Raw genomic sequence first — 54,059 nt, forward strand, 5'->3', positions numbered from 1 at the left:
GTTCATGATGAAAGATGGCAGTGCAGGCACGAGTACCTCGGGGAAGAAGCGGCGTCAGATACCACCTCTCCTACCGAGACTCGTGCCTGTCCTACGTCACCGACACGCACCTACCTGCGGAATCTCTTACTCGTGAGGCGGTGAGGCCGTATCTCCGTCGCGTGACGGTGGCGCCCATCACCAGCACTATTCGAGGCCTGTCCACCGAGGTTGAGGTGGGGCCGGCCAACGGGCTCGATCACACCAGCGTGATCAGCTGTGACAATATCCAGACCATCCCGGCCGAGCAGCTTGGCCGTCAACTGGGTTTCCTGCACGATCGCCAGGAGATGGAACTCACAGCGGCGATCCAGGCGGCCTTCGACCTGGACTACCCGGCATCCGCGTCGCGTTGACTATCCAAATTCGGTACGGAACTCCAGGGTTCCGACCGTGGGGTGGTGTTGGTGCACGAACCGGGATCTGCTGGCAGGCTTGTGGCATGGGAGCAATGAAGCCCGAGGGTGTGCGATCTGTCGCGCAACTCGTCAAGGCCGTCGAGGCAGGAGCGAAACCGAAGTACGTGCTGTTTTGGGGCCATCGGCCCGGCAAGGACGGCAGCCTCGGCGCGTCGTGCTTCAGCCAGTGGTGGCCGGCTCCGTTCTCCGTCGACGGGGCGACGTTCGCCTCCGCCGAGCATTACATGATGTGGCGTAAGGCCTTGTTATTCGACGATTCCGATAGCGCCACCGCCGTGCTTCGGGTGCATAGCCCTGCCAAGGCCAAGGAGATCGGGCGCACGGTGAGGGGATTCGACGAGCAGCGCTGGCGTGAACACCGCTGGGACATCGTCGTGACCGGATCGACGGCGAAGTTCGGCAGCGATCCCGCCCTGCGAGAGTTCCTGCTCAACACGGGAAAACGCGTCTTGGTCGAGGCCTCACCGGTGGACCGCGTTTGGGGAATCGGACTTGCTCAGGACTCGGAGTTCGCCGAGATGCCGCAACGATGGCGCGGCTTGAACCTTCTGGGCTTCGCCTTGATGGAGGCGCGGGCTCGGCTGGCCAGGAGCTGACGGAAGACAGTCCAGAGCAATGGGCGGCGCGCAAACCGGTCGAAGGCTTTGTCATCGAACCGGGTCAGACGGTGGCGGTTGCTTTGCAGATTCAACGGTCGCCAGGGGCAGAGGTGGCGGAGGTGTCGTCGCAGACCGTCAGCTACCGCCCGGACGGAAAGCTCTATAACCGCACGGTCACTTCACTGATCGAGCTCTCGATCGCCGAAGACTGCTCAGCCGACGACGACTAGTCAGTCGAGGGGCAACCAGTTCGCTCACCTCGACGTCGGAGGCGCCACCGAGATGTCGTTCTAGAACGTGGACAGCATCAAAGCCGCTGGCTCTCAGGAGAGCGGCAACGCGAAGGGAGAGGTTCTCGTCGACGAGTACCTTCATGCCGCGACGAACGGGCGTTCTTGGGGAATCGACGCCGCAGCGAACGCGAGAGCGGCTAGGACATCGTCTCTGTCGAGGGAAGGATAATCGACCAACAGTTCGTCGATGGTTGCTCCCGCTGCCAACTGGCCCAGCACTGCGGAAACGGTCACTCGCGTGCCACGGATGGTGGGGGCGCCAGCCATGACCATGGGATCCGCAACGATTCGACCTGTCGACATGCGGCAAGTCTACGGTGGTGGACGCCCGAACACGAGAGGTTGAAAGCTCCTGTGGAAAAGTGAAAGCCCGCCCCAGCTGGGGCGGGCTTCTCGGTGGCGGAGGATACGAGATTCGAACTCGTGAGGGCGTGAACCCAACCCGCTTTCCAAGCGAGCGCCATAGGCCTCTAGGCGAATCCTCCGCCGGGTACTCTACCGGAGCTTTCGGCGGGCCCCCAAATCACGGATCAGAGCACCATCGCGGCGATCCAGCCCGCGACCAGCAGCGGGATGTTGAAGTGGATGAAGGTGGGGATCACGCTGTCTCGCATGTGGTCGTGCTGGCCGTCGGCGTTGAGACCGGCCGTGGGGCCGAGGGTGGAGTCCGAGGCGGGGGAGCCGGCGTCACCCAGGGCGCCGGCGGTGCCGATGATCGACACCGTCGCCAGCGGCGAGAAGCCCAGCGAGACGCACAGCGGCACGTAGATCGCGGTGATGATGGGCAGCGTCGAGAAGGAACTGCCGATGCCCATCGTGACCAGTAGGCCGACGAACAGCATCACGAGGGCAGCCAACGCTTTGCTGCCGCCGAACATCGCCGCACTGGATTCCACGAGCGTCTCGACTTGACCGGTCGCACGCATCACAGAGGCGAAGCCCTGGGCGGTGATCATGATGATGCCCACCAGTGCCATCATCCGCATGCCGCCGGTGAAGACAGCGTCGGCGTCGCGCCACTTCACAGACCCGGAGGCGATGAAGATGAGCAGGCCGACGAGGGCTCCCACGAGTAGTGGATCCGCTTCGGAGTCAGCCAGGTTCAGCCAGGTCTGGATACCGAAACAGGCCACCACCGCGGCGATCGCGATGGCGATCCGGTAGGGGTGGAGCTTGGTGGGCTGGTGGTCGTCGACCTTTGCCGTGACGTCGTAGTCGCGGGGCTTGCGGTAGGTCACGAAGACCGCCATCAAGAGGCCGAACAGCATGCCGATGGCGGGGATGCCCATCGCCTGGGTCGGCGGGATGTGACTCACCGCCAGGCCGGCGGCCTCGATGTTCGCGTAGAGGATGTTGGAGAGGAACACCTTGCCGAAACCGACGGGAAGGTACATGTAGGTGGTGACCAGGCCGAAGGTGAGCACACAGGCGACGGCACGGCGGTCGAGCTTGAGTCTGCTCATCACGACCAGCAGCGGAGGAATGAGCAGCGGAATGAAAGCGATGTGCACCGGGATGATGTTCTGGCTGGAGATGGCCATCGCGAGGACGCCGGCGAGGAGGCCGTACTTCGCCCAGGCGGCCGCCTTGCGTCCCGTCGAGGCGTCGTCCGAGTCGAGTTTGGCGATCAGCCAGTCCGCCAGAAGTTGGGGGAGACCCGAGTGGGCGACCGCCATCGCGAAGGCGCCGAGCAGCGCGTAGGACAAGGCGATCTGCGCGCCGGCTTGCAGCCCGTCTTGGAAGGCGACCATCGTCGCATCGAGGCCGAGACCGGCCCAGAGACCGCCCACGAGGGCGCCGAGGAAGAGCGACAGCACCACGTGCACTCGCATCAAAGCGAGTAGCAGCATGATGAGGACGGCGAGTACGACGGCGTTCATGGGAGTCCTTGAGGTGAGAGAGTCCAGCGAGGGCAGGCTACCGGAGCGTCGTTTCAGGCGTGTTCCCTGGGCGTGGGTTGGGCAGTCTGTATTACCTCTAGTACAGTGGAGCCCGGTTCCTCGCGCGGCGTTATCTCGCCCAACTCCCCCAGGGTCGGAAGGCAGCAAGGGTAAGTGAGCTCTGTCGGGTGCGCGAGGGGCCTTTTTCTTTCCCCTGTCAGTGCCGTCGAATAGGGTGAACGCGTGGACCAGAGCTACGACGCGGATCAGGATCTCTTCGGCGAGGAGCCGTTCGACGACGGCTTGCCCGAGTTCGAGCCCATGGAAGGCCCAGGCCTCTTCGGCGACGAGCCTGTTGATCCAGACGACGAGCCTGCAGCGTCTCTCGCGCCGCCTCCGCCGCCCTCTCGACGCCCGGTCGCCAGGCCTGACGAGGCCCCCGAAGCCCCGCTGGCCCTGTACCGGCGCTATCGTCCGGATTCTTTCGCCGAGGTGATCGGCCAGGATCACGTCACCGTGCCGCTGCGCCGGGCCTTGGAGAGCAACCGGGTGAACCACGCCTATCTGTTCTCGGGTCCGCGCGGGTGCGGCAAGACCACCTCCGCGCGCATCCTCGCCCGCTGCCTCAACTGCGAGCAGGGGCCCACCTCGCAGCCATGCGGCCAGTGCCAGTCGTGCCAGGATCTGGCTCGCGGCGGTCCCGGTTCCATCGACGTGATCGAGATCGACGCGGCCTCGCACGGCGGCGTCGAGGACGCGCGCGATCTCCGGGAGCGCGCCTTCTTTGCGCCGGTGGCCAGCCGCTACAAGATCTACATCGTCGACGAAGCCCACATGGTCACCACCGCCGGCTTCAACGCGCTGCTGAAGCTGGTGGAGGAGCCGCCGCCGCACACCAAGTTCATCTTCGCCACGACGGAGCCGGAGAAGGTCATCGGCACCATTCGCTCCCGCACCCACCACTATCCGTTCCGGCTGGTGCCGCCGCGGGTGCTGGGCGACTACCTGGCCGAGATCTGCACCCAGGAGGGCGTGCGCGTCGATCCGGTCGCGCTGCCGCTGGTGGTGCGGGCCGGTGCCGGCTCGGTGCGCGACTCGCTCTCGGTTCTCGATCAGCTCCTCGGCGGAGCGGGGGAGAACGGCGTCGAATACGACCAAGCCGCGGCGCTGCTCGGCTTCACGCCCGATTCGCTGCTCGACGAGATCGTCGACGCCTTCGCGGCCGGCGACTCGGCGGGCGTGTTCAAGGCGGTCGACAAGGTGATCGAGGTGGGTCAGGATCCGCGTCGTTTCGCCGAGGATCTACTGCGCCGGCTGCGCGATCTGGTGATCCTGGCCGCCGTGCCCGACGCCGCCGACACCGGTTTGCTCGACGTGTCGGCCGATCAGGCCGAGCGGTTCAAGACCCAGGTGGCCGGCATGGGTGCCGGCGAGCTGACTCGTGCGGCGGAGGTGATCGCCACCGGCCTCACCGACATGCGCGGCACCACCGCGCCTCGCCTGCACCTGGAGCTGATGTGCGCGCGCGTCCTGCTGCCCGGGGCCGACGCCGACGAGCGCGGCCTCCATGCCCGCATGGACCGGCTTGAACGACGCGTCGGGATGATGGGTTCGGGCGAGGCCCAGGCTCCGCCCGCCAACTGGGACGATGTGCCCGGTGCCCGGCCGGCGACGGCGACCCGTCGTGCTCCCCAGGCTGCTCCTTCTGCCGGGTCTGTCCAGCCAGTCGCGCCGCAGGCTCCGGCCGGCTCTGCTGAGCCGGTCCAGGCACAACCTCCGGCGCAGCCACAGCCGTCGCGCCCCACGCGTCCGTCCGAGTCCGCCGCGCCCCCGCAGGCCGAACCCCCTGTTGCGCCGGCCGAGCAGGTGCGCCCGCCTCAAGGGCAGACGCCAGCCCAACGGCCGGCGCAAGGACGGCGACCAGCCGGCGCTCCGCCGCGAACGGGCGCCGGGGCGAGCGCGGCCGCCGCCCCGTCGACGCCGGTCGCACAGCCCGGGCCGTCGGCGGCGCCGGCTGCGGCACGACGGCCGGTCGGGCAACTGACGGCCGCAGAACTGCGGCGCGTGTGGCCAGGGGTGCTCGAAGAGGTGAAGCGGCGCAAGCGGTTCACCTACATGATGCTGTCCCAGCACGCTCAGGTGGTCGATGTGGCCGACGGTGCGCTCGTCCTCGGGTTCGCCAGCTCCGGTGCCCGCGACAACTTCGGTTCCGGCGGGAGCGCAGAGGTTCTGGCAGAGGCATTGCTGGCGGTGATCGGCGTCGAGTTGCGGATCAACTCCGTGCTCTCCGAAGACGGAACAGCCGCCGCGTCCGCCCAACAATCCCGACGGGCGCCTGAGCCGCCTCCGCAGGCCCCCGTCCGCCAGCACGCGCCCGGCCCGTCGTCTCCGCCGCCGCCTCGCGAGCCGGAGCCGGAGTTCGACGAGGTATCGCAGGACGACGTCGAACTTGATGCGGCGAACAACGCGGAAGAGTTACTCACTTCGGCCTTCAACGCGGAGATCATCTCCGTGGAAGAACTGAACTGATGACGCTCTTTGAGGTGCGGAGCGCAGCGGAGCCTCGACAATCTGGAGCGGCGAAGCACCTCATTCACGCTCTTTGAGGTGCGGAGCGCAGCGGAGCCTCGAAAAGAGCGGACGCGAGTTTGATCAGGTCTGTCCTCCGGCTGCCGGCCAGGTCGCTTCGAGGCTCGCAAGCTCGCACCTCAACGACCGTGCGTGTGGGGTGCGTCGCGTCGGGTAGAACACCGCGTACAGTAGAGCGGTCACGATCGGAAGGTGAATCATGTTCGACGGCTTTGACATGGGTCAGTTGATGGCTCAGGCACAGAAGCTGCAGGAAGACCTGCTGCAGGCCCAGGAAGATCTGGCCGCGCAGAGCTTCACCGGCAGCGCGGGAGGCGACCTCGTCGTCGTCACCCTCTCCGGCAAGGGAGACCTCACCGGCGTGGAGATCAAGCCTGAGGCCATCGATCCCGACGACGCGGAGACGCTGCAGGATCTGATCGTCGCGGCTTTCCGCGCCGCCAAGGAGGCCGTCGACGACGCTGCGCAGGCGGCCATGCCGCAGCTTCCTCCCGGCATGGGGATGTGACGGGACACCGGTGTACGAAGGCCCTATTCAGGATCTGATCGACGAGCTGAGCCGGTTGCCCGGCATCGGCCCTCGCAGCGCGCAGCGGATCGCTTTCTTCCTGCTCGACGCGCCGGAAGAGGATGTCTACGGGCTCGCCGACACGCTGCGCCGTGTGAAGGCGGCGGCCAGGTTCTGCGAGGTGTGTTTCAACGTGTCGCAGGAGGAGCGCTGCCGGGTGTGCCGCGATCCGCGTCGCGACCAGACGAAGCTCTGCGTGGTGGAGGAGTCGAAGGACGTGGTGGCCATCGAGCGCACCAACGAGTTCCGCGGGCTCTACCACGTGCTGGGCGGTTCGATCTCTCCCATCGACGGCCGTGGACCGGGCGATCTGCGCACGCGCGAGCTCTTCCAGCGCCTCGCCGACGGGGTGGTGCAGGAGGTTATCCTGGCCACCGACCCCGACACCCAGGGCGAAGCCACCGCGGCCTACCTCAGCCGGATGCTGCGCGACTTCGGCGTGGCGGTCAGCCGCCCTGCCAGCGGGCTGCCCGTCGGAGGCGACCTCGAGTACGCCGACCAGGTGACGCTGGGCCGGGCCCTCGAGGGCCGGAGGCTCATGTTCGAGCCCGCCCCCGCCGTGCCGCGCTGACCGCACTGCCGCTCGCGAAGCGGGTTGTCAGACGCCGCTGGTAGGTTGACGGACGTGGTTGAACCCGTCATTTCCGCCCGTGCGCTCACCAAGCGCTACGGCGACTTCATTGCCGTCGACGGCATCGATTTCGACATCGCGCCCGGCGAGTCCTTCGGCTTCCTCGGCCCCAATGGGGCGGGGAAGTCCACCACCATGCGCATGATCTCGGCCGTGTCCACCAAAACCTCCGGCAGCCTCACCGTGCTCGGGCTGGATACGGATGGCAACGGGCCCGAGATCCGCTCGCAGCTCGGCATCGTGCCGCAGGCCGACCAGCTCGACGAGGAACTGCGCGTCGTCGACAACCTGATCGTCTACGGACGCTACTTCGGGTTGCCGCGCGCCTATGTGCGCAAACGGGCCGAGGAACTGCTCCAGTTCGCCCAGCTCGAGGACAAGCGTCTCGCCCGCATCGACGAGCTGTCCGGGGGCATGAAGCGCCGGCTCACCATCGCCCGGGGTCTGATCAACAGCCCCAAGGTGATGCTGCTCGACGAGCCCACCACGGGCTTGGACCCTCAAGCCAGGCACGTCCTCTGGGATCGCCTGTTCCGGCTGAAGGAGGAGGGCACCACGCTGGTGCTCACCACCCACTACATGGACGAGGCCGAGCAGCTCTGCGATCGCCTGGTGGTGGTCGATCAGGGCGCCATCGTGGCTGAGGGGTCGCCGTCGGAGCTGATCCGGCGCTACTCGTCGCGCGAGGTGCTGGAGGTGCGCTTCGGGTCGGCCAACAACGAGCAGGCCGCCGTGCAGTTGCAGGGCTTGGGCGACCGGCAGGAGGTGCTGCCCGACCGCGTCCTGGTCTACGCCGCCGACGGTGAAGCCGCTCTTCAGGCCGTGCTCGAGCGGGGCTTGCAGCCGCTCACCAGCCTGGTGCGCCGCTCGTCGCTGGAGGACGTCTTTCTGCGGCTCACCGGACGGAGCCTGATCGAATGAGCTCTGTGGAAGTCACCGCGTCGTCCCGGTCCGGGATCATGGACCAGGGCGGTATCGATCGCGCCCGTAGCCTTGCGCGAACGCGTCGCTGGGGCTGGTGGTACGTCGCCGAGCACCGGATCCGGGCGATGCGCGCCTATCTCATCACCTTCTTCGTCACCGCTCTGGGGTCGCCTTTCCTCTATCTGGCCGGCCTCGGCGCGGGGCTGGGCGTGATGGTGGATCAAGCCCAAGGCGGGCAGGGGGTCGACGGGGTGCCCTATCTGGTCTTCCTGGCCCCGGCCCTGGTGCTGGCAGGCGTGATGCAACAGGCCAGTCAGGAGGCCACCTTCGGGGTGTTCGGCGGCTTCAAGTGGCAGAACACGTTCTGGGCCATGAACTCCTCCCCGGTGACGCCACGTCAGATGGTGCTCGGGTTCCAGGTGTCGCTGCTGGCGCGCGTGGTACCGGCGGCGGTCGTCTACATGGTGGCCCTGGTGGTCTTCCAGCTCGCCGATCCGCTCAGGGTGCTGGTGCTGCTGCCTGTCGCCGTGCTGCTGGCGCTGGCGGTGGGCTCCGGTGTGATGGCCTGGGTGTCAACCCAGGAGAACGATCGTGGCCAGCTGTCCTTCATCGAGCGTTTCGTCGTGATGCCGCTCACGCTCTTCTCCGGCACCTACTATCCGCTGGAGACGCTGCCCGCCTATCTGCACTGGATCGGCTGGATCTCGCCGTTGTGGCATGCCGTGCAGCTCTCCCGGTGGGGGTTGTACGGCGCGCCGGAGTCGGCGTGGCTGCTCGTCGTGCACGTCGCCTACCTGGCCGCGCTGGCTGCACTCGGAATGCGGCTGTCCACGCGGCACTTCGTGAGGAGGCTGGACAAGTGAGCGACCAGACACGCACCGCGCCCATCCAGGCCACCGTCCGGCTCAAACCGGGGCCGCTGCGCGGGCTCTATGCCGGCAACGCCAGCTCCGTGGTGGCCCGAGGCCTGCGGGTGATCGCCCGGCAGAACTGGCTGATCCTCGTCACCGGCTTCTTCGAACCCGTGCTCTATCTCTTGTCGATGGGGTTGGGGTTGGGTGCCTTGATCGGGTCGGTGCAGTTCTACGGTCACGAGGTGCCGTATGCCGCCTACATCGCGCCCTCGCTGATGGCCGTGAGTGCCATGAACGGCGCCATCTACGACTCGACGATGAACGTCTTCTTCAAGATGCGCTACGCCAAGCTGTACGACCAGATGCTGTCCACGTCGCTCGGCCCCATGGACGTGGCGCTGGGGGAGATCCTGCTGGCCATGCTGCGCGGCCTGCTGTACGCGCTGGGTTTCATGGCGATCACCACGCTGCTGGGCCTGAACCTGTCGTGGACGGCGCTGCTGGCCATTCCCGCCGCCCTGGTGATCGCTTTGGCGTTCGCGTCACTGGGTCTGGCCGTCACCAGTTTCCTGCGCACCTTCCAGCAGCTCGACATGGTGTGGTTCGTGATGATGCCGATGTTCCTGCTGTCGGCCACCTTCTTCCCGATCGAGGTGTACCCGGAGGCGGTTCAGACCTTCATCAAGGCGCTTCCGCTCTGGCATGGCGTCGACATGATCCGCCAGCTCACCACCGGCATGATCCAGCCGTCCATCTGGGGCCACCTGGCCTACTTCGGCGTCATGATCGTCTTGGGCGTCATCCTCGCCACCGGCCGCCTGAAGGCCCTGTTCCTCCGCTGAGGTGGGGGGCTTGGCGATCTCTCGTCAGCAGGTGGTGCCTGCTGACGAGAGACCTTGGTGACCTACTTCGTCGGAGTCGTGACCTCACGGCGTGAGATCGCCACGACGATCCCGCCGACGAGCAGCAGAAGAGCCGCTCCGGGGAGAAGGGAGGGGGACTGCGACATGCTCTGATCCTCGCCACCCGTCGAGGGGAGACCGGGCTTGTTGGGCTTGGGGGTCTTGCTGGGCTCAGGGGTCGCGCTGGGTTCGCTGGTGTTGCCGGCGACGACGACCGATGCGACGCTCTGGCCGGGTTCCACCGAAACGACGTTGCCCTCGGAATCGATGGTGACCTTGGAGCTGAGCGCCTTGGGAAGGTTGATGCGCTGCCAGCCTTCGGAGGTCGAGTCGAGCGGGTAGCCGGAGTCGATCTCGGTGGCGGCAAGGACGGCTCGGCGCTGTGCGTCGGTGAGGTCGGGGAAGGCGGTGACGAGCAGATCCTCGGCTCCCTCAGGGACGACCGGGGCCTGCTCGGCCTCGCCCACCTGGTCGAATCCGTAGGACATGCGTGCCTCGTAGGCGTCCAGCGCCGACGCGCGATCGACCACCGGGGCGGTCGAGACGGCATCGGTGAAGGCGTTGTGGTATCCCTCGTCCTCGCTGGCGCCGACCTCCTCGATGCACTCGGCCAGAGTGTCACCGTGACCGTCAGCCTCGCACTGAGCGGCGAGATAGGTGGTCAGCTCCTCGCGGGCGGGCAGCACGGTGTTTTCCAGATAGCCATCGCCGGAGAGCAGGGCCAGGGCATTGACGTGCCCGGAGACGCGACCGCCGATGACATCGAGCGGGTAGTGCACGCCCAGAACATTGCGTGCCAGTCCTGCCTCGGAGGCTCGGGTGATGATCTCGGGCCCCAGCTCGGGAAGAAGCGTCGCAAGGATGATGCCATTGCCGTACGCATAGGCGGTGTGCCCCGAAGGGAAGGCCTGCGAGAAATGCTCCAGAACGAGGTCGTAGGTGCCGTCGTGGGCGAGGCCCGTCTCCGGGTCGGTCCACGGATCCACCTTGATGATGCCGAGGTTGGTGTCCAGTCCGTTGAGCTTGTCGGCGTCGCCGAAGCTGCGATCGTCGAGGAACGGCCGAGGGTAGTTGTGGGTGTTCTTGGCGTTGCCGGTGCTGGCGAGAGTGACGCCGATCTCCTCGTACATCGCCAAGGTCTTGGACAGCGATCCGTCCGCGAGGCCCTCCGCGAAGTACTCGCCGAGGACCGGTCCGAGCGCGTCGGGGAAGGTCTGCTTCCAGTCCAGGTCGGCGTCGATCAGCGCACGCTTGGATTGCACCGGGTCAGTGGCACCGAGCTTGTTGATGCCCTGCAGGATCTCGTCGTTCTGGCGCAGGATGTCGCGGCCCTCGTCGAGAACCTCGCCGCGAAAGACGGTGGCTGCCTTCGTCTCGTCGTCCGTCTGATCGAACGGCGAAGCCTTCCAGTACTCGGCGAACTCCTGGAAGAGGGCGTCGTGGTCCGGGTGGGCGGGATCCGCATGTGCGACGCCCATGGGGAGGATTCCGAGCCCCAGAACAAGGCCGGAGGCCAGAATGATGCGACCGGTGCGTGCCGCATGCATGCCTGTTTTTGCTGACATATAGATTTCCCTTCGTTGCGCATCCGTGCGAAGCCCTCGGCATCGGCTTCGGGCCCTTGTCGCGTGCGAAGTGGCTGGAGCCGGTGGGGGAGATCCTCGCAGTCGACGCACGAATGTGTACGTCAAGCTATTCAGGACAGGTGACCTTCATCTTCCTGCGATGCAAACCGCCGGTGAACGATCGCCGACGAGGGAGTCTGCGTGCCTGGTCTAAATGTATGTAAAATGGATGCATGTCATCTACTTTGCTGCAAATCCGTGGGGTTGACGACGAGACCCGGGCGGTTCTGGCCGCTCGGGCGGTGCGTCGCGGGCAGTCATTGACGGCCTATCTTCGGGAGCTGCTCGAACGTGAAGCGGCGACTCCGCTCATGGAGGAGGTTTTCGCGCGCGTCGACCGTCGCTCAGAGACCGCATCCATTTCCAGCGTCGAGCTGATCCGTGCCGATCGCGATCGCTGAGTCGATCGTCGTCGACACCTCGGTGGTCGTTGATGCGCTCGTGGGAGCCGATGGCGCGGTGCTGCGGGCGCAGCTCTTAGGAAGGCAGCTTCACGCGCCAGACCTCATCGACTACGAGGTGATGAGTGCGCTGCGTGGGCTTCACCTGGGAAGGCAGCTCACGGAGGAGCGCGCCCTTGACGCCCTGGGTGACTTCTACGATCTCGGGATCAGGCGACACCCGCTGCGTTTGATGGCGTCGCAGGCTTGGGCTCTGCGTCATCGGGTGACCGCCTACGACGCCGCCTATGCAGCACTTGCTGATGTGCTGAGTATCCCGCTGTGGACTCGGGACCGATGCCTGGCTGTCGCAGTTCCCGAAGTTGTGGTCGTCTGAGCCCTAGTTTTCGAGACGCCGCCAGGTTGCGCTGCGGCCAGTGCCCTCGGAGCGGATTCGACCCTCAGTCTTGAGTGCGTCGAGAACGAGCCGGATGGTCTGGTCGCTGATGCCGGGGAGCGCGTCTCGGATGTCGCCGATGCGGAAGAACTCCGGGGCGCGGGTCAGCACGTAGTCGCGCACGCGGTCCTTCTTCGTGCCGGACACCTGTTCCGCAGTCGTGCGTTGCTCGAATCTGTCGTAGGCCGCTGTCAGTCTTCCGACGAAGTAGCTGAGCCACGGCCAGGGATCATGCTGGTTCTCGTGCCAGCCGTGCGTCGACGCGAGCAGGCTTGCGTAGTAGTCGTCGGCCGTCTCGGCGATGAGTTGTTCGAGGGATACGTATCGACCGACTCCGTATCCGGCGTCGACCAGAAGAGCATTCGTCAATGCGCGCGCGACCCGTCCGTTGCCGTCGTCGAACGGGTGGATCGTGAGGAGATCAAGGATGAACAGCCCGACGAGGAGGACGGGGTGGAAGGTGACGTCGCGGACCGCGTCGTTGTAGTGGTCGACAAGCTCCACGATGAAATGCTCGGTGCGAGACGCGGGAACGGGCTTGAACCGAATCTGCCTGGTGCCGTCCGCGTGCTGGTCGACGACGAGATTGTCGCTCGTCTTGAAGGAACCTCCGCCGTGCCCCGGGGTCTCCGCAAACAGCAACCTGTGCGTGTGCAGCACGAGCCCGGTGTTGAGCGGGCGCCAGTCCTCGGTGAAGAGATAGTCGAGTGTGAGCCGGTAGCCGGCTAGTTCCTGTTCGCTTCTGGTGCGTAGCACCTTCGCGGACCCCGCGATGATTCGCGCGCGGCGCGCGAGGTCGTCGACGGTGATTCCCTCTAGCGCTGAGGAAGCCGTGATGGACTCCACTCGGGCTCGGGAGGCGAGCTGCGTAAGGAGCTGGGGGGTCTGATGGGAGAACAGTTCTTCGCGGCCGCAGCCGATGTCGATCCTGCCGAGTTGACGAACGAGCGGCCCTGGGACCGTGCCGAGGGTCCGATCAAGCGGGGAGAACGACCGCATGGAAACTACCTAACCCATCCGCTAAACATGCTATAAAAGACAATTTATAGCATGTTTAGGTAGTTGTATGGGCGGTTCTCCGTGGCTGGCGCCGACGTGAATCTCCGGGCCACCGGTTCCGGTGCGCCTTACGGCCGGATCTGGGGCACCGAAGTGGTCGTATGAGGCACGGGAACGAAAAACACCCGCCCTTGAGGGCGGGTGTTCTCACCTGACAGTGGTCGGGGTGATAGCGCTTCGCGCGTCAACCCCTTCCTTGGCCTCGGAAGTGTGAACAAGTTCCCACTTCGCTCGGCCTGCGTCGGGGTGACAGGATTTGAACCTGCGGCCTCGTCGTCCCGAACGACGCGCGCTACCAAGCTGCGCCACACCCCGATGGCTCACTGAGCCGTCGGCAATACTATCGATTCTGCCGCGGAAACGCTAACCGGCGACGCGGGGCACCAGGGTCAGCAGGGACGCCTCGGGGCGGCACGCGAACCGGTACGGGGCCATCGGGGAGGTGCCAAGACCTGCTGAGACGTGCAGCGGTGCGGAGCGGCCACCGTGGGTGTGCACGGAGACGCCCTTGGCACGCGACGGAGGGAGGTCGCAGTTGCTGGTCAACGCCCCGTAGCAAGGCACGCACACCTGGCCGCCGTGGGTGTGGCCTGCGATCAGGAGGTCCATGCCGTCGGCCGTCATCGCGTCGAGCGTACGCAGGTACGGCGCATGCATGATGCCGATGTTCAGGTCGGCATCTGCGTCGGCCGGGCCTGCGACGGTGCTGTAGTCGTCGCGGTTCAGGTGGGCGTCGTCGACGCCGCGCAGAGCGAGCCGGAGGGCGCCGGCCTCCAGTGTCAGGCGACGATGAGTGGCGTCCTCCCATCCCAGACGCTCCAAGCCGGACTTGAGCTCTTGCCAGGGCAGCTCTCGACGACCGGTCGAGGTCGACCGCGACCGACCGTGAAACAGGTAGGTGAGCGGTTTGGCCTTGTTGGGGAAGTAGTAGTCGTTCGAGCCGAAGACGAACGCCCCGGGAACGCCGCGGAGCCCGGAGAGCGCCTCCAGCAGAGGCGGCAACACGGCCGGATCGGTGAAGTTGTCACCGGTGTTCAGCACCAGATCGGGCTTGAGGTCGGCGAGGCCGGCGATGAACTCCAGTTCGCGACGCTGACCAGGACGCAGATGGAAGTCAGAGAAGTGCAGAACCCGAAGGGGTTCGGCTCCCGCTGGCAGCACCGGCATCGTGAATCGACGAAGCGTGTACAGCCCGGCCTCGATCAGACCCCATCCAAAGCATGCTGCGCCGAGCGCGACCGTGGCACCCGCCGTTTTCACGAGGGTGCCACGCAGTCCAGACGTCACTAGTCGCCCTTGTCCTTCTTGTCGTCCTTCTTATCGTCTGTTTTGTCGTCAGACTTCTTGTCGTCGTCCTTCTTGTCGTCGGGCTTCTTTTCGTCATCGGGCTTCGTGGGTGGCGGCGGCGGTTCCGGCTTCTTGCCCATGGAGACCCGCAGGTAGATCGTCGAGAACTTGATGGCCTCGCCGTAGGGGGAGGTGCCGAGGAAGGTGCCCTCGGCGTAGTCGCTGTGCTCCCGGCTGACGACGGCGGTGAAGCCCGCCTTCTCCAGCACCCTCTTCGCTTCGTTGAGGCCCATACCCCTTGTGCTCGGAATCTTGACCTTCTTGCCCTCCAGGATCACCTTCGGCGGCTGCTTGAACTTGGTCTTGGGCGTGTCCTCCAAGGCCGAACTCATCGCGGCCTTCCAAATGGCGCCGGCGTCGCCGCCGCCCGTGCCCCGTAGCCAGTAGCCGGTCTCCAAACGCTTGTTGCGGAGCGACTGGGTCTTGCCCTTCCAGAACTTCTTGGACGCGGGGCCGGTGTCCACCGCGATGAACGCCACGCCGGCGAGGTCGGGGGTGTAGCCCGCGAACCACACCGACTTGAACTCGTTGGTGGTACCCGTCTTGCCGGCCTGGGGACGCCAATCGGGGATCCGTGCGGGCTTGCCGGTGCCCTGGGCGATGACGCTCTCCAGGATGTAGGTGACGCCGTCGGCGACGCCCTTGGGAATGACCCGCTCGCAGTCTGCGGACGGCACCTTCAGATCGCGACCGTCGGCGGTGGTGATCGACTCGAGGATGATGGGCTTGCAGTGCACGCCCCGGTTGGCGAGCGTCGCGTAGGCCTCCGCCATCGAGAGCGGAGTCACGTAGCTGGTGCCCAGCACCCACGCGGGGAAGCGGGCTTCCTTGCGCATGTCGACGCCGTCGGCTCGCTTCACGCCCATGGCCTGGGCCGCGTCGATCGAGGCGCAGATGCCTACGTCGCGCTCGAGCTGGATGAAGTAGGTGTTCACCGAGCTCTGCGTCGCCTTCATCATGTCGATCAAGCCGTAGGCCACGTTGCCTTGGTTGCCGGGATCCCAATCCTGGTTGAACGGGAAGCTGCCCTTGCAGTCCTTGAAGGACTGGCCGCGGAACTGCATCTTGCCCGGCGCGTTGTACTGCTTCTTCGGCGTGTAGCCCATCTCGAGGGCTGCCGCCAGCACGAACGGCTTGAAGGTTGAGCCCGCCTGGTAGCCCTCCAGGCCGCCCATCTCCTGTTCGACGTTGAGGTTGTAGTAGGTCTCGCCCTTGCCGTCGCCCATCTTGGGCCGGCTCTGCGCCATCGCGACGATCAGACCGGTGGACGGCTGGAGCAGCACGGTGCCGGACACCACCGGATCCTTCGGCGAGACCAGCTTTGCCACCGCCTTCTCCGCGTCCTTCTGAGCTGCCGGATCGATCAGGGTGCGAATGGTCAGGCCACCGCGCTTCAGCAGGTTCTCCCGCTGCTCCCGGGTTTCACCGAGGCTGGGGGTGTCGAGAAGGGTGCGCTGCACGTAGTCGCAGACGAACGGGAACTTCGACGAGACGCAACCGTTGGGCGTGCGCTTGACGTCCTCCGGGTCGAAGGTCTCCTTCTTGGCCTCGTCGGCCTCCGCTTGCGAGATCGCGCCGACATCGGCCATGCGCTGCAGCACGAAGTTGCGGCGCTCCAGGGTGGTCTCGGTGTTGGTGAGCGGGTTGTAGTTGCCGGGATTCTGCACGATTCCCGCCAGCATCGCGGACTGCGCCAGGTTCAGCTTGCTGGCCTTCACCCCGAAGTAGAACCGGGCGGCCGACTCCACGCCGTAGGCGCCGTTGCCGTAGTAGGCGATGTTGAGGTAACCCTCGAGGATCTGCTTCTTGGACATCCGCTCTTCGACCGCCATCGCGTAGCGCATCTCGCGGATCTTGCGCTCGATCGACACCTCGGTGGCGGCCCTCTGTGCTTCCTGATCGTCGCGGATGACGGCGGCCTCGAGCTGGACGAGCTTCACGTACTGCTGGGTGAGCGTCGACGCGCCCTGAGTGTCGCCCGTGAGGGTCTTGATCACCGCGCGGCCGAGGCCCTGCAGGTCGATCGCGCCGTGCTCGTAGAAGCGGTGGTCCTCGATGGCCACCTGGGCGTCCTGCATCGCCTGAGAGATCTTCTCCAGTTTGACGTAGATCCGGTTCTCGTCGTAGAACGTGGCCAGCACCTTGCCGTTGGCCATCAGGATCTGCGAGCGCTGGGACTGGGGCGGTGTCTCAAGCTCTGCCGGCAGGTACTTGAGGCTGTCGGAGGCCACCCGGGTACCTCCTCCGATCAGCGCCACGAACGGCACCGCCAGCCCCGCCAGCAGCAGACCGGACAACACGCTCACCGCGGCGAACATCAGCAGCGCGTAGGCCTTCTTGCTCAAAGAGGCGGATTTCATGGCCGCAAGTCTACGTGACAGCCGCAAAGGCACCCGAATCCGCGAAGGAGCGGGCTTTCGCCAGGTGACACGGATTGTTGCGGACTAGGGGAAATGCGCTAACGTGCTCCGTACACACAGCTGCGCAAGGGAGGGCAGTAGATGTCGCTAGCAGAGTTCAGCGATTGGACCTTGAGGGCGCGGTGCCAAAATATGGCAGACGCGCTGTTCCCAGAGGGCAAAGACCAAAAACGGGCGCGCGCCGTGTGCATGGGGTGCCCGGTGAGGTCCGAATGCCTGGCAGAAGCGTTGGACAACCGCATCGAGTGGGGGATCTGGGGTGGCATGACCGAACGGGAACGCCGCGCGCTCTTGCGCAGCAGGCCCGACATCCCGTCGTGGAACGACGTGCTGTGCTCGGCCGGACCGGAGCACAAGGCCAAGCTCACGGTGCTGGACGGCGGATAGCAACCATCTAGTACCTTTGCCCCATGACCAAGTGGGAGTACTTCACCGCGCCGATCCTGTCTCACGTCGCGCAGCAGATTCTGAACAACTTCGGCGCCGAGGGCTGGGAGCTGATCACGCTGGCTCCAGGCCCCAACCCCGATACCCTCGTCGGCTACTTCAAGCGCCCGCTGGAGGGCTGAATGACCAGCCCGTCGCAGCGCCTCGCCAAGCTGGGCATCACCCTGCCCGACGTCGCCCCGCCGGTGGCCGCCTACGTGCCGGCCAGTCGGGTGGGCGACCAGGTCTGGACCTCCGGACAGCTGCCCTTCGTCGACGGTGCCCTGCTCGCGACCGGGCGGGTCGGGGCGGAAGTGAGCGCTGAGGACGCCAAGGCCGCGGCCCGCGTCGCCGGACTCAACGCCATCGCTGCCGCCGCTGCCGTCGCCGGTGGCGTCGACATGATCTCGCGCGTGCTGAAGGCGGTCGTCTTCGTCGCCAGCGACCCGTCTTTCACCGGGCAGCCGCAGGTGGCCAATGGGGCCTCCGAGCTTCTGCAGGAGGTCTTCGGCGACGCGGGCGTGCACGTGCGCAGCGCCGTGGGTGTCGCCTGCCTGCCCCTGGGGGCGTGCGTTGAGGTTGAGCTGACCGTCGCGCTGTGAGGCGGCTGAGAGGTTCGGTGTGGTGCGCGGCTGTCTGCTGCGCGCTGCTGCTGGCGGCCTGCTCGGCCCCGGGATCCGAACCCTCCAGCGCCACCACGCCCATCCCGACGCCGGACCTGGCCCAGCTCCGCGAACAGTGGGGCCTCGTCGACTGCCCAGAAACCGATCCTGACGCGACGCCGGTCGACGGCGGGCTGCCGGCGACGGCGCTGCCGTGCCTTGGCACCGAGGATCCGGTCAACCTCGCCGGCCTGCCCCGCGAACCCTGGGTGATCAACCTCTGGGCCCAGTGGTGCCCGCCCTGCCGGGCGGAGTCGCCGATCCTGCGGGAGGCGCTGGCGAGCATTGACGGCGTCAACTTCCTCGGCATCGACTACAACGATCCGCAGCCCGATTGGGCCATCGAGTTCGCCGGCACCGTCGGCTGGGCCTATCCGCAGATCCAGGACATGGACAAGACCCTCCAGGTTCCGCTGAAGGTCGCCGGGCTGCCCACCACGGTCTTCGTCGACGCCGACGGGACGATCGCCTACATCCATCCCGGTGAGCTGGACTCGCTCGACGAGCTGGAGGATCTCATCGCGGAGCATCTGGGGGGGCGATGAGGCACCCCGATACCTTCCAGACGCTGACGCAGGCGCTGCGCGACCCGGCGCCCCGACGTGTCGTCGACTTCGACCGGACGCCCCGGGGTAAAGCGTCGGCGGCGGTGCTGATGCTGTTCAGCGACGCTTCCGATCCGGAGGTGACGCTGCTCACCCGGTCGTCGTCGTTGCGCCGCCATGCCGGGCAGATGGCATTGCCCGGCGGTCGACGCGATCCCGAGGATCCCAGCCTGGTGGCGACGGCGCTGCGGGAGGCCTCCGAGGAGACCGGGCTCGATCCGCGGGCGGTGGAGGTGCTCGGCAGCCTGCCGGCGGTGTGGGTGCCCGCCTCCAACTACGACGTGACCACCGTGACCGGCGTCTGGCCGGGTGGGTCGTTGAGCCCGATGGATCCCTTTGAGACCGCGGCCGTGCACGCCTACCCGGTCTCCCTGCTCACGTCGCCGGAGGTGCGCGTCACCGCCACCCATCCCAGTGGGTATCGGGGACCGGCCTTCGTGCTGGGCGACGAGTTCGTCTGGGGCCTGACGGCCCACCTGCTCGACTGGGTGCTCGACCTGGCGGGGTGGGCCCGCCCGTGGGATCAGGGCCAAACGAGCACTATTCCTGAGCGTTTCATGCGCGACTGAGTCGAGTTCCACGCGGGAGCCGAGCTCCTAGTCAGAGATAATTCCTACAACTTGTCGTATTGAGCCTCGCGCGGTGTTAGCGTTGCCGTATCCAGAGGGTCGAACGCCGTCCTGACAAAGGGGTGGACGGCGTCGACTCCTACAGAGCGAGGTTGCTATGGACGTGAATGAGGTCATCATCTGGATTTTGATGATCTGCATGGTGCTCGGCGGTATCGACCGGGCGATAGGTAACAAGTTCGGGCTCGGCGAGCACTTCGAGGAGGGCTTCAACGCCCTCGGCCCCCTGGCTTTGGCCATGGTCGGCATGATGTCGCTCGCACCGGTGCTGGGCAAGCTGCTGCTGCCCGTCGTCGGTCCCCTGTACTCCCTGGTGGGGGCGGATCCGGCGATGTTCGCCGGCACGCTGCTCGCCAACGACATGGGCGGCTGGGCATTGGCCCAGGTGCTCACCGACAATCCGGAGGCCCAGCGGCTCTCCGGCCTGATCCTGGGTGCGATGATGGGCCCGACGATCGTGTTCACCCTCCCGGTGGCGCTGTCGATCATCAAAGAAGAGGACCGCGGTTACCTGGCGAAGGGCGTACTCGCGGGCGTCACCACCATTCCGATCGGCGTGCTCGTCGGAGGCCTGGTGGCCGGCATCTCCCCGGCGTTCGTCTTCATCAACGTGGTGCCGATCATCATCGTCGCGGCGTTGATCGCCGTTGGCCTGTGGCTGATCCCGGACAAGATGACCACCGGCTTCCTCTGGTTCGGCAAGGGACTGGTGTTCGTCATCACCGTCGGCCTGATCATCGCCGTCTTCGAACAGGTCACCACGGTAAAGATCATGCCGGCCGGCTGGGAGCTCGCGCCTCCCACCGACGGCCTGGAGACCGTCGGCGCCATCGCCATGGTGCTGCTGGGTGCCTTCCCCGCCGTCGCGCTGATCGTCAAGTACGCGGCCAAGCCGCTGTCCGCGGTCGGCAAGCTGCTGGGCATGAACGACAAAGCCGCCGGCGGCATGGTCGCCACTCTGGCCAACAACATCCCGATGTTCGAGATGTTCAAGGACATGGACGCCCGCGGCAAGGTGCTCAACGCGGCCTTCGCGGTGTCGGCGGCCTTCCTCCTGGGAGACCATCTCGGCTTCACCGCCGGCGTGGCCAGGGAGATGATCTTCCCGATGATCAGCGGCAAGTTCGTCGCCGGCGTGACCGCCGTCGCCGTGGCCCTGCTGTTCTTCGGCAAGACCTTCCCCGCAGCAGGATCCGCGCAGTCCGCTCCGGAAGAGAAGGTGGCCTGAGATGCAGATCGCTCGCGTCGTCGGCTCGGCCGTCTCCACCATCAAGGACGACGCGCTCACCGGGCGCAAGCTCCTGGTGGTGCGGCCGGCCGACCCGAGCGACCAACTCGTCGGCGATCCGTACGTGGCTGTGGATGCCATCGGTGCGGGCGAGGGGGAGCTGGTGCTGGTCGTGACGGGCAGTGCCGCGCGCCGGACGGCCTCCACGGCCGATGCTCCGGTGGACGCCGCCATCATCGCAATCCTCGACTCGCTCGAGGTGGGCGGCGAGGCGACCTTTCGGAAGGGCTACTAGGGCGTAGTCATGGCAAGTCAGGATGTGCTCAGCGTCGGGATCGACGTCGGAACCACCACCAGCCAGTTGGTGCTCTCCAGGCTGACGATCACCAACCAGCATCGGCCTGGTCTGGTGCCGAGGCTCGACATCGACGACCGTGAGGTGCTCTTCGAGAGCGACCCGAAGCTGACGCCCCTGGCAGCGCCCGATCTGGTGGACGTCGACAAGCTCGTCGGCCTGATCCGTCGCGAATACGAGCTGGCCGGCGTCGACCCGAAGCAGGTCGAGACCGGTGCCGTGATCATCACGGGGGAGACGGCCCGGACGAAGAACGCCGAGGCGATCCTGCACGGCCTCTCCGACCTGGCCGGCGACTTCGTGGTGACCGTTGCCGGCCCCAACCTGGAGTCGTCGATCGCGGCACGAGGCTCGGGCGCTGCGGACTGGTCGCGGCATCGCTACGCCAGCGTCGTGAACGTCGACGTCGGAGGCGGATCCTCCAACGCCGCGCTGTTCCGCTCGGGCAAGCACCTGTCGAGCTCCGCCGCGATGGTGGGCGGCCGGCAGGCGGTGATCGACCCCCAGACCGGGATCCTCACCCACTTGGCCCCTCCCGGAAAGCTGATCGTCGAGCGGCTCGGCATCCGCGACGTGGAGATCGGACGTCGCCCGTCGCTGGCAGGCCTGCGGGCTCTCACCGACGCGATGGCCGAGGTGATCGTCGACCTGGTGCTCGGGCTGCCCTGCCGCTTCGGCGACGCGGTGCAGCTGAGCCCGCCGCTCGAGGTGGAGGGCACCGTTGCCGCCTACTTCGTATCCGGTGGTGTCGGTGCTCTCTACTACGACGACGCTCCGGCGGAGACGCTGGAGCAGGTGATCCGCTACGGCGACGTCGGCCCGTTGCTGGCCACGTCGCTGCGCGAGAACACCCGGTGGCGCGAGCTGCACGTCGTCGAGCCCGCGCAGACGCTGCGCGCCACGGTACTCGGCGCCGCGAGCCAGCAGGTGACGCTGTCCGGCTCGACGATCTGGGCCGAACCCCAGCAGTTGCCGATGCGCAATCTGCCGGTGATCGAACCAAAGCTGCCCGACCACCTCGAATCCACGCAGGTACTGGCGGCGTTGCGGACGGCGATGCAGCGCTGGGACCGCGAGGAACGGGGCGGATTCGTGTTGTCGCTGGTGCTGCCGGAAAGGATCACATACGCCCAGCTTCGGGAGCTCGCCATGGGCGTGGCGAGCTTCGCGGAGGAAGAACTAGCCCCCGGGGAGCCGGTGGTCCTGGTGACGGAACAGGACTACGCGCAGATCCTCGGGCAGACCCTGAAAGGACTGGCGAACGACCTGCCGCTGGTGGTCGTGGACCAAGTCGGACTGGGCGAGGGCGACTTCATCGACATCGGCGAGCCGATGTTCGACGGTCGCGTCGTCCCGGTCTCCGTGAAGACGTTGGTGTTCTACCAATGAGAAGCCCGCACAACTACTAGACAACCGAAGTTTCAAAGATGACAAGGGGGCCCCGCTCCGGTGGGGCCATAGGGAGGTGAAGCGATGCTGCTTCGGACGAAACTGTTCGGAACCCCATACGAGTTCGGCAGTATCAAGGAGCTCCTCGCCAAGGCGAACGAGGAGAAATCAGGCGACCAACAGGCCGGGATCGCCGCCACGTCGGCGGCGGAACGGGTGGCCGCGAAGTATGTGCTCGCCGAAGTTCCGCTCAGCGTGCTGCGCGAGAACCCGGTGGTCCCGTACGACGAGGACGAGGTCACGCGAGTGATCGACGACGGCCTCAACGAGACCATCTACCAGGAGATCAAGGGCTGGACGGTGGGGGAGTTCCGTGAGTGGATCCTCTCCAACTCCACCACCTCCGACATGATCTGCCGGATCAGCAACTCGCTGACCGGCGAGATGATCTCCGCGGTCACGAAGCTGATGAGCAACCTCGATCTGGTGCTCGCCGGCCGCAAGATCCGCAGGGTGACCCACGCCAACAACACCCTGGGCTTGCCCGGGACGTTGGGCTCGCGCAACCAGCCCAATCACCCCACCGACTCGGTCGAGGGCATTCGTTCATCCGCGCTCGAGGGCCTGAGCTACGGCTCCGGTGACTCGGTGATCGGCATCAACCCCGCCGACGACACCGTCGGCTCGGTCAGCCGGCTGCTGGACATGACCTACGGCATCATCCAGGAGTGGGAGATCCCCACCCAGAACTGCGTGCTGGCGCACGTCACCACGCAGATGGAGGCGATGAAGCGCGGCGCACCGTCGGGCCTGCTGTTCCAGTCGCTCGCCGGCTCGGAGAAGGCGATGGAGAGCTTCGGCGTCAGCGTCGGTCTCATGGACGAGGCCTACGAGGTGGCCAAGAAGTACTCCGTGGTCGCCGGACCCCAGTACATGTACTTCGAGACCGGTCAGGGCTCGGCGCTGTCGGCCGACGCGCACAACGGCGGCGATCAGCTGACGTTGGAGGCCCGCATCCACGCCATGGCGCGCCGCTGGAACCCGTTCCAGGTGAACACCGTGGTGGGCTTCATCGGACCCGAGTACCTCTACGACTCGCGCCAGATCGCTCGCGCGGGCCTGGAGGACCACTTCATGGGCAAGCTCGCCGGCGTCAACATGGGCTGCGACGTGTGCTACACCAACCACGCGGTCGCCGACCAGAACGACAACGAGAACCTGGCGGTGCTGTTCGCGTCGGCCGGTGGCAGCTTCATCATGGGCGTCCCGATGGGCGACGACGCGATGCTGTCCTACCAGACCACCAGCTACCACGACGCCCCGTCGCTGCGTCAGGCCCTGGGCCTGCGCCCGCTGCCCGAGTTCGAGGCCTGGATGGAGGAGGTCGGCCTGTGGAAGGACGGCCAACTCACCGACAAGGCCGGCGACGCTTCGTATCTCCTGAAGAGGTGAACTGACCGATGATCGACAACCTAGAAGACATCGTCGCTCGGGTCTTGGCCGAGCTGAAGAAGGAAGGCCTGACGCCCGCCGCGTCGGCCGGTGAGGCAAAAGCCTCCGTCAGCGGGATCTCCGCCGAGGGCGAGGTGGTGATCGACCTGGCCGATCCCACGGAGGAGGGGCCTCGTCGCGCCTGCGGCGTGGTCAACCCCGCCGACCCAGACGGCCTGCGCAACATCATGGCCGCCACCACCGCTCGGGTGGGCGTCGGCCGCGCCGGGCCCCGTCCACTCACCAGCTCGAAACTGCTCTTCCAAGCCGATCACGGCGTCACCCAGGACGCCATCTACGGCGAGGTGAAGCAAGAGACGTTGGATGCGCTGAACCTGTTCACCGTGGCCAGCTCGGTGGCGGACCGCTCCGAGTATCTGCTGCGCCCCGACATGGGCCGTCTGCTCAGTGAGGACGCGAAGAAGACGATCGCCGAGCGCTGCACCAAGAACCCCGACGTGCAGATCTTCGTCGGCGACGGCCTGTCCGCCGCGGCGATCGACAACAACCTGCCCGACATCTATCCCGCTCTCGAGCAGGGCCTGAAATCGGCGGGGCTGAGTCTCGGCACCCCGTTCTTCGTGCAGAACGCTCGCGTCGGCATCATGAACGACGTCAACGCGATCATCCACGCCAAGGTCATCGTCCTGCTGATCGGGGAGCGCCCGGGCCTGGGCATCGCCGACGCGATGAGCGCCTACATGGGCTTCGACCCGCAGCCGGGCAAGACCGACGCCGACCGTGACCTGATCTGCATGATCACCACCCACGGCGGCACCAACCCGCTTGAGGCCGGCGCCTTCGTCGTCGAGTTCGTCAAGCGAATGATCACCTACTCCGCCAGCGGCATGAAGCTGCGCGAAGTCTCGGGCGAGAACTGAGCCCCAAGGAAGGAATGAATCATGGCAATCCTTGATCCGGTCAAGCCGACCATCCTGGCGGCGCGGATTATCTCCAATGTCGATCGGGGGTTCGCGGAAAAGCTCAACCTGCAGCCGCAACACCGCTCCCTCGCCCTGATCACCTGTGACATCGACGACGCGCTGTACGTGTCGCTCGACGAAGCCACCAAGTTCGCGGAAGTCGACGTCGTCTACGCCAAGAGCTTCTATGCCGGCTCCGGCTACCCGTCGGGCCCGCTCTCCGGCGAGATCATCGGCATCCTCGCGGGCCCCACGCCCGCCGAGGTGTGCTCCGGCATGGACGCCTGCGTCGCGTATGCGGAGGAGGAGGCGTGCTTCTACTCGGCGAACGACGACAACTCGCTCACCTTCTTCCCGCACCTGATCAGCTCCACCGGCACCTACCTGTCGGAGGCCGCGGGCATCCCCGTCGGCGGCTCGCTGGCCTACCTGATCGCCCCGCCGCTGGAGGCCACCTACGCGCTCGACATGGCGATGAAGGCCGCCGACGTGGAGATGAAGGAGTTCTACGCTCCGCCGTCCGAGACCAACTTCGCCGGCGGTCTCCTGACGGGCAGCCAGAGCGCCTGCCGGGCCGCCTGCTCGGCCTTCCAGGACGCCGTGCTCGAGGTGGCTGCGCACCCGCGTAAGTACTGAGGTGAGGTGAACATGACAGAGAGCTTCGACGCGGATCTCCGCTCGATCCAGCAGTCCAGGGATCTGGCCACCGCTGGTCGAGAGGCGATGCGCGCGTTCCAGTTCACGTCGCAGGAGAAGGTCGACGCCATCTGCGAGGCCATGGTCGCCGCCGCCATGCGGGAGGCTGGACGTCTCGGGCAGCTGGCCCACGACGAGACGGGCTTCGGCTATCCGGCGCACAAGCAGCTCAAGAACGAGTTCGCGGCCCAGGGGGTGTGGGACTCCATCAAGGACATCCCCACCTGCGGGGTGCTCCGGCGCGACGAGCAGCGAAAGATCATCGAGATCGGCTGGCCGGTGGGCGTGATCTGCGCGCTGACTCCGTCGACCAACCCCACCTCGACGGCGATCTTCAAGATCCTGATCGGCGTCAAGGCCCGCAATGCCGTGATCGTCTGCCCGCATCCCGCGGCGCGGAAGTGCACGGCCGAGGCGGTCAGGGTGATGGTCGAGGCGGGTGAGGCGGCCGGCATGCCGAAGGGCCTTGTCAGCTGCGTCACCGACCTCTCGATGGCCGGCACCAACGAGCTGATGAACCACTACGCGACGTCCATGATCCTGGCCACGGGTGGCCCGGGCATGGTCAAGGCCGCGCACAGCTGCGGCAAGCCCGCACTGGGCGTCGGTCCCGGAAACGTGCCGGCATACGTCGACCGCACGGCGCACATCGCGCGCGCGGCCCAGATGATCGTGGAGTCCAAGTCGTTCGACTGCTCCACCATCTGCGCCACCGAGCAGTGCATCATCGCCGACCGGCCGATCGCCGACCGGCTCAAGCAGGAGCTGATCGACCGCGGGGCGCACTTCCTCACCTGTGAGGAGGCCGACACCCTCGCGGCCGGCATGTTCCGGCCCAACGGGCTGATGCTGGCCGAGTACGTGGGGCAGACGCCCCAACGGCTGGGCGAGCTGGCCGGCGTCGACGTGCCTGCCTCGGCCCGGATCCTGGTGGCTCCTCTCGACGGCGTCGGGCCGAAGCACCCGTTGTCGCGCGAGAAGCTCACCACCGTCATCGGCTGGATGGTCGAGGACGGCTGGAAGGCCGGCTGCGAGCGTTCCATCGAGCTGCTGAGGTTCGGCGGCGACGGGCACTCGTTGGTCATCCACTCCCGCGACGAGGAAGCGGTGCTGGCCTTCGGCATCGAGAAGCCGGCCTTCCGGATCCTCGTCAACACCTGGGGGTCGCTGGGCGGCGTGGGCTACACCACCGGCATCCGCCCCTCGTTCACGCTGGCGCCGGGAGGCATCGGCGGGGCGTCGGTCAGCGACAACATCACCGTCGAGCACGTGCTGAACGTCAAGCGCGTGGCCTACCACCTCACCTCCGCGCCCGACGTCGCCCGGGCGTGGGGCGGCAGGCTCGACGGCGGTGCGCCCGAGGCCGCTCAGGCCCCGGCATCGGCCGCGAAGGACGCGGACGCCGAGCAGATCGAGCGGGTCGTCCGCCTCGTTCTGCAACAGCTGAAGCAGTAGGGACACGGAGGTCAGCCGATGACAGAGGAACAGCCACCGATCCCGACCAAGCCGCCGCGGAAGCGACCGGCGAAGAAGACCGCACCTACGACCACAACTGAAAACGCAACAACAACCACCACCACACCCACTCAAACAAGGAGAACTGAAATGCCCGATGTGAACATGATCGCTCTCGGAATGGTCGAGACGAAGGGCCTGATCGGTGCGATCGAGGCCGCCGACGCCATGGTCAAGGCTGCCAACGTCAAGCTGATCGGCAAGGAGCAGATCGGCTCCGCATACGTGACCGTCATGGTGCGCGGCGACGTCGGCGCGGTCAAGGCCGCCACCGATGCCGGCGCCGCAGCGGCCGGACGCGTCGGCGAGCTCGTCTCCGTGCACGTGATCCCGCGCCCGCACGGCGACGTCGAGTCGATCCTGCCCAAGGCCAACTGAGGCCCGTCTTTCCCCATAGGCAACGCCACCATCGAGAGGTAAAGGGATATGTCCCGGGAAGTCATCACAGCGGAACAGGTGCAGCAGGTCGCCGTCGGCGGCACGCTGTCCGTGTCCGAGCGCGCCATCATCACCCCGTTGGCGCGCGACGTCGCGGCTGAGCGGCGCGTGACGATCGCCCGGGGCGCGCCCTCCGTCGTCACCCAGCTGCCGTCGGCGACCGCCGATGGTACGGAGGCGAAGATCCGCGAGATCGTGGCCCGAGTCCTGGCGGGCGGTGGGGGCCTCGGCGTCCCCGCCGCCGCGCCCAGCCGCCCGAGCGTCAAGCTCGCGCGGATCGCCGAGTCCCCGCTCGAGCCCTTCCCGTTCCCCGGCCCGGGGCCCGATCAGAAGGTGCACGCCGTCGACGTGGTCACCACCGACGACGGCTCCCCGATCGCCGCCGGCTACATGTCGCTCACCGAGGGCGCCTTCGAATGGACCCTCAACTACGACGAGGTCCAGATCGTGCTGGAGGGCGAACTCCACCTCGGCCTCGACGGTGGCAACAAGGTGGGTCGTTCCGGCGACATCTTCTACGTTCCCAAGGGCTCCACCATCACCTTCGGCACGCCGTCGTGGGCGAAGTTCATCTACGTCACCTTCCCGGCTGACTGGGCGGAGCAGTAACCGTGTTCGTCACCGAGTCCGACCTGCGCGAGCAGCTCCGCCGCCCCACCGTGGGGGCGCGCGTCGTGGTGCCCGCCGGGGCGCGGCTCTCTCCCGCTGCCGCCGACTTCGTCACGCAGTGGAAGCTCGTCACCGAACCGGAGTCGGCGGCGGAGCCGTCGGCCGCTCCGTCGGGCAATCATGACTGGGACAAGCCGTCGGAGTTCCCGGTGAATCTGGTGGGCGAGCTGCCGCGCTGCACCACGTGCGGCACCCAGGTGCGTGAGAAGGTCAGCGCGCTCACCCAGCTCAACGCGCACCACTACGCGCTCAAGACCCATCCTCGGATCCAACTGCGCGGCCGGATCGACTCGCTCCATGCGATGGTGCTGCTGGTCCAGTCCAAGGCCGCCGCCGCGGGATACGAGCACACGGCCGGCCTGCTCGGCACCCTGGCCGCCTACTGCCGGGAGCTGATCTCGGCCGAATACAACGAGCGGGTGGTCGCCGAACTGGTGCTCGACGAGGCCGACGCGGAACGCATCCACGAGGTGACTCATCGCCCTGATCAGGAACTGGGCATCCCGCACCTGACAATCGGCGTCGAGGATCTTGAGCTGCAGCATTGGCTGAACGTGGTGCGCACGTCGAGCCGGGAGATCGAGATCCTGGCGCTCGAGGTCTTCCCCTCGCCCCACCATCCCTATGGCGAGCCGATCTGTCGGGCTCTCAACCGGCTGTCGTCCGCCTTCTACTACGTGCAGCTGCTGCTCAAGGCAGGTCGATGATGGCCACGCCGAAGCAGCTGCTCCGCAAGGCGGTCGCCGTGGGGTCGGGCAATCGCCCGATCCGCCCCGACCAGCCGATCAAGGTGGGCGTCGACCTGGGCACCGCCTTTACCGTCATCGTCGTCACCGACGAGGCCGGCATGCCGCTGGCCACCGCGTCGCAGTTCGCCGACGTGGTGCGCGACGGCGTCGTCTGGGACTTCGCCGGAGCCATGGACGTGGTGCGCGGCCTCAAAGAGCAGGTGGAGCGCCGCACCGGCCGCACGCTCACCCGCGGCGCGGTGACCATCCCGCCGGCCGTGAACGAGAGCGACCATCGCGCCCACCGCTACGTGCTGGAGGGCGTCGGCATCGAGTGCGACGCGGTCGTCGACGAGCCCACGGCTGCCAACGCCGTGCTCGGGGTGCGGGACGGCGCCGTCGTGGACATCGGCGGCGGCACCACCGGCGTCGCGATCGTCAAGGACGGCCGGATCGTCGGCACCTTCGACGAGCCCAGCGGCGGCACCCACCTGTCGCTGGTGATCGCCGGCGCCTTGAAGATGCCCTTCGAGGAGGCCGAGCTGCAAAAGCGCGACCCGGCCAACCACGCCCGGCTGCTGCCCCTGGTGGCACCGGTGCTGGAGAAGATGTCGACGATCGTACGCGACATCGTCGACGGCACCGGGGTCGAGCAGATCTACGTGGTGGGCGGCACGGGCGCGTTCACCGGCATCGAGTCCATCATGACCCGGGTCACCGGCCTGCCGTGTCAGGTGGCCCCCGAACCCATGTATGTCACTCCGTTGGGAGTGGCCAGCTTCGCCACCGCGAGCGCTGAAGAGGAGATCAGGATATGAGTGACATCCAGCTACGGGCGTTCTGCCACATCGACCGGATGCAGCCGCAGTTCGCGGCCTTCGTCGGCACCATTTCAATGGGCGACCCGCCCGTCGACGGCATGGCCAGCCTCTACGTCGAGATGTCCCCGGGCAACTCGGTGTTCCAGGTGGTCGACAAGGTGGTCAAGGCCACCGACGTGCGGCCCGGTGCGCAGGTGGTGGAGCGGCAGTACGGCATGTTCGAGGTGCACTCCGCCTCGCAGGCCGACGTGCTGCGCGCGGGTGAGGTGGTGCTGGAGGAGTTGGGGCTTGAGCAGTCGTCCCGGATCGCGCCCAAGGTGGCGTCGCAGCAGATCATCACCAACGTCAACCCGTATCAGGCGCAGCTGCTGAACCGACTCAACCGCGGCACCATGCTGGTGGCCGGGCAGACCATGCTGGTGCTCGAGGTGGAACCGGCCGCCTACATCACGCTCGCGGCCAACGAGGCGGAGAAGGCCGCGCCCGTCTTCCTCAACCACTTCTCCTCCGTGGGCGTCTACGGCCGGATGTGGATGTCGGGCAGCGAGTCCGACATTCTCGCCGCGCGCGACGCCGCCATCACCGCCATTGAATCCGTCACCGGTCGCGAGTCCTGAGGAGCAGCGTCATGTCACGTCGAGTCATCACCAAGGTCACCATCGACGAGGCGCTGGCCTCGGGATCCAAGCAGTGCGTCGTGGGGGAGCGCGACATCGTCACGGCCCTCGCCAAGGAGTACGCCATGGAGCGCGGCGTCCGGCTGGTCTCCTCGGGGGCCGCACCGGAGGTGCGGGCCGGCACCGGCACCGGCACCGGCGCCAGTGCCGGCGACGCGGAGCAGGTGCGCGCGGCGGTGATCGCCGCCCTCGGGCACGAGCCCGCTGGGCTCGGCGCCGCGATCGACAAGGTGCTGAAGGGCTGAGTCGCATGACGGCGGTGTATCTCGCGGCGGTGCGACGCTGCCCCGCTCTGCGCGATGTGGCCAGGGCGACGCTGCGACAGGTCGCGGGCTCGGGGCGAGTGGGGCTGTTCGTGCCGCTCCTGCAGTCGTCCGACGATGCCACCTTGCGGGTGCTGCGGTCGCTGCTCGGCGATCCGGAGCTGGCCGTCGGCGGCGTGACGCTCGACGAGTTCCTGCGCGCCGACGAGGCGGCCCTGGTGCGCATCGTCGCCGCGTACGTCGAGCTCGCGGCGCGCTGCGACACCGTAATCGTCGTGGGCAGCGATTACAGCTCGCCGCTGGCCCCCGTCGAGTTCGGGGCCAACGCGACGATCGCCGCCAACCTCGGCGCCGCCATGGTGCTCGTGGCGGATGATGCCGACGTGGCTCGGGTCGCCATAAAGGACGCCCGACGACGCCACGCCCTCGTCTCCGGCGTGCTGTATTTGGGCAGCGGACGCGAGGATCTGGGCGTCCCGACGCAGCGCGTCGAACTGGCCTCGTCGGTGCTGACCCGCTCGTTCCGACTGAGTTCCGATCTGTTGGAGGTTCCCGGAGAGCCGCCGATGACGCCGCTGCGCTTCGAGGGCGGGCTGCTTCGTCGCGCCCGCGCGGTCGGCCAGCACATTGTGCTGCCGGAGGGCGACGAGGAGCGGATCCTGCGCGCCGCGCACCGGTTGTTGGCGGAGAAGACTTGCCGGCTCACACTGCTGGGCGACGCGGCGGCGGTGAAGGGCCGAGCCAAGGAACTGGGCCTGAACCTCGACGCGGCCGAGGTGGTCGATCCCGCTACAAGCCCGCTGCGCGAGCGGTTCGCCGCCCGGTACGCCGAGCTTCGGGCCAAGAAGGGCGTGACGCTCGAGCAGGCGCGCGAGCGGGTGGCGGACGTGTCTTACTTCGGCACCATGATGGTGCTCGAAGGCATCGCCGACGGCATGGTCTCGGGGGCGGTCAACACCACGGCGCACACCATCCGGCCGTCGCTCGAGGTGGTCAAGACCAGGCCCGGCGTCTCGGTGGTCTCGTCGGTGTTCCTGATGTGCCTCGCCGACCGGGTGCTGGTGTTCGGCGACTGCGCCGTCAACCCCAATCCGAATGCCGCCCAGCTGGCCGACATCGCGATCAGCTCGGCGGAGACGGCCCGCGCGTTCGGCATCGAGCCCCGCGTCGCGATGCTGTCCTACGCCACCGGCGACTCCGGCAGCGGACCCGACGTCGATCTCGTGGTGGCGGCGACGGAAGAGGTGCGCTCCCGCGCGCCCGGGCTGGCCGTCGATGGCCCGCTTCAGTACGACGCCGCCGTCGACCCCGACGTCGGCACGCGCAAACGCCCGGGCTCGCCTGTCGCCGGCCGTGCCACGGTGCTGATCTTCCCCGACCTCAGCGCCGGAAACGCCGCCTACAAGGCTGTTCAGCGCAGCGCCAACGCGCTGGCCATCGGTCCCGTGCTGCAAGGACTCAACAAACCCGTCAACGACCTGTCACGGGGAGCGCTGGTGGAGGACATCGTCAACACCGTCGCGATCACCGCCATCCAAGGAGGAGCCGCATGACGACGATGCTCGCGGCCGCCGTCACCCAGTTCGGCAAGCCGCTGGAACTCCGAGAGATAGAGGTGCCCACGCCGGGGCCGGGCCAGGTGCTGGTCAAGGTGCACGCGGTGGGCGTCTGCCACACCGATCTGCACGCCGCCGACGGCGACTGGGACAACAAGCCGCCGCTTCCCCGGATACCCGGCCACGAGGCTGTCGGCGAGGTGGTCGCGGTGGGCGAGGCGGTCAACGCCGTGCACGTCGGGGACCGCGTCGGCGTGCCATGGCTGCATCAGGCCTGCGGACGCTGCGAGCAGTGCCTCACCGGCTGGGAGACGTTGTGCCCCAAGCAGAAGCGCACCGGCTATGACGTCGACGGCGGCTTCGCGGAGTACGTGCTGGCCGATCCGCTGTATCTGGCGCACCTGCCAGATTCGCTCGACTACGTGCAGGCCGCGCCGCTGGTGTGCGCCGGCGTCACGGTCTACAAGGGCCTGGTGATGACGGAGGCCAGCGCCGGCGACTGGGTGGTGATCAGCGGCATCGGTGGTCTTGGCCATCTCGCGGTGCAGTATGCCGCCGCCATGGGCTTCCGGGTGGTGGCCGTCGACATCGAAGAGTCCAAGCTCGATCTGGCCGCAAAACTCGGCGCGACGATGACCGTCAACGCCGCAACGACGGACGTCGTGGGCTACCTGCAACGGGCCATCGGGGGAGCCCACGGCGTTCTTGTCACCGCCGTCGGACGGGCGGCCTTCGGGCAGGCGATCGGCTTCACCCGGCCGGGTGGGACGATCGTGCTGAACGGCATCCCGCCCGGCGAGATGTCGATGTCGATCTTCGACGTGGTGATGCGAGCGATCACGCTGCGCGGGTCGATCGTCGGTACTCGCTCCGACATGGCGCGAGCGTTGGCCCTGGCCGATCAGTGCAACGTGAGAGCGACCATCCACACGGCCCGGCTGCGCGACATTAATGACATCTTCCGCACCATGAGAACCTCATCGATCCCCGGTCGCACCGTCATCGACACCTTCGCGTAGCAGCCCACGCCCGGCGAGGAGCCTCAGCTGGCCGGTCGCGAGAACGGGTGGTCGCCTGTCGTCGAGACCGCGCTCGGCTTGATATTCACCACCTCGGCGGTGGTTTCCTTGGGCTGCAGGAAGGAGTCGATCACCGTGTTGACGGTGGCCTTGGCCTCGGCGATGGTCGCCTCGGGCTTCTTGACCTTCTTGAACCGGTTGAGACCCAGCTTCGCCAGGATCGCGGCCAGCAGCACGGAGATGATCGCGCTGGCCGCGAACCCCCACACCAGGCCGGCGGTGAGCGTCATGTCGAAGATGGTCGTCAGCAGCCAGCAGACGAACAAAGCGAGTGCGATGACGAGCATCCACAGCGCGTGCACCACGAAGATCGCGGCTCCTGCCATGAAGCCTGCGCCGAAGCCCGCATGCTTGGCGGCCGGCTTGAGTTCTGCGGCGGCGAGTTCCTTCTCGCGCTCCGCGAATACCGTCAGCTCGTCACGCAGGTTGTTGACCGCCTGGCCGATGTCTACGGAAGCCATGTGATGTCCTTTCGCCAGTGAACAATCTACCGGCAAGCGCTCGGCTGTGGGGGATGACGGTCTTTGAGGTGCGAGGAACGAGCCTCGAAAAGACCCGACCGGCAGCCGAACAACAGTCTCTGCCGAAGGTCACGCCCGCTCTTTTCGAGGCTCCTCGCAGAGCTCGTCGCACCTCAAAGAGCGTCAATGGCGCTGCGCGCTGGTCTTGATCGTCGAGGCCCGCTGTGCTCCGCACCTCCAAGAGCGTGGTGTGATCGTCCTAGATCTTGCGGATCCGGATCGACGAGATGATGTGGTCGGGGCCCTTCCTCAGGATGGCGGTGGCGCGTTCCCTCGTCGGGGCGATGTTCTGACGCAGGTTGGGGCCGTTGATGGAGTCCCAGACCCGGGAGCCGATCTCGCGGGCTTCGTCGTCGCTGAGTTCGACGTAGCGGGCGAAGAAACCGTCGCCCTCGTTGTCGGCGGCTCGGCGACGCAGCTCCATGAAGCGGTCGAGGAACCAGCTCTTGATATGAGCCTCCTCGGCGTCGACGAAGACGGAGAAGTCGATGAAGTCACTCACCGCGAGCCCGGCGGTGCCGTCGGGTTCGACTCGGGCCGGCTGCAGCACGTTGAGTCCCTCGAGGATGAGGATGTCGGGGGTCTCGACGATGATCTTCTGGTCCGCGACGATGTCGTAGACGGCGTGGCTGTAGACGGGCGCCTCGACGTGGGGGGTGCCGGACTTCACCTCGATCAGGAAGTCGAGCAGTGCGCGTCGGTTGTATGACTCGGGGAAGCCCTTGCGGTCCATCAGCCCGCGGTTGTTCAGCTCGGCGTTGGGGTAGAGGAAGCCGTCGGTGGTGACCAGGTCCACCCGCGGACTGCCGGGTGCGCGTCGCAACAACTCCTGGAGCAGGCGGGACACCGTCGACTTGCCCACCGCAACTGAGCCGGCGACGGCGATCACGAAGGGGGTGCGCTGCACTCGGAGGCGCAGGAATTTGTTCGACTGTTCGTTGAGTCGGCCGGTGTTGGCCATATACAGGTGCAGCAGCTGGGTGAGCGGCCGGTAGACCTCTTCGACGTCGGACTGGTCGGTGGGATCGCCGATGCCTCGCAGCATGGCGAGGGTCGCCTCGTCGAGGTCGATCTGGGTATCCTTGGCCAGCGCGGCCCAGGACCGACGGGGCAGTGTCACGAATGGGTGAGGCACCGAGTCATCGTAACAGTGGAGTTACGGCGGAGGCGTTCGAGACCTTCGTCTAGTCGAAAGCCGCAATGTCAAGGAACGCGCAATCATGATGTACGTTTTTCTTCATGTGTGGAATCGTTGGATACGTCGGCAACCGTGACGGACTTGGGGTGGTGCTCGCCGGTTTGAGGCGGCTGGAGTACCGTGGCTACGACTCGGCCGGTGTGGCATTGCCGCACGACGGGGCTATTCATTGGCGCAAGAAGGCTGGCAAGATCAGCAACTTGGCGTCCGAGATCGACGCGAATCCGCTGCCGGAGGGCACGGTCGCGATCGGTCATACGCGTTGGGCCACCCATGGCGGGCCCACTGATCAGAACTCGCACCCGCACGTCTCCGGACGGATCGCCGTGGTGCACAACGGCATCATCGAGAATCACGCGGCGCTGAAGGCCGGCCTCGAGGGTGCCACCTTCAGCTCCGAGACCGACACCGAGGTGGCAGCCCACCTGCTGTCCCGCGAGGTGGAGGCGGGAGCCACCCTCATCGAAGCGATGCGCAAGGTGGTCGTTCAGCTGGAGGGCGCCTTCACGCTGGTGGCGGTCGACGCGCTGGATCCCGACCGCGTCGTGGCCGCCCGTCGTAACTCGCCGCTGGTGGTTGGCGTCGGCGAGGGCGAGTACTTCCTGGCCTCCGACGTGGCCGCCTTCATCGAGTTCACCCGCGAGGCCATCGAGCTGGGCCAGGACCAGATCGTCGAACTCACCCGCGACGGCGTCGAGGTGACCACCTTCGACGGTGGACCGGCCGAGACCAAGGCGCTCACCATCAACTGGGATCTCGCTGCTGCCCAGAAGCAGGGTTACGACTGGTTCATGCGCAAGGAGATCTTCGAGCAGCCCACCGCCGTGGCCGACACCCTGCTGGGCCGTCTCAACGAGCGCGGCGAGCTGGTGCTCGACGAGATCCGGATCAGCCCGGAGACGCTGCGTCGCATCAACAAGATCGTCATCGTGGCTTGTGGCACCGCCTTCTATGCCGGTCTGGTGGCCAAGTACGCCATCGAGCACTGGACCCGCATCCCCTGCGAGGTGGAGCTGGCCTCCGAGTTCCGCTACCGCGACCCCATCGTCGATCCGATGACGCTGGTGGTTACCATCTCGCAGTCGGGTGAGACCGCAGACACGCTGATGGCGATCCGTCACGCCCGCGAGCAGCACGCCAAGGTGATCGCGATCTGCAACACCAACGGCGCCACCATCCCGCGTGAGTCCGACGCCGTCATCTACACCCACGCCGGCCCCGAGATCGGCGTCGCCTCCACCAAGGGCTTCACCGCTCAGATCGTGGCCTGCTACCTGCTGGGCCTCTACCTGGCGCAGGTGCGCGGCATGAAGTACGGCGACGAGATCGCCGCGATCCTCACCGAACTGCAGCGCATGCCCGAGCTGATGCAGCACATGCTGGACAACCAGCAGCAGGTGCTCGACCTGGCCAAGGAGCTCTCCGACGCCACGTCCTTCCTGTATCTCGGTCGCCACGTCGGCTACCCGATCGCGCTGGAAGGCGCGCTGAAGCTGAAGGAGATCGCCTACCTGCACGCCGAGGGCTTTGCGGCCGGTGAGCTGAAGCACGGTCCCATCGCGCTGGTCTCGCAGGATCTGCCCATGTTCGTCGTGGTTCCCCCGCGGGGGCGCGATCAGCTGCGCGACAAGGTGGTGTCCAACATCTCCGAGGTGCGGGCTCGTGGCGCGAAGACCATCGTGCTGGCTGAGGGGTCCGATCAGGCCGCTCGCGATGCCGCCGAGGTGTTCATCGAGCTGCCGAAGGTTTCGACGCTGCTCCAGCCGCTCGTCGCGATCGTGCCGCTGCAGATCTTCGCCTGTGAGCTGGCCACCCTGCTCGGCCACGACGTCGACCAGCCGCGCAACCTGGCGAAGTCGGTGACCGTCGAGTAATTCTCGCCGCACCTAACCTTTCGGCCTCCTCACCTGGTTCTATCGGGTGAGGAGGCCGCATGCGATCTGGGTTCGAGGCGTTCGTCGAGGGGCGCGGGCGCGACTTGTGGCGTGCCGCGTGGCTGCTCACCGGCGATGTGCACAAGGCTGAAGACCTGGTGCAGACCGCACTGACGAAGTCCTACCCCCGCTACACGGGCGACGATCCCGCGTTCGAGGCCTATGTGCGCACCGCGATCTATCGCACCTATTGCACGTGGTGGCAGCGCAAATGGCGTGGCGAGGTGCCGTCCGAGGAGATGCCCGAGCATGAGGCGGATCCGGCGCAGTTCGAGTTGTCGCTCGACCTGGCCCGGGCGTTGGCCGAGTTGCCGCGCGTTCAGCGGGCGGTGTTGGTGCTGCGCTATTTCGAGGACCGCACGATCGCCGATGTGGCGCACCTCCTCGGTCTGGCCGAAGGAACGGTCAAGGCCTATTCCCACCACGCCATCCAGGCGTTGCGGGCCTCTGGTCATCTGGCTGAGGAGGAGCTATGAACGACGACCGAATCCACGATGTGCTGAGCGACGGAGTGCCCCCTGCGCCGTCCCCGACGGGCTGGGCGACGAAGGCGGCGCGACGCTCGACCGCCCGGCGAGCGACCGTCGGGGTGGCCGCGCTGTTGGCGGTGGCCGCGGTTCCTGCGGCGTTCCTCATGAACGGCGAGCGCCCGCTGATCGCCACGCCTGCGTCGCCGTCGCCCTCAGCCCCTGCCGATCCTGCACTCGCCTCCCCGTCGGCGACGGAGGACGTGCTTCCTCCACAGCCGGGCGAGGTGGTGGGCGTCGTCGACATCTACCAGGACGCGGAGGAGGAGCTGCCGCACCTGTGCTTCGGGATCGTGCGACAGTCTTTTCCGCCACAATGCGACGGCCCGACGCTGGTTGGCGATTTTTCCTGGGACGACATCCCACATGCGGAGCACGGCGGGATGCGGTGGACTGATGAGGGCTACGAGGTGATCGGGCTGCTCGACCTCTCGAAAGGCGACGCCGGCACCTTCACGCTCACCCGCCCGATCCGGCAGAAGGACAGGGTCTACGACGACGAGCCGCTGCCCGATCTTCCCCAGCTCTGTGAGGATCCCTGGCTCGATGCCGATCCGAGCAAGACCGACAACGACGCGGCGCACGCCTTCCGCCGGGTTGTGGATGATGAGTTGCCGACGATCCAGGTGTGGAGCAATGGCGACAAAGAGGAAGAGAAAGAGGAAGCCGATGGCTTCAACGTCCTGGTGCACGGCGACGCCGAGAAGGCATTCCGGGCGATCCGGGAGGTGTGGGGTGGTGGGCTCTGCGTGGCGTCGTCGGACGAGCCGACGGAGAAGGAGAGGCACGCTGCGTTCGACCGGATGGTCGACGCCCTCCCGCCGAACACCATGGTCTTCGGCTCCGCCGGCGGCATCGAACGTGTGCTCGAACTGCAGGTCGTCTTCGCAGACGATGCGCTGAAGTCCAAGCTCAAGGACGCGGCAGGGGACGACTTCGAGGTCCGCATCACCGAGGTGTTCACTCCATATCAGGGTGCACCAGTCGCGATGAATACTCCGCTCCCCGCGCAGGGCGACGAGGTGGTGGGCGTCGTCGCCATCTATCAGGACGCGGACGAGCAACGGCCGCATCTCTGCGTCGGGGCGGTGCTGTACTCGTCTCCCGCGCAGTGCGCCGGCCCCACCCTGATCGGGGACTTCTCATGGGACGACGTGCCCCACACAGATGAAGGCGGCGCGCGCTCGACCACCCAGACCTTCGAGGTGGTCGGCGTGCTCGATCTCGACGCGGGTGAAGACGGCACCTTCACCCTCACTCAGCCGATACGGCAGAAGGACAAGGTCGATCCGGAGGATGTGCCGCTCGACCTGCCCAACCTGTGCGTGGACGACTCCTTCCAAGACCCCAGCGAGGGCATCCGGGATAGGGATCCGTACAAGGGAGCAGACCCTGACAAGACCGACAACGACGCGCAGCACGCCTTCGATCGCTTGGAAGGGCTGCCGATCGTGGACGTGTGGAGCAACTACGGCGATGACGCCAACACGATCTACCCGCCAGGGGCTGGAGGGCGGCCGCTCCTGGATGCGTGGAGCAGCGGTGGCGAGGGTTTCAACGTGCTCGTTCAGGGCGACCCGGACGAGGCCTGGCGGACGATCCGCGAGGTCTGGGGCGGGTGGCTGTGCGTAGCTTCGTCGGATGCGCCGACGGAGAAGGAACGCGAAGCCGCGCGGCAGCGCATGGTTGACGTGATCCCGCCCGACGTGATGCTCGGCAGCTCCGCCGGCGGGTTCCAACAACCCCTCGAGATGCGTGTGGTGCTCGCCGACGACGAGTTGAAGGCGAAGATCCGGGAGGCGGCAGGCAACGACTTCGAGGTCCGCATCACCGAGGTGTTCACCCCCCACCCCCACGGTCGGTGAGGTGCGAGCGTCAGCGAGCCTCGAAGCGACCCGGCCGGCGGTCGAATAGTGAACCTAGTCAGGGGCTGTGTCGGCTCTTTTCGAGGCTCGTTCCTCGCACCTCAAAGAGCGTGATTGTCACGCTCGAAGAGTGCTCACGTCGCGAACTCCTAAGCACTGTGGAGGGAGACTAAACGCGCTCGGTATAAGGCCTTGTCTCAGGTCGGAACCACCGCCAGAGAGTCGGGGTGGTGGTGAGCAGGATGATCGCGAAGAGGGTCTGGTTCACCACCCCGAAGAGGGGATTGCCGGCGATCATCAGATAGACCGTCCAGTTCACGGCGATGTCGGCGAGGATAACGGCGAGAGCGAGGACTATGCCCGCCCGGCGTCGCATGATGAGAAGCGCCGCGGTGAGTGGGTCGAGAACGGTGAGGGAGATCCAGAACACGCGCAGCCCGACGTGGAACGCCGCGTAGGTCTCGGTTCCGCCTGCGACCAGGTCGATGATGTGCGACGTGGTGCCGATCAGGAAGCCCACGACCCAGACGGCCAGAATCGCCACGTGGCTACGGGAAGAGGTGGTCCGGATCACCTGCTCATCGTAAGAGCATCCGCGGAACCTCCTCGACGGGCTGCTGCAGGAACTCACCACCCCGCACGGACGGCTCGACTCGTGTGGAAGACGTGAGTGATTGGGGAGGCGGGTCGCGTCCTTTGCTGGCGACTCGCGCTTAACCGCTTGCTAGTCCACCGACTTCGGTGGACTAGCAAGCGGTTAAGCATGGTGTGAGCGAATGCTGCGCCTAAGATGCATGCCTTTAGTGAGAGAGGGACGGCGATAGATGGACAGCGCCACACACCTGCTCGCCCTCCATGTCGGGGCGCTCTATCGGCTGGATGAGCACGGTCGCCTGATCGAGACCAACGAAGCGACGCCAAACCCGGCGCCTCGGGTGTTCGTGGGGCGGACTGCCGAAGGAAGCTCGTGTTATCTCCGACGCGATGTCCCCGAGGGACTCGGGCGGCGTATCGATCAACTGACTCGCGACCTCCCGCTCTACCCGGATCGTCGCGGCGACGCCGAGGTATACGGGGCGATCGAGGATGCGATCGCCGAGGCCGGCACCATCGCGTCGCGGTGGCACGGGTTGGCCTACGCCTTCACCACCCCCTGTTCGCCTATGTCATCGGAGGCCACCGAGATCACGGACGGACGCGATGTGCTCGTCGGGCCGTTCGCCCCGTTTCAGACGGACCTGAAAGCGATATGGCCTTTCTTCGGTGTGCTCCGCGACGGGAGGGTCGTCTCTGCGTGCTACAGTGCCCGCCTCACCGATCACGCCGCTGAGGCGGGCGTCGATACCGACCCGGCACATCGTGGGCAGGGCCTGGCTGCCACCGTCATCAATGCCTGGCGGAAAGCGATCGAAGACTCGGGACGCACGGCCCTCTACAGCACGTCCTACGACAACCTCAGTTCGCAGGCCGTCGCTCGTCGGCTGGGGCTGAGCCAATACGCGGAGACGTTCTCGCTCACCTGATGCGGGCTTGGGCGAGTAGCTCCGCGGCACGCGCTTAACCGCTCGCTATTCCACCGAAGTCGGTGGAATAGCGAGCGGTTAAGCACAGTGCGAACTGCTCCTCTCTCCCGGACTATCGCGGTGCTGGTGCGGTGTGCGGGGCGATTGAGGGCCTGGGCCTAGGCGGTACCGAACATCACCTTGCGCCCGTCCGGATCGAGCACCGTGATGACGACGTCGTCCTGAGCGACCACTTCGACGTGCAGCTCGCGCACGTGATCGAGGAAGGCGCCCTGATCGTCGATCGTGAAATAGAGGTGGGTCAGGTTCGAACTGGGCTCGGGCGGGTAGGCGTACTCGGCGAAGGCCTGGGCGTCGTGGATGGCGATCTGCATGCCGTCGCGGTCGAGCCGCCAGTAGGTGTAGTCGCCGGCGGTGATGGCCTCGAGCGGGACGCCCGCTACGTCGCGGTAGAACGTCGCCGTCGCCTCGGGGTTACTGCTGGTGAGGAACACCCCCCGCAATGATGCGGTCATCGCTGCTGCACCTCCTGGTTCGTTGCGCCGTCGAGTGTCGCCTGGTGGTGCTCGATCAGCGCCTGGCAGCCATAGGCCCATGCGCGCTCGCCGACGACGCGCTCCCGCTCGACGCCGTCCTCCTCGGCGGCCAGCCGTCCCAGGCACACCTGCCAGCCGCCCGCGTACATGGCGGCCGGGCGATGGTCGCTGAGCTGTTGACGCAGTTCGAGGCGAGACCCGGAGGGGACGTGCGAGATGGTCCACGAGACCACGTCGATGCCCCAGCGGTGCACGAGCTTGCGCGGTGCGTCGGCGATGAGAACCTCGGCGTCGAGCGGATCGTCGCCGGGGTTCTCGCGACAGGTCGCCGGGCCGGGCGAGGTCAGCGCGCGGTCCGGCACGATGGGGGACCAGCGCGCCAGGAGTTCTGGCTCGGTGATCATCCGCCACAGCTTCTCGACGGGGTGGGGGAACTCGCGACGCAGGACGAGCGTCCAGTCGCCGTCGTGCTGCAGCAGCACCTCGAGCGGCTCGTGGATATGAGCGACGACGACCTCGTCGCGGGGGCTATCGGTCATGGTCGTTCTCCTCGTTCAGGGCCGTCGCCAGCCGGTCGAAACTGGTGGCCCACAGCTCCACATATGGTCTCGCCCAAGCAGCGACGTCCGGCAGCGGCTGCTCGGTGAGGCGGTAGACCCGGCGCTTGCCGGCGACCTCGGCCTCGACCACCCCTGCATCGCGGAGTACCCGCAGATGCTTGGACGCCAAGGACTGAGAGATGCCCAGCTCGTCCACGAGCGATCCGACGTCGTGGCTTCGCAGGCGAAGCCGGTCGACGATCGCTCGCCGCGTGGGCTCGGCGATCACCGTGAAACCATCCATTCCCATAGTATGAACTAATAATCATATGAATAGCAAGGAATGTTAGGGTGTGGGGCATGAAACCTTCGGCTGTCGTCGTCTCGCTTCCGGTGTCCGACCTGGAGTGCTCGCTCCGCTTCTATCGCGACGGACTGGGTCTGGAGACACCCGGCATCGACGAGTACATGATCGCGTTCGAGTTGCCGAACCTCTCGCTGTTCCTGATCGAGGCCGGTCAGTATCAGACCTACGTGGACCGGGCCGGCCTCGCGCGTCCGGGCGACGCTGCGGGGTCGTGTGTCATCTCGTGCGCCATTGCGACGGAGGACGAGATCGTCGAGATCGTGTCCCGTGCTGTCGCCAGCGGTGGATCGGCACAGCCTGCCGCCGTGCGCGATGGTGCCCTCACTGCTTATGTCCAGGATCCCGACGGGCATGTGTGGGAACTCGTGCACAGCCAGAGCGCAGAAGGGCGCGAGGCGGACGCGTCGACGAGCGGCGCGGTTCCCGACTACGTCTACGTCACCTATATCCGAGCCACGCCCGAACAGGTGTGGGAAGCGCTCACCGATCCCGAGCTGAGCGGCCGCTTCTGGGGTCACTCGCAGGTCTCCGATTGGCAGGTCGGAAGCAGGGTCGATCACGTCCGGATCGACGGTTCGGGGATCGCCGACGCGTCTGGAAGGGTCATCGAGTTCGATCCGCCACGACGCTTGGTGTTCGGCTTCGACGATCCGGCGCGCTTTGACGATCCGACGTTCGAGCCGAGCCTCGTCGCCTTTGGAATCGAGCAAGGCAGCGACATCGTCAAGCTCACCGTCACCCACACTCTGTTGGCGAGCATGGATGAGTGGCACGCCGTCTCCCTGGGCTGGCCGGCGGTGCTGGCGAACCTCAAGACTTTCCTGGAGACCGGGGAGGCGCTGCCGCAAGATCCGTGGGAGTTCCACGCCGACGAGCGTGCCGCGCAGATGGCCAAGAACGGCTGATCTCGCCGCAGGGCCTTAGGACCCTCCAGTAAATTATCGGTGCGTGCCGCTTCCTGGATCGGGCGCCTGACTTCGTTGTCGGCCACGCCCACGTAGCCCCACTACGAGGGCGAACCTCCGCCTTGTTATCCATCCCGCCCAGAAACCGACACACACGCACTAATTTCCTGTCGGGCCCTTAGGTGAGCGACGGCGATCCTCGCGCAGGGGTCAGCGGACGCTGAGGTGCACGTGGTCGTAGTGGTTGGCGGACGTGGAGCCGCGGTCGGACATGCTGCGCCAGCCGTCGCCGGAGCGCTGTGTGGTCCAGATCTTCTGCTCGTAGATCACCTCGACGACGCCCAGTTCCTTCGCGTTGGAACGTGCCCACCTGGCGATATCCCAGCCGGCCTCGCCGGAGATCATCACGTCGATGGCCTGGCCAGAGCCGTGGTAGCCGCTGTCGCCGGCACGATAGCCGCCGTAGCTGGAGACGTTGGGGAACTCCGCGCACACAGCGTTCAGCACGCCTCGGGTGCGCTCGGTGAGGTTGGATAGGAGCTTGCTGCTCGCCTTGCTGCAGCTGGCGTCCTTGTTCACCGAGCCGCCGGAGCCTCCGCTGTTGGAGGCCTTCTTCTCCGGCTTCTCGTCGGTCAGGAAGGTGTCCCTCACCCAGGCGGCCTTGCCGTTGCGGTTGATCTGCTGCCAGCCGTCTTCGGTGACATCGGTGGCGGTGACCTTCGCGCCCGCGCTCAGCGTGGTGATCGAGTCGTAGTCCTTGTCCGGTCCCTTGCGCACATAGACGGCGGAGGTGACGTACAGGGTTTCCTTGTCGTCGCCGAGCTTCGGAAGCTTCGCGGTGGCCGAAGGCGACGGCGTGCTGCTCTCCTTCTCCTCGGTCTTCTTCTCGTCGTCCTTCTTCTCTTCCTTCTTCGCCTTGGTCGTCTCCGAGGGAGAGGCCGACGGAGACGCCGATGCGGAGGTGGTGGGGGTCGCGGACGGCAACGCCGACGCCGAGGGGGACGGCGTGATGCTCGGCGTCACGAGGGCGGGGGACAGGCCCTCGCGTTGCGACGAACGGCTGAGGTTGTAGGCCGAGGCGTCACTCGACGACTGGGTGGCCTGCTCCAGGGGCTCGGCTCGGTTCGCGACATTCGGCAGAACGAGGGCGGCCCCGAGGAGACCGCTCACGGCGACGAGCGCCAGCGGCACGACGACCGTGCGGATGCGGGCGGTTTGGGCGCGGCGGGGCGTCGTGGCAGGGAGGATCTCTTCGACGAGGTCGTCGGGTTCGGCCGCTCGGCGTGGCTGCATGTGGGTGCCCAATCAGAAACTTAAAGACTTTAAGATTATTCTCAGAAATCGAGGTGGCAAAGTCAACTTCAGGGCAGATTTGTAGACGAAAGTCTAGGGGCGGCCGCTGGTGGACTGGCGACCCCGGGAAGATTCGAACTTCCGACACAAGGTTTAGGAAACCTCTGCTCTATCCCCTGAGCTACGGGGCCAACGGGTCAAGGCTAGCCCAACTGGCGGCGCCGTGCTGCACCGGAACTTCTCACCCGACCAGGCGGGCCGCAGGGCGGAGATCCCGGCCACTAGACTGCTGTCGAAGCTCCCGACGAAAGTGAGACTCGCGTGTCCGACGCAGGTTTGCAGGCAGCCCGGCAGAAGATGATCGATGCCGGAGTCTCCGGCCCGGCCATCGAAGTATTTTCCACCTTCTATCGCCAGCTCGAGTCAGGCGAAACCGGCCTGATCAGGGAGGACACCATCGAGCCGCTGCTCGACCCCCCGATGCTGGCCGACGTCGACATCTCCGACGAAGCCGCGACTGATGCCATCGGCAAGACCGTGATCATCAAGCTCAACGGCGGCCTGGGCACGTCGATGGGTCTCGATAAGGCCAAGTCGCTGCTGGAGGTGCGCGACGGCCTCACCTTCCTCGACCTGATCGCGCGCCAGGTGCTCGCCGCCCGCGAGCAGTACGGAGCCCGGCTGCCGTTGGTGCTGATGAACTCCTTCCGCACCGACGACGACACGCTGGAGTTCCTCGCGAAGTACCCGGAGCTCGCCGTCGACGGCGTTCCGCTCAGCTTCGTGCAGAACCAGGAACCCAAGCTGCGCGCCGACGACCTCACCCCCGTCGAGTGGGAGGCCGATCCCACCCTCGAATGGTGCCCGCCGGGCCACGGCGACCTGTACCCGGCCCTCGAAGGCTCCGGCACCCTCGACGCGCTGCTGGCGCAGGGCTTCCGCTACGCCTGCGTCTCCAACGGGGACAACCTCGGCGCCTCCCCGAACGCCACCATCGCCGGCTGGTTCGCCCAGTCCGGGGCGCCGTACGCCGCGGAGCTGTGCCGCCGCACCATCAACGACCGCAAGGGCGGGCACCTCGCCATCCGCAAGGCCGACGGGCAGCTGATCCTGCGCGACACCGCCCAGACCGCGCCCGAGGAGATGGACTACTTCACCGACGAGCATCGTCATCCGTTCTTCCACACCAACAACCTGTGGTTCGACCTGCAGCAGCTGCGCGACACCCTCGTCGAGCGCAACTCCGTGCTCGGGCTGCCGTTGATCCGCAACGAGAAGACAGTGGATCCGGCCGACTCGTCGTCGACGCCGGTGATCCAGATCGAGTCGGCGATGGGTGCCGCCATCGAGGTGTTCGACGGTGCCACCGCCATCTGCGTGGGACGCGATCGTTTCCTCCCGGTGAAGACGACCAACGAACTGCTGCTCCTGCGCTCCGACGCCTACGATCTCGACGACGCCGGCCACCTGATCCTGCGAGCAGCGGCCTCGCCCGAGATCAGCCTCAGCAAGGCTTACAAGACGGTGCAGGCGTTCGAGCGCCGGATTCCTTCGGCGCCGTCGCTGCGAGAGGCGACCGCCTTGCGGGTGAGGGGCGACTGGACCTTCGGTGCGGGGGTCAAGGTTCTCGGCGAGGTGGAACTCACGGATGAAGGCCGGCCCGGAACCATCCCCGATGGTGCCGTTCTGGGCGGTGCATCCGAAGCGTGACCGACTCCGCCCAGCTGGCTCATCAGCTTGCCCATGCGCTGACGGGTGAGTGCCTGCCCGTCACGCAGTCCGACGCCGAGGACCTCATCGAGGAACTCGCCGACTGCGGGTGGAACGCACAAGCGCTGCGGGAGCTGCGGCACCAACGGCAGGCGGACGGGGAACCCTGGCCGCTTCCCGTGGATGTCGACGTGGTCCGCAGTCTGGGCTTCGCTCGCTTCCACGCGCACTTGAGCGAGCTGCGTGCGGTGCTGGGCCTCGACGGCGTCCAGCCCAAAGCGAAGGTCGACCGACCCTGGACGGACGCAGAACGCCGCCTCGCCTCCGACCGGCCTCCCCACTGGGGGTAGACCGACGGAGACGCGGCGGCGCTACGGATCCTCGGCGGAGTCTCTTACGCTCGCTGGGCCTTCAAAAGGTCGCGGATCTCGCTGAGCAGCTCCTCCTGGGTGGGGCCGGCCGGTGCTTCTTCGGTGGGCTTGGTGAAGCGCTCGCGTGCCTTGTTGTAGGGCAGCACGATGCCGAAGTAGACCACGGCCGCAATGATCACGAACGAGACCAATGCGGTGAGGAAGGCCCCCACCGAGATCCCCGCGATGCTCGTCTTGCTGAAGTCGGGCATGCCGCCGAGCATGCCGATCACGTCCATTAGCATGGCCGTGAACGTCTCCACGACGGCGGTGAATGCGGCCGCCATGATGAACGCCACGGCCAGCTCGACAAGATTGCCGCGCAGGAGGAAGTCCTTGAAGCCCTTCATGTCGGGCCTCCTTTCGCTAGGAATGCGCTCACTATAGGACTCTCGTGGGAAACTCCCGGCCGTAGTCGGGGCGGGTTTCTCATGTCGAGGGTGCGATCACCAACCCCAACTGCCCGCTTTGCCCCAACATCGCGACGGCGGCCGCCTCGGCCTCGGGCACGTCGACCATGACCAACGCGCCGCGAGAGCCGCCGACGCTCATCGTGCCGCCCTGGTCGTCGCCGGGCAGGCCGGAGATGCGGGCGTCGGAAGTGACGGGCTCGGCGACGTCGCCCGTCCCGACCACCAGGCTGACCCGGTCGCCGGCGCGCAAGACGCTCAGCAGGCGCTCGTCGCCGACCACAATCGGCACCAGCGCCCGGCCCGGCTCGATGGTGCGGGAGCTCGCGAGGAGGGCCGGTTGGACGACGGTGCCACGAGGCAAGGGGAGGGCGACGGTCTTGCCGAGGACGGGTGCCACCTCCGTGGCCGCATGATCGGGCACCGCGGTCTCGGGAATCCGCTCGAGGTGGAGGTCGTCGGCAGTCAGGCGATGACCGGGCCCGACCTCCTGAGCCAGCACGACCACTGGCGTGCCTAACTCAGGAGGGATGAGTAACTGGTGCGCGACGAGGTAGACCGCAAGCCCTGCGCAGAGTGCGGCGATGGCGCGACGGTGCCATGCGACGAAGGTGGCGATGGAAGTAAGCGGGCGCATACCCCGTGATAGTGCGGCGGGCGCCCGATTTACCGTTTTCCACAGGCCCGGTCTGTCTGCCGGGGTCGGCCGACGTCAGCTGGCGGCGGCCGCCGGCGCGCTCGTCGAGCTGCTCGTGGACGACTCGGCCTTCGCCGGGGCCTTTTCGCTCTTGGCCGGCGCCGAGGTGGAGGCGGTCTTGGACGAGCGGGAATCGGTGGCGTAGAAGCCCGAACCCTTGAACACGACGCCGACCGCGCTGAACACCTTGCGCAGCTGACCGTCGCACTGCGGGCAGTCCGTCAGCGCGGGGTCGGTGAACTTCTGCACGGCCTCAAGATCGGAGCCGCACTCGGTGCATCGGTACTGGTAGGTAGGCAAGTTCTCGCTCCTTCACGGGGCGGCGTGAGCCGCAACTCAACGTGGTATCCGCTGGGGAAGTGTACCCCGGAGGACGCACGGAATGAACTCCGCGCTCACGAGCCTCCGCCCTGCGAGTTCCTGAACCAGAGCACCCGCGACTCGGTCACCGCGGCGTCGACGGAGAGGTCGTGCGGCTCCGTCGGGACGGTGGGGTGCAGCTCGGCCTCGCGCGCCAAGGCGATCACCGGGGCGCCGGCTCGACGATGTGCAAGGGCGCGGTCGTACCACCCGCCGCCGGTGCCGAGCCGCGAACCATCGAGTCCGATCGCGAGGCATGGCACCACGATCGCATCGGTCTGTGCCAGTGCCTCGGGCCCCAGACGAGCCGTCGTCGGCTGCCGGATTCCCCGCCACGACGGCGTCGTGCGTTCCCACCCGTCGAACCAGGCCCAGGAGACCTGGCGCCCGAGGACCGGCAGCAGCACAGCGATGCCCCGTGCGTGAAGGTGGTCGATCGCGTCGGTGCTGCCGGGTTCGTCCTCCAGCGAGCAGTACAGGGCGACGGCGGGCAGCGGCTCCAGGCGTGCGAGCGCGTCGACGAGCAGTCGTGTGCGAGCGGCGTTCTGCCGCGCCCGGACCTCCGGGGAGACGTGGGCGCGACTTTCGAGCGCCTCCGCGCGGGCCGCGGCTTTCGCCTTGAGCATTGCCATATCGTATGGCTCATGGCTTGGTTTGGTCGCAAGAAGGATGAGGGTCTCCTCGTGGAGGAGGAGCCCGCGCCCGAACCGGCGCACCTTCCGCCGCCGCCGGAGCTCGACGCGTCAGGGCTGCGCAGCGTCGCCGACCACACCTCCTACCTGCTGAGCCTGGTGGAGCCGCTGGCGCCGTTCGGCATGTCCCTGCTGGAGGCTCACGATCAGGTGGTGAAGGAGGACATCAACTGCCTGTTGAACGTCCCGCCCAACTCCACCGCGCGCATTGATGGCTACGCGGTCCGTGCGGTTGACCTCGTCGACGGCGAAGGCATCCTCGTGCGCGAACTCGCGCTGTCGTCGGGGCACGAACGGCTGCCGCTGGATGCCGTCGAGATCGTCAAGGCCGGCGACGTGCTGCCGAAGGGTGCGACGGCGGTGCTTCCCTCCACCTACGCGACGCTCGAGGGCGGGCGCATGCATCCGTTGGAGAAGGTCGACGAGGGCGACTACGTGCGCGCGGCGGGCGAGCACCTCGCGGTGGGCACGCCGTTGATGCGCGAGGGCGACGTGCTCACCGATCGTGGCATCGGGCTCCTGGCCAGCGCAGGGATCGACAAGGTGCTGGTGCGGCCGCGTCCCCGGATCGTGGTGATCAGCTCGGGCGAAGGGCTCGTCGAGCCAGGTGGGCACCTGGTCCATGGCGAGACGATGGACACCAACTCGTTCATGATCGCGGCAGCCGCCAAGCGCGAGGGCGCCACGGTGTTCCGGGTGGCCGTGGGCTCCAACGATCGCGACGCGCTGATCCAGACCCTCACCGACCAGCTGATCCGCGCCGACCTGGTGATCTCCGCGACGGGTGGACGTCGCGAGGACTATGAGGCGATGGTCTCCGTGATGCGGGAACTGGGGCTGGTCGATTCGGTGGACGTCGCCATGTCGCCCGGCCGCACTCAGACCTTCGGCCTGGTGGGGGAAGATCAGGTGCCGATGCTCATGCTGCCCGGCAACCCCGTCAGCGCTTACACGTCGTTCCATGCCTTCGGTCGGCCGCTGATCCGCAAGCTCGCCGGAACCGACCCGCAGGTGGAGGTGCAGCACGCCGTCGCGCAGGTCGATCTACGCAGTCATCTGGGGCAGCTTCACCTGCTGCGAGGCCGGGTTTCGAGCGAGACCGGCGTGCGTCGGGTGCATCAGGTCAGCAGCTCGTATGCGCTCGGTGAACTCACCGATGCCAACGCTTTCATCGTGCTCGATGAGGCCACCGAGTACGTCCGTGCGGGCGAACGCGTGAAGGTCTGGATGCTCGGCTGAGCCTTCCTGGACAGGGCCCGAAAAAGACCTGCGCGGCAACCCCGCGACTCGCCGCGAGGGGCCGGGACAAACCACACCATGTTGTTTACGGTTAGGGCGTGCTAGCCGGAATCCTGATCGCTGTCCTCGTCGTCGCAGGACTTGCATTCGGGCTTCCCTGGGTTCTCCAAGCCACCCACCACGACCGCGGGGCCGAGGACGAGCTCACGGAGCGTTTCTCCCATTCCATGCGGATCCTGCACCGAGACGTCTCCGACTACGCCGAACAACTCGACGCTGCGGCCGTCTCCACGCCGCTCACCCGACGCGCCCAGCTGATGGAGCTGCGCATGCAGCAGCGAGGCGCGGCGAAGCGTCGGGCTGTGGTGATGCTGACGCTGGTCGGTGCCGCTTTGGTGCTGACGGTGCTCGCCGCGCTGGGCATCGTGGCTTGGTGGAGCGTCGCCATTCCGAGCGGGCTGCTCGCGGCCTTCCTGGTGGTGGCGCGGTTCTCCGTCGTGGTCATGCAGCGCACGCTCGACGAGCGCGCGGCAGAGATCCGGCGCGGCTTCTCCGAGAACGAGCCCACCGTCGTGATCCAACTCGACGTGAAGCCGTCGGAGTCGACCGAGTTCCTGGTCGACCTGAGCGCCCCGACGACCACCGGCGCCCTCTGGGATCCCATCCCCGTGGCGCCGCCGGCGAACTACATCTCCAAGCCGCTGCTGCCGCGCACGGTGCGCACCATCGATCTGTCGGCGCCCGTCGCCCCGGCGTCGCCGTTCATCCCCACTGCGGACCGGCCGGACGGCGCGGTGGTGCCCGTCGCCGTCGAGCAAGACGATGTCCGCACGGCCGCTCCGTTCCAGCCCCGAGCAGTGGGGGAGTAGCCGGCAGCAGGCCCGGCCGATTGGCCCGCCTTTCCCGGCGGTGCTAATATCTTCCCTGTTCAAGGGGCTATGGCGCAGTTGGTAGCGCGTCTCGTTCGCAATGAGAAGGCCGGGGGTTCGAATCCCCCTAGCTCCACCGGATGGCCGCCGTTCACACGGCGGCCTTTTTGTTGTCAGCCTGTGGTTGCGTGTGTGTCTCGGCTGGCTTTTCGTTGGGTTGGGCAGCGCGACGGTGATGTGTCGGCCGAGCGCGTGAGCGACGTGAGCCCCGCCGAATCGGGTGGCCAGACCTTGGGCGGAACCCGCCATGCCTCGTCGTCGCATGATCGGGGTTGATTCCGTCAGACATCGACGGTCAGCGGGGTTCCGGATGTCACTGCTTGGGCGGACCTGGGATCAGCGGGGTTGTGGATGTCAGCATGCTGACATCCACAACCCCGAGAACTCCAGATGGGCTCCGTCACTGACGGAATCAGCCCCGATAGCCGTATGGCCTGATTGCCTCGGGGCGCCGTTCAGGTCGGGTCGCAGGTGGTTTCCCCGTGGCACCTCAGCCGCTCCTGCGTGACGGGTCAACGACGGCCAAGCAGCTCCGCAGAACGCTCACTGACAGCCAGCGCGTCAGCCACCGCTTTCCAATGGCCCTCGTGAAGCAGGCCTCGGATGATTCGTGTGCATTTCCTGCTGTCGAGATGCTCGAATAGCGAAGTCAGCGCAGATGCGCGCTCCTGTGGGTCGGTGATCGCGCTAGCGATACGCTCAGCCTCTTCGGTATCAATCGCAGTCAGCGCCTTAGCGAGGGATGCGAGGGCTTGAGCTTGCTCATATGGCTTCTCGATGCTGTGCGCGGAACTTTCAGCTTCCTTGGCGAGAGCTGCGGCACGCCCAGTGTCGATCACCGTTAGCGTCCTTATGAGTGAGGTCAGGACTCGGGTGACAGTGGGTGGATAAGTGATAGCACTCGCGGTCATTTCGGCCTTATCGACGAGTGCTACGGCGCGTTCGGCATCAGTTGTCGCCAGCGCCTCGGCTAGGGAAGTGAGCACCGCTATCTGAACGGGGGGATCGGTCATATCGCATGCGATTGCCTCAACTTGGTTGGCGCGAATTGCAGCTTGTCTGGGGTCGGTTGACGCTAGGAATCTAACTAGGGATGTCAGAGCCTGTGCTTTCTGATACGGCTCCACTATCCCGAGTGCGATGACTTCAGCCTGTTTACGATCGACCATCGCAAAGGGCTCAAGCAGGCAGGTCAGTGCTCGGGCTCTCGTGCGCGGTTCGGTGATAGTTTGGGCGATTTTTATGGCTCGATTGATGTTGGTTGTTGCTAGTGTTTCGGCGAGGACCGCCAGGGTCTGTGCTTGTTGGTAGGGCTTGGTGATGGAGTGAGCGATTTTTATGGCTCGGTTGATGTTGGTTGTTGCTAGCTCTTCGGCGAGGACTGCTAGGGCCTGTGCTTGTTGGTAGGGCTCGGTGATGGAGCGGGCTGTCTCCTCGGCCTTTTCCGCAAGGGTGCTGGCTCGCTCGGCGTTGATCACCGTTTGCGCCTTGGATAGAGACGCCAGAGTCCGAGTTTGCTGAAAGGAATCGGTAATGGTGTAAGCAATCTTTTCGGCTTCGTCAGCGAGTGTTTTAGCGCGCTCGACTTCGGCAGCAGACAGCGCCCTGGTCACGGAAATCAGTGCTTGAGTGTGCTGGTAGGGGTTTGTGATAGTGCACGCAGCCCTTTCGGCTTCATGGGCGAGGGTCGTGGCGTATTCGATATCGATTGTGGCTAGTGCCTCAGCCATTGAAGTCAGTGCCCGCATCCGTATAGATGGGTTGGTGATGGTGTTGGCGATTTTTATGGCTCGGTTGATGTTGGTTATTGCTAGTGTTTCGGCGAGGGCTGCTAGAGTCTGGGCTTGCTCTTGGGGGTCGGTGATGGTGTTGGCGATTTCTATGGCTCGGTTGATGTTGGTTGTTGCTAGTGTTTCGGCGAGGGCTGCTAGAGTCTGGGCTTGCTCTTGGGGGTCGGTGATGGTGTTGGCGATTTCTATGGCTCGGTTGATGTTGGTTGTCGCCAGTGCTTTTGCTAGGGCTGCTAGGGCCTGTGCTTGCTGGTAGGGCTCGATGATCCTGCGGGCTGTCTCCTCGGCTTTTTTCGCCAGCGTGCTAGATTGTGCGGTATTGATCACCGTTTGGGTCTTGAATAGGGACGTCAGAGCACGAGTTTGCTGAAAGGCGTCGGTGACGGCATAAGCGATCGCCGCAGCTCGATCAGTGTCAGTTGTTGCAATTGCGCTGACTAGAGAAGTCATAATGAGGTTGCGGCCGGATGCGTTGTTGATATTGCGCACAGTCTGCTCGACTTCGGCGGTTAGAGTAATGGCAGTTTTGTGATCGGCAATCACCAATGCCTCTACCAAGTCGACCAGTGCCCACGCTCGATTGAGCGGGTTGGCTATGGTGTCAGCGGTCTTCCGGGCCCCGTTGATGAGAGTTGCGCGACGTTCGGTATCAGTTTTAGCCAGCGTTTTGATGAGGAAGGTCATCGCCCGCACTCGTTGCCGCGGTACGCGGATGGTTTGCGCGATGCTGCTGGCGAGTTCGACGTCGATTGTCGCCAACGTCTCAGTTAGTGAGGCCAGGGCCTCCGCTTGATCATCAAGGTCTGTGATGGTGCGCGCGACGTCTTTGGCTTTGTTGGCTAGGGCGATGGCGCTTTCCGTGTCGATCTCTGCCACGGTCTTAACGAGGGAAGTCAGGGCCTCCGCCTGATGGTAGAGGTCTGTGATGGTGCGCGCAACGTCTTTGGCTTTGTTGGCTAGGGTGATGGCGCTTTCCGTGTCGATCTCTGCCACGGTCTTAACGAGGGAAGTCAGGGCCTTCGCCTGATGATAGAGGTCTGTGATGGTGCGCGCGACCTTTTCGGCGTACTCTGTATTGGTTCTGGCAACCGCTAGGGAGAGGGAAGCCAGTGCCCATCTCTGATAGTGGGGTTCTGGGATGGCGCGCGCGACATTCTCAGCTTCATTCGCCAGGGCGATGGTGCGTTCGGTGTCAGCCGTCGACAATGTCTCAATTAGCAAAGTCAGTGCCTGTGCTTGGTCGTAGGGGTCTGTAATGGTCCGCGCTAACTCCTTGGCGTGCTCTTCCCTCCCCAGGTGTGCCAACACCTTGAATAGTCGTATGGGAAGCTGCTCTATCTGGGTACTGATCCAGGGTGCCGTCAAAGTCGTGTGTAGGGGCGCCTGACTAGGTGATTTGCGTGATTCTCGGCGTGGTGGACGCAAGGGACGCGGCCCCAGTAGCGAGGATGTGGGTGTTCAACGTCCAAACCTCGAGC

Annotated in this window: 57 protein-coding genes, 4 tRNA genes, 1 other RNA gene and 1 pseudogene; 41 read left to right on the forward strand and 22 right to left on the reverse strand. The window is 66.3% G+C overall.

Features of this window, described 5'->3' with window-relative positions; translation table 11 throughout:
• Positions 1-140 precede the first annotated feature (140 nt).
• A complete protein-coding gene (locus tag P0D62_RS17060; RefSeq protein WP_275703745.1) occupies positions 141-395 on the forward strand; it encodes a type II toxin-antitoxin system PemK/MazF family toxin in 255 nt (84 codons plus the stop codon).
• A gap of 86 nt (positions 396-481) precedes the next feature.
• Positions 482-1,054, forward strand: a complete 573-nt coding sequence (locus P0D62_RS17065; protein ID WP_275703746.1) for an NADAR family protein — start codon at positions 482-484, stop codon at positions 1,052-1,054.
• Positions 1,055-1,366: 312 nt separating this feature from the next.
• Here the strand turns inward: P0D62_RS17065 and P0D62_RS19215 are convergent.
• From P0D62_RS19215 to P0D62_RS17080, 4 genes and pseudogenes are all read right to left on the reverse strand, one after another.
• Positions 1,367-1,432 (reverse strand): annotated as a pseudogene (locus tag P0D62_RS19215) (hypothetical protein); the annotation flags it as partial.
• A complete protein-coding gene (locus tag P0D62_RS17070) occupies positions 1,429-1,653 on the reverse strand; it encodes a DUF433 domain-containing protein (protein ID WP_275703747.1) in 225 nt (74 codons plus the stop codon). The pseudogene P0D62_RS19215 and the gene P0D62_RS17070, both read right to left, overlap by 4 nt.
• A 94-nt stretch (positions 1,654-1,747) precedes the next feature.
• Positions 1,748-1,835, reverse strand: a tRNA-Ser gene (locus P0D62_RS17075).
• Positions 1,836-1,880: 45 nt separating this feature from the next.
• Positions 1,881-3,230: a Na+/H+ antiporter family protein gene (locus P0D62_RS17080; protein ID WP_275703748.1), complete on the reverse strand. Its 1,350-nt coding sequence runs from the start codon at positions 3,228-3,230 to the stop codon at positions 1,881-1,883.
• A 111-nt stretch (positions 3,231-3,341) separates the two neighbouring features.
• Between P0D62_RS17080 and ffs the strand changes: the two genes are divergently transcribed.
• The 7 genes from ffs to P0D62_RS17115 all read left to right on the forward strand — a co-directional run bounded on the left by ffs (position 3,342) and on the right by P0D62_RS17115 (position 9,638).
• An RNA gene (gene ffs, locus P0D62_RS17085) (signal recognition particle sRNA small type) lies at positions 3,342-3,438 on the forward strand.
• 113 nt (positions 3,439-3,551) lie between these two features.
• Positions 3,552-5,759, forward strand: a complete 2,208-nt coding sequence (locus P0D62_RS17090) for a DNA polymerase III subunit gamma and tau (protein ID WP_275703800.1) — start codon at positions 3,552-3,554, stop codon at positions 5,757-5,759.
• Between the two features lie 259 nt (positions 5,760-6,018).
• The gene (locus tag P0D62_RS17095; protein ID WP_275703749.1) at positions 6,019-6,327 is read left to right on the forward strand and encodes a YbaB/EbfC family nucleoid-associated protein; all 309 of its coding nucleotides are present in this window, start codon (positions 6,019-6,021) and stop codon (positions 6,325-6,327) included.
• Positions 6,328-6,337: 10 nt separating this feature from the next.
• Complete coding sequence (recR, locus tag P0D62_RS17100; RefSeq protein ID WP_275703750.1) at positions 6,338-6,958, forward strand: recombination mediator RecR; 621 nt, start codon at positions 6,338-6,340, stop codon at positions 6,956-6,958.
• Between the two features lie 54 nt (positions 6,959-7,012).
• Positions 7,013-7,939 (forward strand): ABC transporter ATP-binding protein, encoded by a 927-nt coding sequence (locus P0D62_RS17105; RefSeq protein WP_319947019.1) that lies wholly within the window; start codon positions 7,013-7,015, stop codon positions 7,937-7,939.
• Complete coding sequence (locus P0D62_RS17110) at positions 7,936-8,805, forward strand: ABC transporter permease (protein ID WP_275703752.1); 870 nt, start codon at positions 7,936-7,938, stop codon at positions 8,803-8,805. The genes P0D62_RS17105 and P0D62_RS17110 overlap by 4 nt, the downstream gene beginning before the upstream one ends.
• The gene (locus P0D62_RS17115; protein ID WP_275703753.1) at positions 8,802-9,638 is read left to right on the forward strand and encodes an ABC transporter permease; all 837 of its coding nucleotides are present in this window, start codon (positions 8,802-8,804) and stop codon (positions 9,636-9,638) included. Before P0D62_RS17110 ends, P0D62_RS17115 begins: the two co-directional genes overlap by 4 nt.
• Before the next feature lie 62 nt (positions 9,639-9,700).
• Here the strand turns inward: P0D62_RS17115 and P0D62_RS17120 are convergent, their stop codons facing one another.
• Positions 9,701-11,263 (reverse strand): phosphatase PAP2 family protein, encoded by a 1,563-nt coding sequence (locus tag P0D62_RS17120; RefSeq protein WP_275703754.1) that lies wholly within the window; start codon positions 11,261-11,263, stop codon positions 9,701-9,703.
• Between the two features lie 233 nt (positions 11,264-11,496).
• Here P0D62_RS17120 and P0D62_RS17125 point away from each other — a divergent pair, with 233 nt between their 5' ends.
• Positions 11,497-11,724, forward strand: a complete 228-nt coding sequence (locus P0D62_RS17125) for a FitA-like ribbon-helix-helix domain-containing protein (RefSeq protein ID WP_275703755.1) — start codon at positions 11,497-11,499, stop codon at positions 11,722-11,724.
• Positions 11,705-12,100 (forward strand): type II toxin-antitoxin system VapC family toxin, encoded by a 396-nt coding sequence (locus P0D62_RS17130; RefSeq protein ID WP_275703756.1) that lies wholly within the window; start codon positions 11,705-11,707, stop codon positions 12,098-12,100. The genes P0D62_RS17125 and P0D62_RS17130 overlap by 20 nt, the downstream gene beginning before the upstream one ends.
• A 3-nt stretch (positions 12,101-12,103) precedes the next feature.
• Here P0D62_RS17130 and P0D62_RS17135 read toward each other — a convergent pair whose 3' ends face one another.
• From P0D62_RS17135 to P0D62_RS17150, 4 genes are all read right to left on the reverse strand, one after another.
• On the reverse strand, positions 12,104-13,159 hold the full coding sequence (locus P0D62_RS17135; protein WP_275703757.1) for a Fic family protein: 1,056 nt from the start codon (positions 13,157-13,159) through the stop codon (positions 12,104-12,106).
• Between the two features lie 301 nt (positions 13,160-13,460).
• Positions 13,461-13,534: transfer RNA gene (locus tag P0D62_RS17140), tRNA-Pro, on the reverse strand.
• A gap of 48 nt (positions 13,535-13,582) precedes the next feature.
• Positions 13,583-14,506 (reverse strand): metallophosphoesterase, encoded by a 924-nt coding sequence (locus P0D62_RS17145; protein ID WP_275703758.1) that lies wholly within the window; start codon positions 14,504-14,506, stop codon positions 13,583-13,585.
• Entirely contained in the window at positions 14,506-16,926 is a 2,421-nt protein-coding gene (locus P0D62_RS17150; RefSeq protein ID WP_275703759.1) for a transglycosylase domain-containing protein, read from the reverse strand. The genes P0D62_RS17145 and P0D62_RS17150 overlap by 1 nt, the downstream gene beginning before the upstream one ends.
• 141 nt (positions 16,927-17,067) lie before the next feature.
• Between P0D62_RS17150 and P0D62_RS17155 the strand changes: the two genes are divergently transcribed.
• The 20 genes from P0D62_RS17155 to P0D62_RS17250 all read left to right on the forward strand — a co-directional run bounded on the left by P0D62_RS17155 (position 17,068) and on the right by P0D62_RS17250 (position 33,076).
• Positions 17,068-17,373, forward strand: coding sequence for a WhiB family transcriptional regulator (locus P0D62_RS17155; RefSeq protein ID WP_275703760.1), 306 nt, complete (start codon positions 17,068-17,070; stop codon positions 17,371-17,373).
• A gap of 23 nt (positions 17,374-17,396) precedes the next feature.
• Positions 17,397-17,555 (forward strand): hypothetical protein, encoded by a 159-nt coding sequence (locus tag P0D62_RS17160; RefSeq protein WP_275703761.1) that lies wholly within the window; start codon positions 17,397-17,399, stop codon positions 17,553-17,555.
• Positions 17,556-18,014, forward strand: coding sequence for a RidA family protein (locus tag P0D62_RS17165; protein WP_275703762.1), 459 nt, complete (start codon positions 17,556-17,558; stop codon positions 18,012-18,014).
• Positions 18,011-18,619 carry a TlpA family protein disulfide reductase gene (locus tag P0D62_RS17170; RefSeq protein WP_275703763.1) on the forward strand — a complete coding sequence of 203 codons (609 nt, stop codon included), beginning with the start codon at positions 18,011-18,013 and terminating at the stop codon, positions 18,617-18,619. The genes P0D62_RS17165 and P0D62_RS17170 overlap by 4 nt, the downstream gene beginning before the upstream one ends.
• Entirely contained in the window at positions 18,616-19,248 is a 633-nt protein-coding gene (locus P0D62_RS17175) for an NUDIX hydrolase (RefSeq protein WP_275703764.1), read from the forward strand. The genes P0D62_RS17170 and P0D62_RS17175 overlap by 4 nt, the downstream gene beginning before the upstream one ends.
• A gap of 157 nt (positions 19,249-19,405) precedes the next feature.
• A complete protein-coding gene (locus P0D62_RS17180) occupies positions 19,406-20,536 on the forward strand; it encodes an ethanolamine utilization protein EutH (RefSeq protein ID WP_275703765.1) in 1,131 nt (376 codons plus the stop codon).
• A 1-nt stretch (position 20,537) separates the two neighbouring features.
• Positions 20,538-20,831: a EutN/CcmL family microcompartment protein gene (locus P0D62_RS17185; protein WP_275703766.1), complete on the forward strand. Its 294-nt coding sequence runs from the start codon at positions 20,538-20,540 to the stop codon at positions 20,829-20,831.
• Positions 20,832-20,840: 9 nt separating this feature from the next.
• Positions 20,841-22,280: an ethanolamine ammonia-lyase reactivating factor EutA gene (locus P0D62_RS17190; RefSeq protein WP_275703767.1), complete on the forward strand. Its 1,440-nt coding sequence runs from the start codon at positions 20,841-20,843 to the stop codon at positions 22,278-22,280.
• A gap of 84 nt (positions 22,281-22,364) precedes the next feature.
• The gene (locus P0D62_RS17195) at positions 22,365-23,732 is read left to right on the forward strand and encodes an ethanolamine ammonia-lyase subunit EutB (protein ID WP_275703768.1); all 1,368 of its coding nucleotides are present in this window, start codon (positions 22,365-22,367) and stop codon (positions 23,730-23,732) included.
• A gap of 8 nt (positions 23,733-23,740) precedes the next feature.
• Complete coding sequence (gene eutC / locus P0D62_RS17200; RefSeq protein WP_275703769.1) at positions 23,741-24,652, forward strand: ethanolamine ammonia-lyase subunit EutC; 912 nt, start codon at positions 23,741-23,743, stop codon at positions 24,650-24,652.
• A gap of 21 nt (positions 24,653-24,673) precedes the next feature.
• On the forward strand, positions 24,674-25,330 hold the full coding sequence (gene eutL, locus P0D62_RS17205; RefSeq protein WP_275703770.1) for an ethanolamine utilization microcompartment protein EutL: 657 nt from the start codon (positions 24,674-24,676) through the stop codon (positions 25,328-25,330).
• 12 nt (positions 25,331-25,342) lie between these two features.
• Entirely contained in the window at positions 25,343-26,845 is a 1,503-nt protein-coding gene (locus P0D62_RS17210; protein ID WP_275703771.1) for an aldehyde dehydrogenase family protein, read from the forward strand.
• Between the two features lie 159 nt (positions 26,846-27,004).
• Positions 27,005-27,283, forward strand: coding sequence for an ethanolamine utilization microcompartment protein EutM (gene eutM, locus P0D62_RS17215; RefSeq protein WP_275703801.1), 279 nt, complete (start codon positions 27,005-27,007; stop codon positions 27,281-27,283).
• A gap of 48 nt (positions 27,284-27,331) precedes the next feature.
• Positions 27,332-27,952 (forward strand): cupin domain-containing protein, encoded by a 621-nt coding sequence (locus tag P0D62_RS17220; RefSeq protein ID WP_275703772.1) that lies wholly within the window; start codon positions 27,332-27,334, stop codon positions 27,950-27,952.
• Between the two features lie 2 nt (positions 27,953-27,954).
• Positions 27,955-28,719: a hypothetical protein gene (locus P0D62_RS17225; protein ID WP_275703773.1), complete on the forward strand. Its 765-nt coding sequence runs from the start codon at positions 27,955-27,957 to the stop codon at positions 28,717-28,719.
• Positions 28,716-29,558, forward strand: a complete 843-nt coding sequence (gene eutJ, locus P0D62_RS17230) for an ethanolamine utilization protein EutJ (protein WP_275703774.1) — start codon at positions 28,716-28,718, stop codon at positions 29,556-29,558. The genes P0D62_RS17225 and eutJ overlap by 4 nt, the downstream gene beginning before the upstream one ends.
• Positions 29,555-30,178, forward strand: a complete 624-nt coding sequence (locus P0D62_RS17235) for a hypothetical protein (protein WP_275703775.1) — start codon at positions 29,555-29,557, stop codon at positions 30,176-30,178. The genes eutJ and P0D62_RS17235 overlap by 4 nt, the downstream gene beginning before the upstream one ends.
• 11 nt (positions 30,179-30,189) lie before the next feature.
• Complete coding sequence (locus tag P0D62_RS17240; protein WP_275703776.1) at positions 30,190-30,483, forward strand: hypothetical protein; 294 nt, start codon at positions 30,190-30,192, stop codon at positions 30,481-30,483.
• Between the two features lie 5 nt (positions 30,484-30,488).
• Positions 30,489-32,054 carry a phosphate acetyltransferase gene (gene pta, locus P0D62_RS17245; RefSeq protein WP_275703777.1) on the forward strand — a complete coding sequence of 522 codons (1,566 nt, stop codon included), beginning with the start codon at positions 30,489-30,491 and terminating at the stop codon, positions 32,052-32,054.
• Positions 32,051-33,076, forward strand: coding sequence for a zinc-dependent alcohol dehydrogenase (locus P0D62_RS17250; protein ID WP_275703778.1), 1,026 nt, complete (start codon positions 32,051-32,053; stop codon positions 33,074-33,076). Before pta ends, P0D62_RS17250 begins: the two co-directional genes overlap by 4 nt.
• Before the next feature lie 23 nt (positions 33,077-33,099).
• Here the strand turns inward: P0D62_RS17250 and P0D62_RS17255 are convergent, their stop codons facing one another.
• On the reverse strand, positions 33,100-33,597 hold the full coding sequence (locus P0D62_RS17255; RefSeq protein WP_275703779.1) for a phage holin family protein: 498 nt from the start codon (positions 33,595-33,597) through the stop codon (positions 33,100-33,102).
• Positions 33,598-33,856: 259 nt separating this feature from the next.
• Positions 33,857-34,792 (reverse strand): type I pantothenate kinase, encoded by a 936-nt coding sequence (gene coaA, locus P0D62_RS17260; protein ID WP_275703780.1) that lies wholly within the window; start codon positions 34,790-34,792, stop codon positions 33,857-33,859.
• A 104-nt stretch (positions 34,793-34,896) separates the two neighbouring features.
• Here coaA and glmS point away from each other — a divergent pair, with 104 nt between their 5' ends.
• The 3 genes from glmS to P0D62_RS17275 are packed head-to-tail and all read left to right on the forward strand — an operon-like array spanning position 34,897 to position 39,181.
• Complete coding sequence (gene glmS, locus P0D62_RS17265; RefSeq protein ID WP_275703781.1) at positions 34,897-36,729, forward strand: glutamine--fructose-6-phosphate transaminase (isomerizing); 1,833 nt, start codon at positions 34,897-34,899, stop codon at positions 36,727-36,729.
• Positions 36,730-36,788: 59 nt separating this feature from the next.
• A complete protein-coding gene (locus P0D62_RS17270; RefSeq protein ID WP_275703782.1) occupies positions 36,789-37,265 on the forward strand; it encodes a SigE family RNA polymerase sigma factor in 477 nt (158 codons plus the stop codon).
• Positions 37,262-39,181 (forward strand): hypothetical protein, encoded by a 1,920-nt coding sequence (locus P0D62_RS17275; RefSeq protein WP_275703783.1) that lies wholly within the window; start codon positions 37,262-37,264, stop codon positions 39,179-39,181. Before P0D62_RS17270 ends, P0D62_RS17275 begins: the two co-directional genes overlap by 4 nt.
• Before the next feature lie 169 nt (positions 39,182-39,350).
• On the opposite strand, the gene P0D62_RS17280 is transcribed toward P0D62_RS17275, so the two are convergent.
• Positions 39,351-39,755 (reverse strand): hypothetical protein, encoded by a 405-nt coding sequence (locus tag P0D62_RS17280; RefSeq protein ID WP_275703784.1) that lies wholly within the window; start codon positions 39,753-39,755, stop codon positions 39,351-39,353.
• 250 nt (positions 39,756-40,005) lie between these two features.
• Here P0D62_RS17280 and P0D62_RS17285 point away from each other — a divergent pair, with 250 nt between their 5' ends.
• Positions 40,006-40,704 carry a GNAT family N-acetyltransferase gene (locus P0D62_RS17285; protein WP_275703785.1) on the forward strand — a complete coding sequence of 233 codons (699 nt, stop codon included), beginning with the start codon at positions 40,006-40,008 and terminating at the stop codon, positions 40,702-40,704.
• A 158-nt stretch (positions 40,705-40,862) separates the two neighbouring features.
• Here P0D62_RS17285 and P0D62_RS17290 read toward each other — a convergent pair whose 3' ends face one another.
• From P0D62_RS17290 to P0D62_RS17300, 3 genes are read right to left on the reverse strand one after another with little or no spacing between them, the layout of a single operon-like run.
• Entirely contained in the window at positions 40,863-41,219 is a 357-nt protein-coding gene (locus tag P0D62_RS17290; RefSeq protein ID WP_275703786.1) for a VOC family protein, read from the reverse strand.
• Positions 41,216-41,779, reverse strand: coding sequence for an SRPBCC domain-containing protein (locus P0D62_RS17295; protein ID WP_275703787.1), 564 nt, complete (start codon positions 41,777-41,779; stop codon positions 41,216-41,218). Before P0D62_RS17295 ends, P0D62_RS17290 begins: the two co-directional genes overlap by 4 nt.
• Positions 41,769-42,083 carry an ArsR/SmtB family transcription factor gene (locus P0D62_RS17300; protein WP_275703788.1) on the reverse strand — a complete coding sequence of 105 codons (315 nt, stop codon included), beginning with the start codon at positions 42,081-42,083 and terminating at the stop codon, positions 41,769-41,771. The genes P0D62_RS17295 and P0D62_RS17300 overlap by 11 nt, the downstream gene beginning before the upstream one ends.
• Before the next feature lie 56 nt (positions 42,084-42,139).
• Here P0D62_RS17300 and P0D62_RS17305 point away from each other — a divergent pair, with 56 nt between their 5' ends.
• Positions 42,140-43,051 (forward strand): SRPBCC domain-containing protein, encoded by a 912-nt coding sequence (locus P0D62_RS17305; protein WP_275703789.1) that lies wholly within the window; start codon positions 42,140-42,142, stop codon positions 43,049-43,051.
• 210 nt (positions 43,052-43,261) lie between these two features.
• On the opposite strand, the gene P0D62_RS17310 is transcribed toward P0D62_RS17305, so the two are convergent.
• On the reverse strand, positions 43,262-44,344 hold the full coding sequence (locus P0D62_RS17310; protein WP_275703790.1) for an SH3 domain-containing protein: 1,083 nt from the start codon (positions 44,342-44,344) through the stop codon (positions 43,262-43,264).
• Positions 44,345-44,459: 115 nt separating this feature from the next.
• Positions 44,460-44,535, reverse strand: a tRNA-Arg gene (locus P0D62_RS17315).
• A 130-nt stretch (positions 44,536-44,665) separates the two neighbouring features.
• Between P0D62_RS17315 and P0D62_RS17320 the strand changes: the two genes are divergently transcribed.
• Both P0D62_RS17320 and P0D62_RS17325 read left to right on the forward strand, forming a co-directional pair.
• Entirely contained in the window at positions 44,666-46,054 is a 1,389-nt protein-coding gene (locus P0D62_RS17320; RefSeq protein WP_275703791.1) for a UTP--glucose-1-phosphate uridylyltransferase, read from the forward strand.
• Positions 46,051-46,404, forward strand: a complete 354-nt coding sequence (locus P0D62_RS17325) for a hypothetical protein (RefSeq protein ID WP_275703792.1) — start codon at positions 46,051-46,053, stop codon at positions 46,402-46,404. The genes P0D62_RS17320 and P0D62_RS17325 overlap by 4 nt, the downstream gene beginning before the upstream one ends.
• 44 nt (positions 46,405-46,448) lie before the next feature.
• On the opposite strand, the gene mscL is transcribed toward P0D62_RS17325, so the two are convergent.
• The 4 genes from mscL to P0D62_RS17345 form a co-directional block, all read right to left on the reverse strand.
• Positions 46,449-46,814 carry a large conductance mechanosensitive channel protein MscL gene (mscL, locus tag P0D62_RS17330; RefSeq protein WP_275703793.1) on the reverse strand — a complete coding sequence of 122 codons (366 nt, stop codon included), beginning with the start codon at positions 46,812-46,814 and terminating at the stop codon, positions 46,449-46,451.
• 79 nt (positions 46,815-46,893) lie between these two features.
• The gene (locus tag P0D62_RS17335; protein WP_275703794.1) at positions 46,894-47,511 is read right to left on the reverse strand and encodes an SAF domain-containing protein; all 618 of its coding nucleotides are present in this window, start codon (positions 47,509-47,511) and stop codon (positions 46,894-46,896) included.
• Between the two features lie 75 nt (positions 47,512-47,586).
• Positions 47,587-47,871 (reverse strand): FmdB family zinc ribbon protein, encoded by a 285-nt coding sequence (locus P0D62_RS17340; RefSeq protein WP_275703795.1) that lies wholly within the window; start codon positions 47,869-47,871, stop codon positions 47,587-47,589.
• Between the two features lie 95 nt (positions 47,872-47,966).
• Positions 47,967-48,557 carry a 5-formyltetrahydrofolate cyclo-ligase gene (locus P0D62_RS17345; RefSeq protein ID WP_275703796.1) on the reverse strand — a complete coding sequence of 197 codons (591 nt, stop codon included), beginning with the start codon at positions 48,555-48,557 and terminating at the stop codon, positions 47,967-47,969.
• 18 nt (positions 48,558-48,575) lie between these two features.
• Here P0D62_RS17345 and P0D62_RS17350 point away from each other — a divergent pair, with 18 nt between their 5' ends.
• The 3 genes from P0D62_RS17350 to P0D62_RS17360 all read left to right on the forward strand — a co-directional run bounded on the left by P0D62_RS17350 (position 48,576) and on the right by P0D62_RS17360 (position 50,867).
• On the forward strand, positions 48,576-49,862 hold the full coding sequence (locus P0D62_RS17350) for a molybdopterin molybdotransferase MoeA (protein ID WP_275703797.1): 1,287 nt from the start codon (positions 48,576-48,578) through the stop codon (positions 49,860-49,862).
• Between the two features lie 98 nt (positions 49,863-49,960).
• The gene (locus P0D62_RS17355; protein ID WP_275703798.1) at positions 49,961-50,731 is read left to right on the forward strand and encodes a hypothetical protein; all 771 of its coding nucleotides are present in this window, start codon (positions 49,961-49,963) and stop codon (positions 50,729-50,731) included.
• Positions 50,732-50,794: 63 nt separating this feature from the next.
• A tRNA-Ala gene (locus P0D62_RS17360) sits at positions 50,795-50,867 on the forward strand.
• A gap of 436 nt (positions 50,868-51,303) precedes the next feature.
• Here P0D62_RS17360 and P0D62_RS17365 read toward each other — a convergent pair.
• The gene (locus tag P0D62_RS17365) at positions 51,304-53,889 is read right to left on the reverse strand and encodes a hypothetical protein (RefSeq protein ID WP_275703799.1); all 2,586 of its coding nucleotides are present in this window, start codon (positions 53,887-53,889) and stop codon (positions 51,304-51,306) included.
• Positions 53,890-54,059 lie beyond the last annotated feature (170 nt).

This window comes from Tessaracoccus caeni (genome assembly GCF_029211185.1).
Lineage (GTDB): Bacteria > Actinomycetota > Actinomycetes > Propionibacteriales > Propionibacteriaceae > Arachnia > Arachnia caeni.

Excerpts from the sequence above, each read along its gene's own strand:
- P0D62_RS17065 (WP_275703746.1), top strand. The coding sequence starts at position 482 with ATGGGAGCAATGAAGCCCGAGGGTGTGCGATCTGTCGCGCAACTCGTC.
- P0D62_RS17070 (WP_275703747.1), bottom strand. The coding sequence starts at position 1,653 with ATGTCGACAGGTCGAATCGTTGCGGATCCCATGGTCATGGCTGGCGCC.
- P0D62_RS17080 (WP_275703748.1), bottom strand. The coding sequence starts at position 3,230 with ATGAACGCCGTCGTACTCGCCGTCCTCATCATGCTGCTACTCGCTTTG.
- P0D62_RS17090 (WP_275703800.1), top strand. The coding sequence starts at position 3,552 with ATGGAAGGCCCAGGCCTCTTCGGCGACGAGCCTGTTGATCCAGACGAC.
- P0D62_RS17095 (WP_275703749.1), top strand. The coding sequence starts at position 6,019 with ATGTTCGACGGCTTTGACATGGGTCAGTTGATGGCTCAGGCACAGAAG.
- P0D62_RS17110 (WP_275703752.1), top strand. The coding sequence starts at position 7,936 with ATGAGCTCTGTGGAAGTCACCGCGTCGTCCCGGTCCGGGATCATGGAC.
- P0D62_RS17120 (WP_275703754.1), bottom strand. The coding sequence starts at position 11,263 with ATGTCAGCAAAAACAGGCATGCATGCGGCACGCACCGGTCGCATCATT.
- P0D62_RS17125 (WP_275703755.1), top strand. The coding sequence starts at position 11,497 with ATGTCATCTACTTTGCTGCAAATCCGTGGGGTTGACGACGAGACCCGG.
- P0D62_RS17135 (WP_275703757.1), bottom strand. The coding sequence starts at position 13,159 with ATGCGGTCGTTCTCCCCGCTTGATCGGACCCTCGGCACGGTCCCAGGG.
- P0D62_RS17150 (WP_275703759.1), bottom strand. The coding sequence starts at position 16,926 with ATGAAATCCGCCTCTTTGAGCAAGAAGGCCTACGCGCTGCTGATGTTC.
- P0D62_RS17155 (WP_275703760.1), top strand. The coding sequence starts at position 17,068 with ATGTCGCTAGCAGAGTTCAGCGATTGGACCTTGAGGGCGCGGTGCCAA.
- P0D62_RS17160 (WP_275703761.1), top strand. The coding sequence starts at position 17,397 with ATGACCAAGTGGGAGTACTTCACCGCGCCGATCCTGTCTCACGTCGCG.
- P0D62_RS17165 (WP_275703762.1), top strand. The coding sequence starts at position 17,556 with ATGACCAGCCCGTCGCAGCGCCTCGCCAAGCTGGGCATCACCCTGCCC.
- P0D62_RS17175 (WP_275703764.1), top strand. The coding sequence starts at position 18,616 with ATGAGGCACCCCGATACCTTCCAGACGCTGACGCAGGCGCTGCGCGAC.
- P0D62_RS17180 (WP_275703765.1), top strand. The coding sequence starts at position 19,406 with ATGGACGTGAATGAGGTCATCATCTGGATTTTGATGATCTGCATGGTG.
- P0D62_RS17185 (WP_275703766.1), top strand. The coding sequence starts at position 20,538 with ATGCAGATCGCTCGCGTCGTCGGCTCGGCCGTCTCCACCATCAAGGAC.
- P0D62_RS17190 (WP_275703767.1), top strand. The coding sequence starts at position 20,841 with ATGGCAAGTCAGGATGTGCTCAGCGTCGGGATCGACGTCGGAACCACC.
- P0D62_RS17195 (WP_275703768.1), top strand. The coding sequence starts at position 22,365 with ATGCTGCTTCGGACGAAACTGTTCGGAACCCCATACGAGTTCGGCAGT.
- eutC (WP_275703769.1), top strand. The coding sequence starts at position 23,741 with ATGATCGACAACCTAGAAGACATCGTCGCTCGGGTCTTGGCCGAGCTG.
- eutL (WP_275703770.1), top strand. The coding sequence starts at position 24,674 with ATGGCAATCCTTGATCCGGTCAAGCCGACCATCCTGGCGGCGCGGATT.
- P0D62_RS17210 (WP_275703771.1), top strand. The coding sequence starts at position 25,343 with ATGACAGAGAGCTTCGACGCGGATCTCCGCTCGATCCAGCAGTCCAGG.
- P0D62_RS17220 (WP_275703772.1), top strand. The coding sequence starts at position 27,332 with ATGTCCCGGGAAGTCATCACAGCGGAACAGGTGCAGCAGGTCGCCGTC.
- eutJ (WP_275703774.1), top strand. The coding sequence starts at position 28,716 with ATGATGGCCACGCCGAAGCAGCTGCTCCGCAAGGCGGTCGCCGTGGGG.
- P0D62_RS17235 (WP_275703775.1), top strand. The coding sequence starts at position 29,555 with ATGAGTGACATCCAGCTACGGGCGTTCTGCCACATCGACCGGATGCAG.
- P0D62_RS17240 (WP_275703776.1), top strand. The coding sequence starts at position 30,190 with ATGTCACGTCGAGTCATCACCAAGGTCACCATCGACGAGGCGCTGGCC.
- pta (WP_275703777.1), top strand. The coding sequence starts at position 30,489 with ATGACGGCGGTGTATCTCGCGGCGGTGCGACGCTGCCCCGCTCTGCGC.
- P0D62_RS17250 (WP_275703778.1), top strand. The coding sequence starts at position 32,051 with ATGACGACGATGCTCGCGGCCGCCGTCACCCAGTTCGGCAAGCCGCTG.
- P0D62_RS17255 (WP_275703779.1), bottom strand. The coding sequence starts at position 33,597 with ATGGCTTCCGTAGACATCGGCCAGGCGGTCAACAACCTGCGTGACGAG.
- glmS (WP_275703781.1), top strand. The coding sequence starts at position 34,897 with ATGTGTGGAATCGTTGGATACGTCGGCAACCGTGACGGACTTGGGGTG.
- P0D62_RS17270 (WP_275703782.1), top strand. The coding sequence starts at position 36,789 with ATGCGATCTGGGTTCGAGGCGTTCGTCGAGGGGCGCGGGCGCGACTTG.
- P0D62_RS17275 (WP_275703783.1), top strand. The coding sequence starts at position 37,262 with ATGAACGACGACCGAATCCACGATGTGCTGAGCGACGGAGTGCCCCCT.
- P0D62_RS17285 (WP_275703785.1), top strand. The coding sequence starts at position 40,006 with ATGGACAGCGCCACACACCTGCTCGCCCTCCATGTCGGGGCGCTCTAT.
- P0D62_RS17290 (WP_275703786.1), bottom strand. The coding sequence starts at position 41,219 with ATGACCGCATCATTGCGGGGGGTGTTCCTCACCAGCAGTAACCCCGAG.
- P0D62_RS17295 (WP_275703787.1), bottom strand. The coding sequence starts at position 41,779 with ATGACCGATAGCCCCCGCGACGAGGTCGTCGTCGCTCATATCCACGAG.
- P0D62_RS17300 (WP_275703788.1), bottom strand. The coding sequence starts at position 42,083 with ATGGATGGTTTCACGGTGATCGCCGAGCCCACGCGGCGAGCGATCGTC.
- P0D62_RS17305 (WP_275703789.1), top strand. The coding sequence starts at position 42,140 with ATGAAACCTTCGGCTGTCGTCGTCTCGCTTCCGGTGTCCGACCTGGAG.
- P0D62_RS17310 (WP_275703790.1), bottom strand. The coding sequence starts at position 44,344 with ATGCAGCCACGCCGAGCGGCCGAACCCGACGACCTCGTCGAAGAGATC.
- mscL (WP_275703793.1), bottom strand. The coding sequence starts at position 46,814 with ATGAAGGGCTTCAAGGACTTCCTCCTGCGCGGCAATCTTGTCGAGCTG.
- P0D62_RS17335 (WP_275703794.1), bottom strand. The coding sequence starts at position 47,511 with ATGCGCCCGCTTACTTCCATCGCCACCTTCGTCGCATGGCACCGTCGC.
- P0D62_RS17345 (WP_275703796.1), bottom strand. The coding sequence starts at position 48,557 with ATGCTCAAGGCGAAAGCCGCGGCCCGCGCGGAGGCGCTCGAAAGTCGC.
- P0D62_RS17350 (WP_275703797.1), top strand. The coding sequence starts at position 48,576 with ATGGCTTGGTTTGGTCGCAAGAAGGATGAGGGTCTCCTCGTGGAGGAG.